Below are 57,671 nucleotides of genomic sequence, written 5' to 3' on the forward strand. Positions count from 1 at the left end.
AGGTATTTTAATCCTTCATAGTTCATTATCTCATCACGGACATTATCTCCATAAGATATTCTTTCAGGTCTTACCGTTATTTTTATCTTACTCTTTCCCATTCCCTCTCCTGTCCCGCCAAAAATTTTGCATTCTTCCTCTCTTAATTTTTTTATATCCTCTTCTGCCCTAATTGCCCGCCACCACCATCGCATCATGCCCTTGAATTCTGAAGGTCTAAGTTCTGGAGTTCTCCCATCACCCCCTGCCATAAACATCGGAGTTATAACCCTACATTTTAAAATTAACTTATACATTTATGCCTCCCAAAAACAGTTTCTTATTCTCCACATATTCTTCTATCTTCTCCACCATCAACCAGCCTCCGTAAAAATCATTTCCCTCCTTTTCCTGATACTCCTTTCTTTCAGAGGCAGCTGAAATATCGCAAAGTTTAAGTAGATGATGAGCTAATGCTACCTGCATCCTTCTTTGATGCTGTTCCAATAAGCCACAACCCCTTGACCATTTCCTTAAGCCCCTTGCCATCTCTTTTAAGTCATTAATGATAAGATTCTTTGCCTCATCTGGAAATAAATTATTATCTAACTTAGAGGTCTCTTCATGCCAGATTATATTTCCTTCGTAATCAACTATATCCTCCAATATAGCCTGCACATCGGGTCTTTCAATATTGTCTCCAAGAAGCCCACTATCTGTATGATGAATGGCTACTGCAAAGCTAAGAGGTTCCCTTATATTTACAGGGAGAATTTTATAAAGGAGGGCTGCACCAATAGGTGCATGGGAAGGCAATTTTTTATTAGTCCCTAAGTTTTCCTGCCATTTGTAGGTGAGTTTTCCGAGGTCATGAAAGAAAATCATTTTCATAAAGGCTTCTTCTAAATGGTTATGCGGAATAACTCTTGAAATTGTAGTTTTAAACAGAGGATAAACAAGGCGAAATCTTTCCTCACACCTTTGAATATGCTCTATATAGTTTTCCCCTGGAGCACTAAATAAAATACCCGGCATCAGGCACCACCCCTTTAAGCTCATCATAATAATCACTTTCAAGGAGATAATAACTGAAAGGTGATATATCTTTTTTCTTATCTTTTTTCTTATCTTTTACCTCTTGAATCTCTAAACCCTTTTCTTGGTCAAAATTAATCTTATATTTTAAAACTCCATCCTTTAATAGTCTCCATCCAACTCTAAAGTCTACACTTATGGAATTATCCCTAATGTTTGTTTTATTAATTGCATCCTTAATCCTTTCTTCTTTTTTTCGCCCTTCACCTATTGAAAGGTTAACAACTACAAGGGTAATGGGTTTTCCCTCTCTAACCTGTATATTTGAAGGTTTAGAATCAGCATATAGAACACACTCATACAAGTCAATCAGGGTATCCCTTGCCTCATAATCATTTGCCTTGTAATCAAGGGTAGCATCAACAAAGGAGCAAACCTCGTTAAAGTTTTTGATATTGAAATTGCTATTATTTTGTAACCACTCGCTGGTCTTTTCTAAATGCTCTTTTTTGTATGGTAAATGCCCATTATCATCTTCAACATGGAAGATAATCATCTCTCCCTTTTCTCCTTCATATCTTGCGCATCTTCCAGCCCTCTGCACAAGTGAATCTGCTGGAGCTAATTCTGTAAGCAAAAGCTCTGCCGAAAAATCTATGCCTGCTTCAAGCACCTGAGTTGAGACTACTATGCCAGTTCCTTCTGGTTTTATAATTTTTCCGTCTTCTCTATGGGGCATAAGAGAAAGTGCCCTTGTTTCGTGTTTTTCTCTATCTTTTCTTGTAAACTGCGAATGAAGCAAGACTATCTCATTCTCCTCTAAATCAAGTCTCTTTTTAATTTCTTCATAAACCTTTTGAGCTCTACTTACCTGATTTAAAATTATCAGTGTCTTTTTGGATTTTATTTTTTGTAAGAGTTCATCTGAAAAATTCACTTCATTGCCTCTGACAAGAGGCTCTTCGCATAGGGTTATCTTTAGAGTTGAGTTTAAATCTATCTTCCCGATAATCTTCCTGCCTTCATCTATGTCAATATTTTCAAAAAGGCTATCCTCTAAGCTTTTAGGCATAGTAGCAGTCATAACTATGAAGGGAATATTACTTTTATGGAGTATCTCCATCAGGGCTCGCATTATGGCAAAGGTAAACTCATCTCTATACATATGAGCTTCATCAAATACCACCAGAGATGAGGCAATGGCACCAGCAGGCACATCAATATGTCTGCCTACCTGATGGCTTGACCTTGCAAAACCATAAAGAAACTGGTCAAGGGTTGTTACAACTATGTCTGCTATGAAAAAAGGTGAGTTGGGGAGGTCTCCATGCTGAACTTCAACTGTGATGTGGGGCGAAATTCTTTCTGCATACTTTTTGATCCTCTGAGCAATACTATTTACAAGCACCCTCATGGGTAAGACATAAATCAGCCTTGGAGCGATGAAAAAGTTTTTATCAATAAATTGAGATAAAAATGGAGCAAGAACTGCTTCTGTTTTACCTGAACCAGTGGAAGCCCTGATTAAGAGTGGAAATTCATTTTTATTGATTTTCTCCCATAATTCTTTTTGAAAATAACGGCATTTAAAATTAAAAAAATTAATATAAAAATTATTTACTTCTTCCATTAGTATCTTTATTCTATATTTTTATTATAAGTAATTAATAACTAATGAGTCAATATTTTATAAGTGATTTAAAAATTTATGTTTTCAAAACCTTTATAATACTTTATAATAAAATTATGAAGTTTTTATATCAGAGACTTATGATAAAAACAAGTATATTCTACTTTCTTGCAGGAACATTGATTGGTTTTTTTATGTTCCTTGGTTACAATTTTGAAAATTTTTCCTTCTTTTTTAAACTTAGAGAAGTCCACGCACATCTACTTTTTCTTGGATTTGTTATTCAGATGATAATGGGAGTTGGCTTATGGATGTTTCCAAGAAAAACACCACAGGAACCAGAAGAGAGAGTCAAATTATACAGAAAGGAAGAAAAACAGGGGCTTTCTCTCTACTTTCTTTTCAATTCTGGAACAGTATTGAGAAGTATTTTTGAAGGATTCATTCAATATAAAAATTTTTATTACCTTGCTCTTTCAGGCGTAATACTCCTCGTTTTATCCATATTTTACTTTTTTCTTTTAATTTTACCAAGAATAAGAAAACCCGGTAAATAATTTATCTTATAATTAGAAATCCTAAAAATGAGGTGAAAATATGACAAATTTAAATGAGCTTGATACAAAAATCATATATATATTTGAAAAGATAACGAACCTATCAAAGGTTTTATTCTGGAATATATCAAAGGAAACAGGTATATCACCTCTTGGAATTCAGGTAATATTATTTCTTGCTGAAAATCCAGCAGAAAGAGCCTTACCATCTTTTATATCCGAGGAACTGGGAGTAACAAGAGCTACACTTTCTGAAGCTCTAAAAACATTAATTAAAAAGGAATTAATAAAAGAGGAGAAAAGTAAAAAGGATAAGAGATACAAATTTTTAAAACTTACAGAAAGGGGAGAAAAAGTTTTAAATAAAATTCTCTCAGGTTACAGAGGCGAAATATCAAAGGGATTAAAAGCATTAAAATTAAGGGATAAAAGAGAACTTTATACTCTTTTACTAAAAATAATTTCAGAATTTCAAGATAAAAACGTTATAAGAATTTCAAGGATGTGCATTAACTGCGCAAATTTTGTAAAAAATGCCTTTCCTGACCCTGTTAAAAAACATTTATGTAAACTTACAGGCAAAAAACTTTCTGATTATGATATAAAAGTTAAGTGTGATTACAGTAAACCTATTTTTTAGTCTTTTCAAAAATTTTTTTATATTCACCGTAGCCTTCTTTTTCTAAATCTTCAAGGGGAATAAACCTTAAAGATGCTGAATTTATGCAGTATCTTAATCCAGTTGGTGCAGGACCATCATCAAATAAGTGTCCAAGATGGGAATCCCCGTGTTTGGACCTTACTTCAACCCTGACCATATTATGGGATGTATCAATTTTATAAATTAAATTATCCTCCTCAAGAGGTTTTGTAAAGGAAGGCCATCCACATCCAGAATCAAATTGATCAAGACTTGAAAACAAAACTTCGCCTGAAACAATATCAACATAAATACCAGGTCTATCATTTTTATAATATTCATTTTCAAAGGGTTTTTCAGTATAGTTTTCCTGTGTTACCTTATACTGAAGTTCTGTTAATTTTTTCTTTAATTCTTCCTTTGAGGGTTTTTTGTATCTCGGGTCTTTTTTGTATTTCAAGTTTTTTAACTTTTCTCTCCAAACATTCCATATAAATTTCTCTCTACCTGAAAAGTATTTGTAAAAACAGTATCTAATCGGTTCTTTCTTATAAAAATCCTGATGATAATCCTCTGCCTTATAAAATTTTTCAAATTTTTTTATTTCAGTAACAATTGGATTTTCAAAAATACCGGATTTTTCAAGTAATTCCTTTGATTTTTCAGCAAGGAATTTCTGTTCCTCATCATGATAAAAAATTGCTGTTTTATACTGCTCTCCTCTATCTGCAAACTGCCCTTCAGGATCAGTGGGGTCTATATGAGACCAGAAAACTTCTAATAAATCCTGATATGAAATTTTCTCTGGATCATAGATAACCTGAACCGCTTCATAATGACCTGTTTTACCAGATGAAACCTCTTCATAGGTGGGATTTTCCTTTTGACCACCTGTATAACCTGAAATAACATCAATAACACCTTCAATTTTATGGAAGGCTTCTTCCATACACCAGAAACATCCACCTGCAAAGGTGGCTAATTTAAATTTTTTTTCCACAGAATCTCCTCCTTTTATACTTTCTTTATCTTTTAAAAAAATTAACAAAATCAGAAAATAAAAAAATTCCATTTTTATATTTAATATAATATTCTTTCGAAGAATTTTTTTCAACTTTGAAACTTATAAAAATTTGTATTTTAAAGGTTAAAAGTTTATAATTAATTTAATGGAAGTTCTGCGGGGCGTAGCGCAGTCCGGATAGCGCGCCTGGCTTGGGACCAGGAGGTCCGCGGTTCAAATCCGCGCGCCCCGATTATATGAATTCCCTAATTCCACCAAATAACCAAGAATCATTAAAATTTCCAAAATAAATTCTGCTTGAAATTTCATAAAATTAATTTTATAATATATTAAGTATACTAAACTTTTTTAAATAAACTTAAAAGGAGGGGAAATGAAAACCTTACAAAAAAAATATTTACCAATAATAAAAAAATTTAAAAATAGGGTTTCCTTTGATAAAATTGAAAGGAAGCTTTATTCCCATGATATTGCTTCTCTACCCTCACTTATTAAAAAAATATTTAAAAATCCAATTGCTGACCTTGTGGTTCAACCTGAAAATGAAGAAGAAATAGTCTTCCTTGTAAAATGGGCTAAGGAAAATAATATTCCAGTTGTTCCAAGAGGAAAAGCAACTTCAGGGTATGGAGGAGTAATTCCAATCAAAAGAGGAATTGTAATTGATTTTTACAGAATGAAAAAAATTATTAATATAGACCCAGAAAAGGAACTTGTAACCTGCCAGCCAGGAATTACCTGGGAACAGCTTGATAAAGAACTTTTAAAACATGGATTAACTTTAAGACTTTATCCAACAAGTTACCCTTCTTCAACAGTTGGTGGATGGTTTGCTCAAGGAGGTGCTGGAATTGGTAGTTATGAATACGGATATTTTGGAGAAAATGTTAAAGCCATTAAAGCAATATTACCAGACGGAACCGTCAAAAAAATTGAGGATGATGAACTTGATTTATTCTATGAAGCAGAAGGAACGACCGGAATAATAACTGAGATTACTTTAAAAGTAAAACCTTATGAAGAAATTGAAGTAAATGCCTTTGCGACACCTGATATAGAGAAACTTAAAAGCTTTATTGAAGAAATTATAAAAATGGATTTAAAAATCTGGTCATTAAGTTTTATAAATCCAAGGATGGCTGAACTTAAAAATAAAGCACCTTTAAATGAACACAAAAAGGAAGAAAAAATTCTCTTACCTGCTGCATACATTCTTACAATAGCCTACAGAAAAAAGGACAAAGAAGAAGTTTTAAATAATCTTAAAAGTTTAGCAAACAAGTATGAAATTAAAATTTTAAGTGAAGAAATAGCAAGGCATGAATGGGAAAATAGATTTAAAATAATGGTTATCAAGAGACTGGGACCATCCCTTGTTCCCTCTGAATTTATAATACCTCTTGAAAATTTGGATAAATGTCTAAAAGAAATAGAAAGTAAAATTAATAAAAAAGTTGTAAAAGAAGCTGTAATTATTAAAAATGGAAAATACGGAAAACCTGAAGTGGTTGTGCTTGGCTTTATTCCAAGTGATGAAAGAAAATTCAGTTATAACTTTGTTTTCGGACTTGTTTTAACAATTTTAAAAATTGCAGAAAAATATGGAGGAAGACCCTATTCAACAGGACTTTATTTCTCAAAAAAGGCTAAAAAAATTTTAGGTGAAGATAAAGTTAAGAAACTCAGAAAATTTAAAATTGAAAAAGATCCTAAAAATCTCTTCAATCCAGGAAAAGTAATAACTGATGGATTTATGAGCAAAATTTTAACACTTTCTGAAATATTTGAACCCTTTATAAGACCTTTTGGAAATTATGTAACTTTAAGAATTGGGGAAAAACCTGACAGAGACATAAGGGGAATACCAGCTGATATTGCTTTCTTCTCATATGTGTGTTCTCAATGCGGATACTGTGTTGAAGACTGCACACAATTTTATGGAAGAGGATGGGAAAGCCAGAGTCCAAGGGGAAAATGGTTCTTCTTAAGAGAATTTATTGAAGGCAGAGAAAATTTTAACCAAAAAATGGTTGACTCCTTTCTTGCCTGCACTACCTGTGAGAGATGTAATTTAAGATGTTCAGCCAATCTTCCAATTGAAGAATCCTGGATGGAATTAAGGGGAAAACTTGTAGATGAAGAAAAGAAAATGACTTTTCCTCCCTTTGAAATGATGGCTCAAGCTTTATCAAAAGAAGGAAATATATGGGCTGGTTATAGAAAAAATAGAGCAGAATGGTTCCCTCAAGATCTCAAAGAAAAGTATTACAAAAAGGAAAAAGCACCTTATGTTTATTTTGCAGGTTGCACTGCAAGTTATGTGGAACAGGACATAGGTATAGGAACTGTAAGGCTTCTTGATTCAGCTGGAATTGACTTTACATATTTGGGAGACGAAGAGAATTGCTGTGCAACACCAATGCTTGTAGCTGGTAAATGGGATCTTTTTAAAGAAACAATGAAAAAAAATATTAAAGCTGTAAAAGATAGAGAGGCAAAATTTGTTATAACCTCTTGCCCCGCCTGTGATATGATGTGGAGAAAAGTTTATCCAGAATGGGCTAAAAAACTCGGAATTGAATACGACATTAAAGTAAAACATTATAGTGAAGTAATAACTGAAAAAATTAAAAAAGGAGAGTTTAAATTTGAAAAATCTAAAGATGAAAAAATTAAAGTGACTTTCCATGATTCCTGTCACATAGGAAGGGCATCGGGAATTTATGAAGAACCAAGAGAGTTAATAAAGGCAAATCCAAATGTGGAATTTGTTGAGATGAAACATAATAGAGAAAACTCCCTTTGCTGCGGTTCAGTTCTCACTCTTATAAAAGAACCAGATGTTGCAGCAGAAATTGGTGACACAAGATTAAAAGAAGCAATTGAAGCAGGTGCACAAAAAGTTCTTGCCCTCTGTCCCTGCTGTGAATTTCAGTTAAGAGTAACTAAAGAGAAAAAAAATTTACCTCTTGAAATTGTTGACCTTGCAAGATTTACAGCTGAAAGTCTTGGTTATGAATTACCTGATCCCAATCAAGAAGTTAAAAGAGGATGGGCAGTTTTTGAAAAGATGATAAAACTAATGACACCAGAGGGTTTTGCTAATCTAATGGAAGAAATGTTTCCTGATATCTTAAAAGCAATGCCACTTGGAATGGGGAAAATAATGAAATTTATGGGAAAAATTCCAATTACTCTTTATGCTATGAAACCTATGTTTCCTATTCTCTTTCCTATTCTTATGCCAGTAATTATGCCTAAGGTTATGCCAAGAATGCTTGAACTTGTTAAAGAAAAAATAGATATGCCAGATTACATGGAAGAACAGATGCCCGAGCTTATGCCTAAAATTGTAGATAATTTAATGCCCCATATGCTAAAAGATGTTATACCAATTGTTTCTGATCCACTTATTGAATATTTAAAGAATTAAAAATTATTTGATTTTTTTAGTATTGATATTTTAAAATTTTGAATTATAATAATTAAGGAGGGGAATATAATGAAAAAAAATGATTTACCTAAATCCCTAATAAGATATCTGAGGTGTATATATGTACTGAGTCAGAAAAGAAAGGTTGTGAGGGTTAAGGAAATAGCTTTAAGAATTAATGTTACCACCTCTGCTGCTACCCAGGCTATAAAGGAATTAGCTAAAAGAGGACTTATTTTACACGAACACTATGGATTTGTAGAATTAACAGAAAAGGGAGAGAAAATCGCTCGGGAGTTTTATGAAAAGGCTCAATTCTTTATAAATTTCTTTACTCAATTTCTAAATATACCCGAAGAAATTGCAGAAGAAGATGCATGTAAAATGATAAATATCTTTAACATTATAACTCTCGAAAAATTTAAAAACTTTATTGAAAAAATAAAAAAACAGAAGGTTCTTTCAAAATAGTAGAAATTTAAATTTTTATTTTATACTTAAACAAATGAAGCAAAAGAGGACAATTAAACTTATTGGAATAGCAGGAAGTTTAAGAGAGAAATCTTTCAACAGAAGAATATTAAGGGAAATTAAAAAAAAATGTCCCAGTGATATAAAATTTGAAATTATTGAAATAGGAAATATACCTCTTTTTAATCAAGATATTGAAGAAAGTGGAACACCTGAAAGTGTTATCAAATTAAAGAAAAAAATAAAAAATTGTGATGGGGTAATATTCATAACACCAGAATATAATCATTCAGTTCCTGGTGTTTTGAAAAATGTTATAGACTGGATTTCAAGAGGAGAAAATCCACTTAAAGGTAAACTATGTGCAATAGGCGGAGTAACAACCGGAAATTTTGGAACAGCAAGAGCACAGAAACATCTTATTGATATCCTTTTTTCTCTTAAAGCTTTTATATACCCTGAAACCCTGATGATATCTAATGCTGATGAAAAATTTGACAAAAATCTTAAATTAAAAGATAAAAAAACAGAAGAAAAAATAAAAAAATTTTTTAATAATTTTTTAGATTTTATCAGAAAATTTTCTTATCATTATGAACTATGAAAAAAATAAAATTACAAGACCTTTATACACCTTATACTGAGATAAAGGAAGAACTTTTTCCACTCCTCGAAAAGATTTTTTCTGAAATGAATTTATACCTGGGACCATACCAAGAGGAGTTTGAAAAGAAATTTGCTGAGTATTGTGGAACAAAATATTTTGTTTCTTTATCTTCTGGAACAGATGCATTACATCTTGCCTTAAGGGGAATAGGTGTAGAAAAGGATGATGAGGTAATTTTACCTTCCTTTACCTTTTTTGCAACTCTTGAAGCTGTTTGGATGGTTGGAGCAAAACCTATCTTTGCTGAAATAAAAGAAGATGATTTTACAATTGATCCTGAAGATGTAAGGAAAAAAATAACTAAAAAAACAAAAGCAATAATTTTAGTACATATCTTTGGAACTCCCTGTGATATGGATGAATTCTGGAAAATCAAAGAAAATTACCCAGATATTATTTTAATTGAAGATGCAGCACAAGCCCATGGAGCTATCTATAGAGATAAAAAAGTCGGTAATTTAGGTGATGTTTCTGCATTCAGTTTTTACTATACAAAAAATCTTGGTGCCCTTGGAGAAGCTGGGGGAGTTTCTACAAATAACAAAAAAATTTATGAAAAAATAAAACTTTTAAGAAATCACGGGCAGAATAAAAGTTACTTCAGTGAAATTATGGGTTTCAATTTTAGAATGGATGAAATTCAAGCTGCTATATTACTTTTAAAACTCAAACATCTTGATAAATGGAATTCAAGGAGAAGAGAAATAGCAAAAATTTATCACGAAAACCTTAAAAGTTTAAAGGAAATAAAACTTATAAAAGAAAATAAAGAAAAAAATTCAGTTTATCATCTATTCGTCATAAGAACAAAAGAAAGAGATAAATTAAAAGAGTATCTAAAAAGTGAAGGTATTGAAACAGGTATTCATTATCCAGTCCCCTGTCACTTACAGCCTGCTGCTAAATTTTATGGTTTTAAAGAAGGTGATTTAAAAATAACTGAAAAAATATCTAAAGAAGTCCTCTCACTCCCCTGTCACCCACATTTAAAAGATGAGGAAGTGAATTTTATTTGTGAAAAAATTAAAGAATTTTATTTATAATTAATTTTTCTATAAGGTTCAAAGCCTTACAAAAAAACAAAACAAAATGAAAAAATTATTTATAACAATCTCATTATTATTTTTTTCCTGTGTATCAAATCCCCATTCCACATCTGTAAAAATATACATGCAACAAGAGAATTTTACAAAAATGATTGAAGAAGCTGAAAAATGGGCAAAAGAAGAGCCTAATAACCCTGAACCTTACTTATGGATTTCAAGAGGCTACACTTATATGAATAAGTACAAAGAAGGAGCAAATTACCTTTTTAAATCCCTTGATATGGGATTAAAAAAACCACTTGAAGAAGTTGATAAAACAACCCTTTTTAACGCAGGAATTATATCGGGTCAAGAAAAAGATTATGACTTTGCAATAAAGTGCTTCAATAAACTAAAGGAAATTGAACCTCAAAACCCAAAAGTCTATATGAATCTTGCTGCTTTTTATCAAGGGAAAGGGGAAACTCAAAAAGCAAAGGAAATTCTTGAGGAGGGATACAATAAAAACCAAGGAGATCCGCAAATGTCCTATTATCTTGCGAGATTTTATTTAGAGGAGAATATAGCAAAAGCAGAGGAAATAGTAAGAAATAACATAAATAAAGAACTTACTCCTGAGCTAAAAGCAAAATACTACGAATTGCTCGGTGAAATTTATACAAATAAAGAAAATTATGAAGAAGCAGAGAAATATTTTAAAGAAGCTTACAAATCCGATTCCTCAAACATCAATTATCTCTTTAATATTGCCCTTTCCAATTTCTTTTTAAAAAAATATGATGAATCAATTAAATATTTTGAAAGATATGCAAAGAAAAATCCTGAAGATGCTTATGCTTATGAGTATATTGGAAGGTCATATCATCTATCAAAAAATTATATAAAGGCTATCGAATTCTATAAAAAATCTCTTTCACTAAGAGAAAGTTCAAATGTATATAGATTAATGGCTGATTGTCTTTCAAGAATTGATAAGAAAAATGAAGCCCTTGATGCCTTCAAAAAGGCAGAAGCACTGGAAAAGGAGGGAAAATGAAAAGAGATTTTTTATCAATGCTTGATATTAATTCTGAAGAACTTTTAAAGATTCTTGAATTTGCAGAGAAGTTTAAAAAGGGAAAAACAGAAAAAATTCTTAAAAATAAAATTTTTGCTTTAATTTTTGAAAAACCCTCGTTAAGAACAAGAGTAAGCTTTGAAACAGGGATAAAAAAACTCGGTGGAGATTCAATTTATCTTTCCCAGCAGGATATAGGAATGGGTAAAAGGGAAAGTGTAAAAGATATTGCAAAAAATCTTGAAAGATGGACTGATGGAATTATTTCAAGAGTTTTCTCCCATGAAACACTTCTCATTCTTGCAAAAGAAAGTAAAATCCCTGTTATAAATGCTTTATCTGATCTTGAACATCCATGTCAGATTTTAGCTGATCTTTTGACTATAAAAGAAATTTCAGGTGATTTAAAAGGACCCCTTGCTTTTGTTGGTGACGGAAACAATGTTTGTCACTCCCTGATCCTTGGATTTTCTTTAGCAGGAGGTGAAATAAGGGTTGCAACACCAAAAGGTTATGAACCAAAAAAAGAAATAATGGATAAAGCAATTGAAATAGCAAAAAAAACTGGTGCAAAAATACTTTATACCTATGAACCCTATGAAGCTGTTAAAGGAGCAAAATTTGTGTATACAGATGTGTGGGCCTCAATGGGACAGGAATCTGAAGCTGAAATAAGAAAGAAAATTTTCATAAATTACCAGGTAAATTCAAAACTAATTGAAAAGGCTGATAAAGATGTAAAATTTATGCACTGTTTACCAGCTCACAGGGGAGAAGAAGTCACTGAGGATGTTCTTGATTCTGAGTATTCTGTTGTATATGAACAGGCAGAAAACAGAATGTGGGCTCAGATGGGACTTTTTAAATTTTTATTTAAGTAGCCCTCTTCTAATCCACTCTTTTTTTGCACTTCTTTTATTTTTTAAATGTTCTTCATAAGTTTTTGAAAATATATGAGTTCCGTCTCCTCTTGCTACAAAAAAAAGATACTCAGTTTTTTCAGGATATAAAGCTGCCTCAATACTTTTTTTGCCTGGAGAACATATAGGTGTTGGAGGCAGTCCCTTATTTTTATATGTATTGTAGGGGGAATCCATTTTTAAAAATCTTAAGGGTAAAGGGAAAAGGGGCTTTGGAAGAAGATACTGGATTGTAGGGTCAGCCTGTAAGGGTATCCCCTTTTTAAGTCTATTGTAATAAACAGAAGAAATTATTTTTTTCTCATAATCAAAAATTGCCTCTTTCTCAATTATAGAAGCAAGTGTCAGAATTTCCTCAAGACTTAACTCTAACCTGTCCTTAATTGTATCATAACCAAGTTCTTTAATAACTTCAAAAAAACGTTTTATAAAAATTTCAAGCACTTCTTTTTCTGAAAGAGAATAGGATAAAATATAAGTATCAGGGAAAAGGTAACCTTCAAGATTTTGAGGAACACCATACTCAAATAATTCCTTAAAATTCTCTGGATTCTGGGCTAATCTATTTAACTCATCATAATCATAGCCACCTTTTTCTGAAAGCAATTTCAGTATTTTTCTAAGTTCATATCCCTCTGGAATTGTAATTATAAGTTCAAAATTTTTTTCTGCATTATCAATATTTTTAAAGTTTAAAAAAGAATTTCCCGAATTTATAATTTTCCACTCTCCTGCATAAAGCTTAAATTCTGGATTATAAATTTTCATAAAATAAATAAATTTTTCATGGCTTATTATCCCTTTTTCTTTAAGTTTCTTTGAAAATTCACTGATACTTTCCCTGTACCTGACAAATACTTTCTCCTCTTTACCTTTAAGATTGAAAAGAGGTGAATAGAGAATTATTTGTAAAAAAAAGACAAAAAAAGAAGATGCTAAAAATAAAAATCTCAAGGCTTTATATATTTATTCTATCTGCGTATTTTCCAATAAAGGGCAATTTCTCCTTTTTACCAGAAAGAGTATTGAAAATACCTAAAACAAATAAAAAAAACCAATAAATAAGACCAAGAGGTAAAATAACAAACCATCCTATAAACGGGATAACTCCTCCAACTATAAAAATTATCAAAAAAAACAAAAATAAAACTATCCCCTGCTTAACATGAAATTTCACAAATTCATCTTTTGGTTCAATAAGAAGAGGAATTAAAAAAAGAATCCAGAAATAGGAGAGTAGTGCAATATACCTTTTATCTATTTCACTATGTCTTTCATTCATTTATAAATTTTATATTCATAAATTAAATTATTTCAATCTTATCAAAAGAGAAATCAAAAGGGTTAAAATCAAAGCATAAAAGGCACTTATAAAATCATCAAGAAAAACTCCATTAAAATTTTTTATTCTTTCAACTTTTCTTATAAATAAAATCTTTTTGATATCAAAAAATCTAAATATTAAAAAATAAATTAAATACAAAAAAATATCCCTCTTTAAATAAAAAACAAGTAAAACTCCAGTAACCTCGTCAATCGTAAAAAAATCAGGATCCTTATCTCTTAAATAATCTCTCAAAATAAAATGCAAAAGATAAAAAAAGATTATTAAAAAAGATACAAAAATATAAGAAGGTTTCAAAAAATAGAGAAAAATCAGGGCAATTAAACTTGAAACAGTTCCCTTCATCGTAGGTAAAATTTTTCCAAGATAAAAAAAAGAACCTAAAAATACAAATCTATTAAAAGAATTCTTTAAAAAAAATTTAAAAGTTAAAAAACCTGATATTATGCCAAGGTAATCAGATATAATATCATCTAAACTTACATCTCTGTAAGGTAAAAGAGATTGTAAAATTTCAATTAAAAAAGGAACTAAAAGAATAAATATTTTTTCTTCCCGTTTATCACAAAAAAGTGAAAAAAGAAAAAAAAATAAAAAATGATAAAATATATCAATTCTTATAAAGGTTGAGCCAGTATTTAAGGGTACTAAACTTACAAATATTAAAAAAGTTAAAAGAGTTAAAAAATTTAAACTAAATTTATTATATATCTTCAAAAACATAAGAAACTAAATCCTTTTTCGATATAAACTCCTTTTTTCCTTCTGAATCAATAAGTGCATATTCTTTTTTTTCCTTCAGTAATTTTTTTAAAACATAAAAAAGTGTATCATTTCCGTCTATTTTTAAATAATCTTCTTTAACATTTTTAACTTTTTTAAAATCCTTTGCTTTCAATTCTATCATCTCTATAATCTTTATAAAAAGACTTTTTTCCGATTCACTTAAAATTTCCTTTACATCACCTGTAAAAAGAATAAGTTCAAGTTCATGTAAAAAATGAAAATTTTTTACCTTAATTTTCTTATCTCTTACTTTTATTTTCTCTGCAACAAAAGTAAAAGGATAAATCACTATTCTGTAAAAAGGATATCCGTATATTAAAAATTTAAAAGGATATTTTAAAGCAATATTCTTTGGAAGAGTTTCAAAAAAGATAAAAATAATAAAACCAAAGAGTATCGTATCTATTATTGTGAGCATATCTTTATTTAATTTTAAAACTTCAAATGTTATACTCGAAAAAATTGATGAGGAAAGGGTATTGCTCAATGTGTTAATTCCAACAATAGTAATTATAATAACTCCCGGATAAAGAAGAATTTTCTCAATTATCTTCTTCTTTTCCTTTTTAAAAGGATATCTTAAAGCTTTTTCCTCTGACAAAGTGAAAAAAGCCGTTTCTGTTCCTGAGGCAAGGAAGGAAATAAAAAGGAAGAAGATCAAAAGAATTAAATTAATAAGTATTATCATATTAATTTATTTAAAAGTTTTCTTTCTTTTTTTTCCATTTTTATTCTTTCATGGTTATTTTTATGATCATATCCCATTATATGATAAAAACTATGAATTATTAATTTAAGAAAATCCCTTTTATTTTTTACAAAATCTGAGCATATATAGATCTCACCAATTTCTCCAAGGTTAAAGGAAATGCAATCTGTTTTTTTATTTTTTCCTAAAAAATTTTTATTAATTCTTTTTATTCTTTCTCTTCCAACCATCACTATGTTAATTTCTTTAACCTCGGAATTTTCTTTTTTTATTTCCCTTTTTAAAATTTTTTCTAAATTTAATTTATCCTTTTTCTTAAGAGGTATCTTCTTTTTTGTTGTTTTAAAAAAATTAAGATTAAACAATTTTTTCTTTTGCTTTGAGAGGTGGATAAGTCACCCTAACATGAAATCTGTGAATAAGTTTCGGTAAAATAGCTTCCTTTATTTTTTCCATATCCTTCCGTGTAATTTCACATTCATCAAACTGACCATCAGAAAACCTATGATTTATAACATCATCAATAGCATCCCTAATACTTTGAAATTCATATTTTTCAAGACTTCTTACCTTTGCCTCAATTCCATCTAAAAGCATTATTATTGCTTCCTCTTTCTTTTCTGGTTTTGGACACTTGTACCTGTATTCTTCTTCCCTTACATCACTATTTATTTTTTTTGCCTTTTCATAGAAGGAAAACATGAGAAGAGTTCCATGATGTCTTTCTATTATTCTTATTATACTTTCCGGCAACCTATATTTCTTAGCTAACTCTACCCCCTTTTTAACATGATTTTGCAGTATAGTCACACTTACAGTTGGTGATATTTTGTTATGTGGATTTTCTTGAGGATCTTTAAGATTTTCAACAAAAAATTTAGGATTTTCAATTTTACCGATATCGTGGTATAAAGCACCGACTTTCGCAAGGAGAGGATTTGCCCCTATTTTTTCTGCTGCAATTCTTGCCAGTTCTGACATCTGTATTGAATGTTCAAAAGTTCCAGGTGTTTTACTTTCCAGTTCTTTTAAAAGGGGGTGTTCAGGATTTGAAAGTTCAAGAAGGACAAAATCGGTAGCAATTCCTAAAAATTTTTCATGAAGGGGAAGTAATGTAATTGTTCCGATAATTGATAAACTTGATGAAAAAAGAGAACTTATAAAGATCTCACCATTTGTTATCTGGAAACTGGCATAGATTTTGAAAAAGAATGAAAGAATTATTGATAGAAAAAGGAGTATAAAGAATCCAAAGATCAAATCTAATCTATTTCTTAAAAATTTTGAAATGAGAATACCTGAAATTCCTATGGTAAGAAAATATATTAAAAAAAATAAACTAAAACCCGAATAAACTGCACATAGAATTGAGAGTATGATCGTTAAAAATAAAGCAAATTTTCTTCCTGTTACAAAATAGAAAAAAAATGGTATAAAAGCAAAAGGTATATAAAGGGAACTTTTTGTTATTTTTATTATTAAACTTGATAAAAACATGAACAAAAGTGAATTGAAAATTATAAGTAAAAGCATTTTTGTATCACCGTAAATTTCAGGGAAAAGAAATCTTACAGAATAATAGGAAAAAAGCAGAATTATGAGAAAGAATATGTACCTTAAGGAAAGTATAAAAATCTTTGATATAAAGGATTTTCTTTTTGCAATTTCCATTGCCTCAAGTTTTTCTATTTCTATTTTTGAAAGTGGTTCACCCTTTTTGGCAATAACTTCGCCCTTATATACAACTCCCTTGAATTCTTCAATTCTTTCAAGTAATTTCTGCTTTCTAATTTTAGTTTCCTCAAAATCAATTTTGTAATTCGGAACTATAAAAGGAGAAATTAATTCCTCAAATAAAAAGGAAAGTTGCTCTTTAAAGGGAAAAACTTTTATTGCTCTTTCTTTTATGATTTCTTTTATTTCTGATAAAGAATATATCTTGTTTACTGGAAAAAATTTATCTCCTTCTGGGGTAAGAAGAATTACAAACTCACTATTTAATTTCCTTATTGTATCAATATCTTCAAGAATAACATAATCTTTTATTTCTTCATAGGTTTTATTTATTTCCTCTATAAATTTTTTTCTTGTTTTTATATCCAGATTCTCAAGCTGACTTTCTATAAGATTCTGGTCAAGACTTGGTCTTAAAACAGGAGAAAGTACAAGGGTAAGTCTTTTTAAAATTTCTTCCCTTTCCTTTCTTATTTCTTCTTTTGATTTAGGAATTTTAAAAGTAAAGGTAGCTATTATATCCCTCTGTGGGACTTCACCTATTCTTAAGGTATAAATCTTTTCCTCTGAAAAAGGTAAAAAGTATGTTATCAAAACTGAAAATATAAATATGGAAAAAATTTTAAGAAGTCTTTCCTTCCTTCTTATTTCCCTCATACTTTTCAAAGGCAATTATAATGGATTTAACAATAGGATGCCTTATGATATCCTCTGAGCCAAAATAAATAAATTTTATGCCTTCTACTCCTTTTAAAATTTTTTCTGCGATTACAAGTCCCGATTCCTCCTTATCTTTCAAATCTATCTGTGTTATGTCACCTGTTACAGCAACTTTTGTTTTTAAACCCATTCTCGTTAAAAACATTTTCATCTGAAGGTAATTTGTATTCTGAGCTTCATCTAAAATAACAAAAGCATTTGAAAGAGTTCTTCCCCTCATGTAAGCAAGAGGAGCAATTTCTATTACTCCTGTATTCATTAGTTTTTTTATTCTGTCATAAGGCATCATATCAAATAAAGCATCGTAAAGGGGTCTTAAATAAGGATCAACCTTTTCCTGGAAACTACCAGGTAAGAAACCAAGTGATTCTCCAGCTTCTACTGCGGGTCTTGTAAGAATAATTCTCTCTACTTTTTCTTCCCTCAAATGCTCAAGAGCACAGGCAACTGCAAGGTATGTCTTACCTGTTCCGGCTGGTCCTATTGAAAAAACAAGAGGATATTTTCTTAAAGCATCAACATAATGTTTCTGATTCTCTGTTTTGGGAGTAACTATTTTTTTAGGCGTTATAATAGAATCCTTGTATTTTTCAACATTTTTTAAATAATTATCCTTATTCAAAATATCAATAATCTGATCAGGTTCAAAAAAATTTCCTTCTTCAGCCCTTTCATCAAGTTTGGATAAAATCTCCTTCAATTTTTTGAATTCTTTTTTATCACCTTCAAATTTAATTTCTTCACCTCTCACTGTTATTTTACCTGAAAAATATTCCTGTAATACCTTGAGGTTTTGATTTAAAACCCCAAGTATTTCTCTTAATTTTTTAGGTCTTACACTAAAGGTTTTTATTTCCACACCTTAAATTAAAAGTAAAAACCCCCTCACAGGGAGGGGGCTCACTTTTTTCCTTATCCTTTTTAATCTATTATCTCGGTATAATAAGTTCCTGTCCAGGGTATATAAGGTCAGGATTTTTAATCTTTTCTTTATTTGCTTCATAAATAACTTTCCACTTCTTTCCATCTCTATAAATCCACCAGAACTTCGCTATTTTCCACAAATAATCTCCCTTAATTACTGTGTAAGTTTTATCAAGCCCATGGGGAATCTTTAATTTCCATCCGGGATAAATAAGATCTGGATCCTTAATAAGATCTCTGTTTGCTCTCCATATTCTTGGCCATGCTTTATAAGTTCCATAAATAAAAGGATATTCAGCTATTTTTGCGAGAAAATCACCTTTTTTAACTTCATATTCTGATGGATACTTACTAAGCTCTCTCTTTAATGCATCTATTTCATTTTGTAAAGAAGAAATCTCATTATCAAAAGGGGTAAGTTCACTTTTTCTTGCTTCAAGTTCACTTTGACAGGAACTTAAATTTTTAGTAAGCTCTTCAATTTTACTCTGGAGTTCCTTAATACGAGCCTGTGCATCCTTTTCAGTTAATTTTTCCTGAGCAAAAAGAGAAAAAACAAAAAAAGAAAATATAATTAATTTTTTCATTTCCTTAGCCTCCTTTTAATAACCCTGTTTTATAAGTTCAAGTAATGTTTTTAAAGAATCCCTTTCTGCCCTTAATTTTTCTATCAATTGAGATTTCTCAGTTTTCTGAGCATCAATATTCCTCATTTCTTCCTCACATTTAGCAATTTCTGATTGAAGTTTTTCTATCTGAGCCTGAAGTTCCTGGATTCTCTGCATGGTTTCTTTTGAAGCCATTTTCGGTCCACATGCAACACTCAGGGCAAATATCATTGCCCCAATAAGAACTTTAAATCTTCTGTCCATATTTTAAAAATATTATTAAAGGGGTTTGAACCCAAATACTTTTATTTTATATAATAAATCTTTTAAAACTTTCTTTTCAAATAAAATGAAACTTGTTGAAAGAATTTTCCCGAAAGAAAAACCCTTACCCTTTGAGGGAAGTTTAAAAAAAATTGAAATAGATGAAGATACTCTTTTTGACCTTGAAAAAATAGCAATTGGAAGTTTTTCTCCCCTTGAAGGCTTTATGACAAAGGAAGAACTAGAAAGTGTTTGTGAAAAAGGTAGATTGCCAAATAATTACCCCTTTACAATTCCTATACTCTTACAGATAAAAAAAGAAAAAGTAAAGGAAATTCCTCATAAGGGAGAGCTTCTTTTATCATACAGAGGGGAAACATTTGGAATGATAGAAATTGAGGAAGTTTATGGTTTTGATACCGAATATGTATCAAAAAAGGTCTTTGGAACTCTTTCACTGGATCATCCAGGTGTTTTTCTTTTAAAATCAAAAGGTGATTTTGCCATAGGTGGAAAAATCTGGCTTTTTAAAAGACCACCTCATCCCTTTTCTGAATATGAACTTACTCCAAAGGAGACAAGGGAATTTTTTATGAAAAAGGGCTATAAAACAATATGTGCCTTTCAAACAAGAAATGCTCCACACAGGGCGCATGAATATTTACAGAGAATAGCTCTTGAGATAACTGACTGTCTCTTTATTCACCCAATTCTCGGAAGAAAAAAAGAAGGAGATTTTTCAAATGATTTAATTTTAAAAAGTTACCATGCCTTAATTGATAATTATCTTCCTAAGGAAAGAGTTTTATTATCAGGGCTTACAACACCTATGAGATATGCAGGACCAAAGGAAGCAGTTTTCCATGCAATAGTAAGGAAAAACTACGGAGCAACTCACTTTATTGTTGGGAGAGACCATGCTGGGGTAGGTAATTTTTATGACCCTTACGCAGCCCATAGAATCTTTGATCTATACCCCGACATAGGTATTGAAATAATAAAGGTAAAATCAGTTTTTATATGTATTAAGTGTGACGGAATAGCCTCTGAAAATACATGTCCTCATGAAGAAAGATTCAGGGAATATATAAGTATGACAAGTATAAGGAAAGCACTTAAAAATAAAGAAAATTTAAGTGAAAAAATTTTAAGAAAAGAAGTATTTGAAATTTTAAAGGAAGAATATAAGTAATGTTTTTTAAAAGAAAAAAGCGAATGTTCATACTGGGACTTGATGGTGTCCCTTTCTCTTTTTTAAAAAACTACACTGAGAAAAGGAATTTACCTTTTTTAAAATCTCTATTTAATGAGGGTGATTTTAAAAGAATGGAATCTGTATATCCTACCCTATCCTCTGTTGCATGGACAAGTTTTTTAACAGGTAAAAAACCAGGTTCCCATGGAATTTTTGGATTTATTGATATCCATGATGACCTATCACTTTATATTCCAAATTATAAAGATATAAAAACAAAAACTCTGTTAGAGATTTTTTCTGAAAACAAAAGAAGTGTTTTACATATAAATTTGCCCATAACCTACCCACCTCCTGATATTAAAAACACTTATTGTATTTCTGGATTTATTGCTCCAAAAATTGAAAAAGCTACCTATCCTCAAGAATTAAATAAACTTTTAATAAAAGAAAACTACATAATTGATCTTGACCCTTGGATGGCAAGAGAAGAGAAAAAAAGAGAAGACTTTTATAATAAATTGTTTTTAGCAACAGAAAAAAGATTTAAAGTTTGTGAAGAAATTATGAAAAAAAATTATTTTGATATTATCATTCTCCATATAATGGAACCTGACAGATTATTTCACTTTTTCATTAAAGAAGATAATAAATTAGAAAAATACTTTCATTTTCTTGATGAAAAAATAAAAGAATTTGTTGAAAGAAATGTAAAAGATGAGGATGAACTTATATTGCTTTCCGACCATGGTTTCACTGAACTTAAAAGTGAAATTAATATTTTTCCCCTTTTAAAGAATAGAGGAATTTTTAAATTTAAAATAGAAAATTCACAAGAACTGAAGGATATTTCAGAAGATTCAAAAGCATTTACAATGACTCCAGGAAGAATTTATTTATATAAAAAAGAAAGATTTTTAAAGGCAAAATACAAAGAGGAAGAAATAATAAAAGAAGTTGAAAATATTTTGAAGGATCTATTGAATTTAGAAGGAATAAAAGATTTCAAAAGCAAATATGAAATTTTTGGAAAAGAATTTTCAAATATTGCTCCTGATTTTCTTTTAATTTCTGAAAAAGGTTTTGATTTTAGAGCAGAGCTTAAAAATGAAGAAATCTACACAAGTTCCTCTTTAAAAGGGACACATACCTTTGATGATGCTTTTCTTTTTATAAGGGGGAAAAGGATATTAAAGGATAATGTGAAAATTATAGATGTTGCTCCAACAATTCTAAATATACTTGAAATAAGTAATAAATATAATTTTGATGGAGAGGTAATTGTATGAAGGAAGAAGAATTAAAAAATTTAAAATTCATATCTATAAGGGAAAGAAAAAATAAACTAAAAACAGAAGATTTCATAAAAGAAGATATACCTGAAAAAATTTCCCTTTTCCTTGACTTTCTTCCAAAAGTTTTTAAGGCCAAGGATTTGAGAGAACTTGTTATTAACATAAAAAAAGCAAGAGATGAAAAAAAACCAATTATATGGATGATTGGTGATGCTGTTATTAAGTGTGGGCTTGCTCCTTTATTTTCAAAACTTGCAGAAAAAGGCTTTATTACATGGCTTGCAGGTCAGGGTGCTGTTTCCATACATGATTTTGAAATAGCCATGTTCGGAGAAACATCTGAATTTGTTGAAGATACAATAAAAGATGGTAAATTCGGGATGACTAAAGAAACCCACGAATTTTTTTATGAAGCACTTAAAAGGGGTTATAAGGAAAAAAAGGGAATGGGGGAGATAATTCCTCTCCTTCTTCTTGAAAAAAATCCTCCATACAAAAATAAAAGTCTTATGTGTCTTTTAAAGGAAAAAAATATTCCAATGAGTTTCCATGTTGCTGTTGGAACAGATATAATCCATATGTTTCCTTTTCTAAATGGTGATGAAGTTGGTTTTACAACTTTAAAGGATTTTAAAAGATTTGCAATTTATCTTTCCGAGCTTGAAAAAGGAGGAGTTGTTATAAATGTAGCCTCTGCTGTTATAATGCCTGAGGTTTTTTTAAAGAGTTTATCAATTGTTAGAAACTTAGGATATAAGGTTTATAACTTTTTTGCCTGTAATATCGACCAGATTCAGCATTATAGACCTCTTCAAAATGTAGTTGAAAGACCTACAAAAGATGGTGGAAAGGGAATTTCTTTAACAGCAAACATAGAAATATTACTTCCTCTTCTTGGTTCAATACTTCTAAATTCCTAAGATAAAAAAATCTGTAATTTTATTCGGTTTATCTAAACTCCTTGGAAGAAGTTTATACAAAAAGATAAAAGAAAAAGACTATTTAATAAAAGGATTCTCTTTAAGAAAAAAAGAATGGTTCAAAGAAGAATTTTATTTTTTTGAAGATTTCTTTAATAAAAACTTTGAAGCTGATTTTTACATTTATCTTTCAGCAGTATCAGGTGAATTTCAGGTAGAAAGGGATTACATAAATGCTCTTGAAGTTAATGTAATAACCCCTTTGAAAATTTTAAACAGAATAAAGAATGGTCATTTTATTTACATTTCCTCCGCCAGTGTTTATGAAAATAAGTTATTTCCAGAAGAGGAAGAAGCAAATTTTCATAATTCTCTTTATGGCTCAATGAAATTCGCCGCTGAGGGACTTTTAAAAACATTAAGTACTAAAAAGAATATAAAATTCACATCTTTAAGGTTCCCAAGAATTTATGGACCCTTTATGGAGAGAAATCCTGTTTCAGATTTTTTAAAGGCTTTGAGAGAAAAAAAGAAAGAAGTTGTATTATACGATGATTACTCTTCAAGATATGAATACATCTTTTCCTATGATGCAGCAGAATATATTTTAAAAGTCATGGAGCTTGGTTTAGAGGGAATTTATAACTGTGGAAGTGGAATAGTAAAATCTGTTCTTGAAATAAAAAATATATTTGAAAAAATAACTGGGGAAAATTTTAATATAAATTTTAAGGATAAAAGAAAGGGAGTTGATACTCTTAATTCCGAAAAAATCAAAAAATTTTTAAAAATTGAATTTACAGATTTTGAAGAGGGTATAAAAATAATTCTTAAGGAAGAAAATATTATTTTTTAAAAGAAAATTAAAGTTCTATTTCCTCTCTTCCTATTCCAAAACTCTCCCTTGATTTCAATTCCCTTATTTTTTCAATAGCCTTATCGTATTGACCTGTTTTAATCAAATTTACTATATCTTCAATTTCTTCTCTTTTTTCTCCAGTCCCTTCTATATCAAAGGTAAAGGAAGATTTTCCTTCCTCAAATATCAGAAATTCTTCTTTTTCTTTTTTTTCCTCTATTTCAGGTAAATTTATCACATCTTTTAAAAGGGATTTTGAACTTTTTATGAGTTCTTTTTTTATTTCCTCAATAATTTTCATAATTATATCTTAAATCCTGAAAGAAGTAAATTTTCAATTTTCTCTATATAGACCTTAACTAATTCACCTTTTCTTATTCCGTTCCCCCTGAATTTCACCTTAAAACCGTATTCTGAAAGACCCTTTAAAAAATCTCCCTCTTTCTTTTCATAAACAGGCTCTAAAATATTTCCTAAAAGAGAATTTAAAAATTTTTCCCTCTTTTTCTTATCAATTTCTTTCATTATTTCCATCCTTTCCTTCAATTCTTTTTTATCAATCTCCTTTAATTTAGCTGCTTCTGTTCCTTCCCTTTTTGAATAAGAAAAAATGTGAATATAGGAAAATGGAGATTTTTCAATATATCTTTTAGTTTCAAGAAATTCTTTCTTTGTTTCTGTTGGAAAACCAATAATAAGGTCTGTTCCGATACTGAATCTTCTCTTTAATTTCATAATTGAATTTAAAATATTATCATAAAATTTAATGGTATAGGGCCTTTTCATATCTCTTAACACTTTTTCTGAGCCACTTTGAAGGGGAATATGTAAGTGTGGAACAATTTTTTCCTCTGTAAGCAAATCATAAATTTTATAAATATGAGAAGGGTGTAAAGAGGATAGTCTCACTCTAAAATCAAAATTTAAGGAAAGTAGTTTTTCAAGTAAGGTCCTTAAGGAAATATTTTTGTCAATATCTTTTCCATAATCACCTATCTGTGTTCCTGTTAAAACAATCTCTTTATAACCTTTTGAAACTGCAATTTGAACTTCTTTTACCAGTGTAGAAATATCGTATGATCTTGATTTTCCTCTTCTCATGGGAACTATGCAGAAAGTGCATCTATAGTCACAACCCTCCTGTATTTTAAGAAAGTATCTTGCATGGTTCGATTCTTCAGGTGGTAAAACATTTATGTTCCCGTCTTTTTCGTCAAATTCTTTTAAAAGGTCATTAAAATTTAATATTCTAATTCTTTCATCTTCCTTAAAAAGATAAATGGCACACCCTGTTATAAAAATTTTTGCCCTTTCATTTATTTTTTTAATTCTGTTAAAAATTTTTTTTGAGTCTCTGTCAGCCTTATGAGTTACTGTGCAGGTATTTAAGAAAATATAATCAGATTCGTAAATATTTGGTGTGTATTCAAATTTCTTTGAAATAAGAAGGGCTTTTAATTTTTCACTTTCAGCAATATTTGTCCTGCAACCGAGGGTAAAAATTGTAAACTTTCCCAAATTTTTTACATTTTTTCAAATCTGATATCCTCTTCTTCATCATCTTCAAGGGCAAGGTCAAGAACAAGGGGGCTTATTTGTTTTACAACAATTCTTTCTTTACATTCAGGACAGGAGAATTCATATCCTATTTTTTTTAGGGGCACCTCAATTGTTGCCTCACACAAAGGGCACTTTGCTTTTTCCATATTTATATAATAGTTTATCAAATTTTCCAAAATCAAGACGCTATTTTAAAATAGAAAATTTTTTAACCCTTTTCTCCCTCCCCTTTAAAACCGCAAAATATATCCCCTTATTAAATTTATTTTTAAAATCTATTTTGTAAATTCCTGGCTCAAGCTCTTTATTTATAATATTTAAAACTTTTCTTCCTGACACATCTTTATATCCCATACACAAAGATGTTTTTATTACTTTATGAGCATAGGTTTATCCAATTTATATCTCCTAATGCAATAATTGGAGATGTTGTAACCCATCTTTCATTAGAAAATTCTGAATAAATTCCATCCCTATATGCTCTTACTTTATAAAAGTAGTCCTTAAATTTTGAGACATAGTTATCGGTCCATGTAATTTCTCCTGTTCCCTGTCCCTGAGTTGGATATGGATAAATTGAATGCCAGTTTTCATTTATTCCTTTCCTCCATATTTCATAACCTGATTCATAGTTTGAATTGTCATTCCAGGTTAAAGTAAAAGAGTTGTAAGGGGATAAAGAATTTGTGGAAAGGTTTGTTGGGGGGTTTAAGCCTATAAAGAAGGAAAGATTTAAATAAGAAGGATGAATCTCATAATTTTTACATTGAATCCCGAAGCTTACTATGGTTGTTTGACCTATAGATGCCGAATTTGAGGCAGATACTGGAAATGTGAGTATCCCTTCAGAACCCGGGGAGATATTTCCGGGAAATATAACATGCTGAGGAGTGGAAATATACCAGGGTGGTTGTATCACACTTCTTTTAGGTTGGATAAGAGTTATTGAGGTGTTATTGTGAATATGCAGATTTATTTGTGCTTGAGCTCCTGGTGGGAGCTCCAAATTTAAAGAGATTAATACAAATAATAATTTCATTTTAAAACCTACTTTTAACTTCAATATTCATAACTTAAAACAAATGTTACACATTTCCCCGGTAAAAAAACAACTGAATTTTTTCCATATATAGAGAGACCGAAAGGAGAATATTCATCTGAAATAGATGTATTTATCTCAAAAAAAAGTTTGAAAAAATTTAGCTTTAAAAATGGAAAAATAGAAAAATGATAACTATCCCCAAACTCATCTTTTTCCCCTGTATTCATATTTACTCTGAAACTTCTTGTTTTATATCTATAAATAAAATCAAGTCCAAAAGATATTAAACCAGTTTTATATTCCATTTTTGAATTAAAAATTAAATGGTCTCCACTATCATATTTATATTCTATTTTTCTATAAGGGGAAAAGGGCTCATAAAATGCTATTTTCCCAGGAAATGTGAAAATATATTTAATTTCACCCATATAAATAGAAGAACTAAATTTTTTTTCTACTCCTATCCCAAAAATTAAAGCATCTTGCCTATCAGAATTATTAAGAGTCAAAATAACCATAAGCCCTGGGGGCGGACCCGCATCATATTGAAAGCCTATATTACCCTTCAATATATCTTTTTTTATACCCATTAAAAAGGTTACATCCTGTGGAGAAAAGCCACTTGTGAGATGATCTCCATATGGATTATTAATAAAATAAGTCCATTTTGAAAACTTATATTCTAAATCACAGTCAAATTCTATTTTTTTTATTCTTTTTAAAAAATGATTTTGTTTTATTGAAAAATTGAAAACAGAAAATAAAGGCATGTTATCAATCCTTCCGCTATCATTATAAATTAATTCTGTTTCCCCATATCCTATATAAAAAGACCATCTTCCACTCAAGATAATTAAAAATATAATTAGAAAACCTTTCATATTTTACCTCCTTTTTCCAAAATATTTTTCAACTAATTCATCAAATTTTTCATAAATCCATAATTCAAGATATTCTGCTAAATAAAAACGGCTGTGTGGATTCTGCTCCCACCTTGCATCATATGCAGAAAATATAAGCTTCTTTCCATCAGGTGAAAAAATTGGACGATAAAATGTTGACTTCTCATAAGGCTTAATTTCATTTAAACGAATAACATTCTGAGGATCTTTTAATAAACCCATTAATACATATTGATTCTCCTCTCCTTCAGGTGTAAGATCTATCAGATCAGGAGTATTAAAGTAGGTAGCTACAAAAAAAGAATCCGAAAATACTGACGGCCAACCACCATCACCTGTAAATCCCAATGAACGAAAAATTCTATTATAAGGACAAATAAGATCAAAAGGAGAAGACTCTGCCTGAATGAATTCTTCTGTTGAATCTATTAAATTCATTCTGAAAATACTCCCAAGTCCTCCAGTATAATATACATAGGAATCAGAACAACTATATCTTACACATATAATACAAACACTATCATAATGAAAAAAAGTCTTATATTCACTAATAACACTCCCTGATGTATCAACTAATATTAATTTTCCATCATCTGTTCCTATAATAAGTCTATCATAACGCGGACTTATATCAAGACACTGAAAATTACCCTGAAGTAAAATTCTATCACCTGTTCCATCTATATTTATTACTTTCAGCGCTTGTTTTACCCACATACCCTCATTTATTTTATATGCAGCAAGATAATAAATTTTTCCAGAAGGAGAATACACAGGGTCAGAATAGGCTTTAAAAGGAGGAACAGGTTTGGCAATAAGTTTTAAATTTGGTGACCTCTGCCATATTGTCTCCTGACCATTTTCAATTTTTTTCCTGCACGAAAACAAAAAGGGTAATAGCAAAATAATTAAAATAATATTTTCCTTTATCCATGATTGAATAACTTTAGCTGGTATTTTTAATTCAAGGTTTTCAATGGGGCAGATCCTCAAAATTTTTTCTATCATCACACATATTAAAAACATAATTTTGATTATAAGATAAAAAAAAAAAAAAAAAATTTATCAAGGGTATATAGAATACCATAACAATATTGAATTTTTCTGACTCAATAAGATTAAAAGAAGTGCCTTCTATAAAATGTTCTTGTATATTCCTCTTTAAATCTTCCAACTTTAAAAAGCATCCTTTTTGCCTTTCCGCCTATTTCTCAAAAAATTTGATAATTTCCCTCAATTTTTCCTCTCTATCATTTTTTAATCTACTTTTCTCATTATCTAATATCTCTTTAAAATTTTTAAGGAGGTTAACATTATTCGCCTCCTAAAACATGTCTTAAAATTACATCACCGTAATATCTTCCCGTTTTATCTATAACCCCAGTAAAAAACTCTATTCTCTCATACATAAACTGTAAATCAGCATCATCAACATCGGTTCTTGTTCCCTTCAATCCTCGCAGTTTCACTTTTCTTACATAATCAGATCCACTCATAAGCGATTTCTTACCAACTCAATATAACATCGGCCTACCTTTTGTAAGGGTTATTCTAATTTTATTTTCAGCCATATATTATTTCTCCTTCTCTCTTTGCAGTATTTATAATCAGGGAATTGCTTTTTTCCCATTCTTCATCAGAATAATACATAATATCAAAAGGCTTCATTGTTCTCTTTACTAATTCCCTGTTTATACCTGCTGTAAGTTCTATTCTTTCAAAAATGTTTTTATTCCTGAATTCTTTAGAAACAATTATTATATCTATATCACTATCTTCTTTTGATAATCCTTTAACATAAGAACCAAAAATAACGATTCTGTAAATACTAATTCCTCTCTGTTTTAGTAACTCTATTAAAATTTTAGTTAATTCTTTTTTTGTTATTTTTTTTGTTTTAGCCATAAAAATAGCTCCTCTTTATAAGTTTAAGTTTGATCTTTTCACAAAAGTAGTTCAGATTATGAATTTTAGGTGGATCTTTTTTAAACTTTTTTGCATATAACCCTTTTAATGCGATAAGTGACACATAAACACAGTATAGATATACCTACCTGTTTTAAACATTGCATACGCTGTTTCTAAATCATATTCAGCCTGTTTGAACCATTCTTCAGTCGGCTTAAATTTATTTTTTTGCATTTTTGTCTCCATAAATCCATTTTATAACTTTTTCTTATTCCTTAAAGCCAAAAGTATCTATAGTAGTTTCTAAACTTTTATATTTTAACCTATTTGAATTTAAGTTTTTTATTTGTCGTATTTATTTTTCTTTTTGTTCCTCTTTAAATCGCTCAACCTTTATTTCTACTATGCGGAGGGGGCGGGATTTGAACCCGCGCATCCCTTTTAAAGGACAATGCGATTTCGAGTCGCACCCCTTAACCAGGCTCGGGCACCCCTCCAAAGTATTATTATAAAGAAATAAATTTGCATTTTTACTTAATTTTTCATGAAAATTATTAAAATGAAAGAAATTTTTTTTTCCTTTCTCTTAGGATACTTATTCGGCTCTTTCCCATCAGCATATATAATATCAAAAAAAATTAAAAATATTGATATAAGAAAAGTGGGAGACAGAAATCCTGGTGCAAGAAATGTCTATAAAAATGTCGGAAAATTAGCAGGAACACTCACCTTTTTAATTGATTTTTCAAAAGGATTTTTACCAATATTTGTCTTTTATAGAATATTTAAAAAAGAAAATCTCGCTCTTATATCAGGAATTGGCTCTATCCTGGGGCATGATTTCCCTATCTTTTTAAAATTTTACGGGGGAAAATCTATAAGCACAATCCTTGGAATACTATTTTCCCTTTTTCCCTTTGAATTTATATTCTCAATTTTTATTTTTCTCATATTTTTCCTTTTAAAAAAACACTTTGACCAAGCAATCGCACTATTTTTTGTTTCCTTTGTTCTAATCTTAATATTTGAAAAAGTAGATAAAATTTTAATTTTTTACGTTTTATTTATTGTTGCCTCAATCGGAATAAAAAAAATAATTGATTTTCCAAGGGAAAGATTGAGAGGAAAATTGATAAACTCTTAAAGTGAATCCAATTTTTTTTATAATTTTTTCAAGAAATTTTATTTTAAAAAAATTCAGAAAAAAATTCCCTTTTCCCTCAATTGGTGTAGGTGGAATCTCTCTCGGCGGAAGCGGAAAAACTCCACTTGTTATTGAAATAATTAAATTTTTAAAAGAAAAAAACTTAAAAATATCTCTACTTTCAAGAGGTTATAAAAGAAAGGAAAAGGGAATGAAAATTTTTTTTGAAGATTCCAATCCTCAAGTTTACGAAATAGGTGATGAACCTTTTCTTATTTTCAAAAAATTAAAAATACCAATTGGAGTCTATGAAGATAGAAAAAAGGCTGCTGAGGAAATAATAAAGAAAAAAAATATTAACCTTTTTGTTCTTGATGATGCACTTCAGATAAAAAAATACTTTTTTGACCTTAACATTTTTATCCTTGATGAAAAAGAAATTCTAAAAAAGGATATGTTTTTTCCAGAGGGAACTTCAAGAGATTTAAAAAGAGAAATTTTTGATGGTGATATAATTATCATAAACAGAAAATTAAAAGATTTAGAAAGATACAAAATTTATTTTCTTGATAAAAGAAAAAAAACTTATTTTTTTGCAAACTATAAATTTAAAGGATTTAAAAATTATCTTGGAGAAAAGGTCTTTCCTTCAAAAAGGGATTTAGTTTTACTTGTAACAGGTATTGCGAATCCCTTTTCTTTAAAAAAATTTGTTGAAAAAAATTTTATTCTAAGAGAACACCTTAAATTTTTTGACCATCACTTTTATGATGAAAAAGACATGGAAAAAATCCTAAAACTTAAAGATAAATTAAAATGTGATTATGTTATAACAACTGAAAAGGACTTAATAAGAATGGATATAAAAGAAGATTTTTTTATATACCCTGAAATAGAAATGAATATAGAAAAATCCTTTTATGATTATTTATCTTGTTTTATAAAGAAGATAAATACCAGTTAAAAGGGTTAAGATATCACCTGTCCACATTGCAATAAAGGAAGATATTATTCCCCTATCTGCCAGTTCTTCACCCCCAACAAGTAAAATGTAATGAATTGTAAAGATAACTATTGATATTCCAAAAGCTGAGCCCCATCCTGATTTTCCAAAAATTTTAGCAAGAGGAATTCCAATAATTACAAAGGCAAGTGCTGCAAAAGGTATGGAAAATTTTTTATGAACTTCAACCCAGTATCTCTGAATCTGTAAAAAAATAAATTTATTTTCCTCTTTGTTTTTACTAAATTTTTTTTTATTATCTCTTATTAAATTTAAAAGTTCCTTTAAAGTTAATTCCCTATCACTTTTAGAAAAAATTTCTGATTCCCTTTCCTTTTTTTCAGGAATATAAATTTTATGCTCTTTAAATTCAAGCTTTCTTATATTTACTTCATTTCTCTTTTTTTCATGAATTGTTCCATCCTTTAAAACTAAAAGGTAACCACCCTCCTTACCTTTTTTAATTATACCTTCTTTTGCATCAATTATTTGTGAGTAATCCTTATCCTTCTGAAATATTTTTAAATTTTTGAGAACATTTCTTTTTTCATCCTTTTCTTCAACATAAATGCTCATTCCACCTATATCATTAAAAACTTTCTCTTTAATAGCAAGGGAGGGTTTATATTTATACATATAATAAACTTTCTTTTTTAAAATATGGTTAACTTCAGGAACAAAAAAACTATTAAAGTATATTAAAAAGAAAAAAATAAATATTGAAAAAATTAAAGGAAACCTTATAATCCTTAAAAGAGAGATTCCACTTGTAGAAAGGCACATAAGCTCCCTTTCCTGGTTCATATTTCCAAATACATATAAAACAGAAACAAGAACACTCATTGGAATAATAAGTGCAAGCATATAGGGAAGAGAAAGAAAGAGTATATTTAAAACCATAGAAGGAGGAATTTTCTTTTTAAAAATTAAATCAGAAAGATCAAAAATTTTATCAAGGAGCATAATCATAAGAAGAAGAGCTATTGAATAAATAAAGGGCGGAATAAGTGAAAGGAGAATTTCTCTATCAACTTTTGAGAAAGTTATATTCAATCTAAATATTGAATCCCATTGATCTTAAAGCTTCTTTTCCTTCCTCTGTCATTTTTTCAGGTGACCAAGGAGGGTCAAAGGTAAATTCTACATTTACTTCTTTAACACCTTCAATCTGACTTACTTCCCTTCTAACCTGTTCTGCTATATAGGGGTAAATCGGGCAACCCGGGGCTGTTAAAGTCATTAAAATATTAATCTCACCAGTTTCTTTAATATCTATGTTATAAACAAGTCCAAGATCAACAACATTAACAGGAATCTCCGGATCATAAACATTTTTCATTCTCTCTAAAATTTCTTCTTTTGTTGGCATAACTCCTCCCTCTTAATTATAAAAAACGGAGGGGGCGGGATTCGAACCCGCGTCCCCGATATTCTCGGAGAAACGGCTTAGCAAGCCGCCGCCTTAAGCCACTCGGCCACCCCTCCGTCTTATTCAGATTATACAGGATTAAAAGCTAAAATTGGAATATCTGTAAGTTTTAAAACCTTATCAAGAGTTGAACCAAGGAAAAAATGGGAAATACCTTTTCTTCCCCTTGTTGCCATACATATGAGATCTATCCCCTTTTCCTCTGCAAATTCTATTATACCTATTTCTGCAGAATCCCTCTTTATTGCATTCACAAAAATTCTGTACTTACCCTTAAACTTTTCACTTTCTCTATGTAACATTTCTTTTGTTTCCTCTATTAATTTTTCCTCAACTTCTTTTAATCCAATTGATTCAAGAATTTCAATAACATGAAGGAGATGAATTTCAGACCCAAAAATTTCTGCAAGAAAAATTGCATAATCAAGAGCCTTAAAGGAAAGTTTTGAAAAATCAATGGGAACAAGTATCTTATTAACTTTAACACCTATCTTTTCCTTTACCACTAAAACAGGAATCCTTGCATTGGTCAAAATCCTGTAAGCAGTTGTTCCTATCATAAGTTTTTCCCTTTTATTGGAAGCTCCCATTATTAAAAGGTCAATATCCTTTTCATTTATAAACTTTATTATCTCCTCCACTATTTCACCTTTCAAAAGATGAGTTTCAAATTCAATTTTTTTATCTATTTCCTTTTTCTTACTTTCAAAATCCTTTTCAGCCTTTTTCCTTTCTTCCCTTTCCATTAAATTAAACATATTCAAAATCTCTTCTTTTTCCTCAAGAATGGAAATTTTCTTTTCAGGAATTACATGAACTGCATAAAGTTTAGTCTTAAAACTAATAGAAAAAAATTTTGCCCATTCAAAGGCATAGTTTGAAAGAGGGTTAAAGTCAGTTAGCCATAGAATGTTTCTTATTTCCATAATATATTATGGGAGTCCAAATCTAATAGAATCAAGAAGATAGATTAAAAGATAATTGGGTATATTTCTCTTGTATCCTTCAAGAATTTTATAATATTTATCATATAATAAATCAAGGGTATAAGGATCTATTCTCTTATTCAAAAATTCAATTTCCGAAACATATGGATGATCTTTAAAAATTTCCCTTTTACCAAGTTTTAACTCTGTTATCTCTCTTATAAAGAAGCCAAAGAGAAAAATTTTATCCTTTAAATATTCCTTATTTTCTTTTTTATAAACAAAAAAAGGTTCCTCCTCATTTCTCATTATCTCCTTTAGAAAATTCCCGTATTCTTCTTGTATTTTTTCTTTAATTACTCTTTTTGCCAAGCCAATTGAACCTGAGGAAATTCTGTAAAGAAAATATATATATTTCGTTCCTTTAAAATACTCTTTAAAATCCTTAAATTCAAGATTAAAAAAGGGTATATTGATACACCTTGACCTTATTGTTGTTTGAAGAGAGTCGGGGTATGGTGTTATTAGAAAAAAGGTAGCAAATTCAGGTGGTTCTTCTAAAATTTTTAAAAGGGCATTCTGTGCCTCCTTTCTCATTAAATCAGCATCAAGAAAAATATAAAATTTTCTTTTTAATTCAATTGGTCTTGATTTTATTTCCTCTCCTATTTCCCTTATTGTATCTATACCTATGGTAAGATCCCTTGAAAAATAATCAGTTCTTAAATTTTCAAAACTCCATTCACCTTTTTCATAGAGTTCAAGAAGCTCTTCTCTAATCTTATCAGGTAAAATAAAATTTATATCAGGTATAGAAAGACTTTTAAATCTTTTACACATAATACAATTTAGACAGCCTGTTTTATTTTCACACACATACTTCATAAGGATAAATTTTAAAGTTTCTAACTTACCAACACCTTCAGGTCCTGAAAGAATATATGCACCCTGGAATTTATCTTCTTTCAATATTTTTTCAAAATAATTAATTTGATTTCTGTGTCCTAAAATCTGCATTCTATATTTTATATGAAAGATTTAAAAGAATTCATAAAGGAAAAATTAAAGGAAGAGAAACTATTTATTTTTGGATTTACTGATCCAAAAGTAGAAGAAAGAGATATTTTTTCTTTTAAAGAATGGATTAAAAATAAATATCATGCAGATATGAAATGGATGGAAAATACTTTTGAAAAAAGAATTTCACCTTTAAAGGTTTTTGAAACCGTTAAAACTATCCTTGTAGTTGCACTTCCATACAAAAAAATTTTTTTTGAAAAATATAAAATTGCGGGTTATGCCCTTCATGTTGATTATCATAAATTTCTGTATAAAAAATTAAAAAGAGTTATGGAAAAAGTTAAGGAGAAGTTTTTAGGTGTGGAATATAAGATATATGTGGATACAGGACCCATCCTTGAAAGAATGTTCGCAAGAAAAGCAGGAATTGGATTTATAGGCAAAAATACTATGCTTATCTCCTTTAAAAAAGGATCTTATTTACTTTTAGGTACAGTCCTATTAAATAAGGAAATAGAACCGGATAAAAGTATTGATAAAAATTTCTGTGGAAAATGCACCCGTTGTATTGAAGCATGCCCTACAGGTGCTATCGTTAAACCCTTTGTTATTGACTCAAATAGATGCATTTCCTATCATACTATTGAAAATAAAGGTGATATTCCTGAGGAAATAAAACTTAGGATGAACTCTTATATTTTTGGATGTGATATATGTCAGGAAGTTTGCCCTTGGAACAAAAATCCAGTAGAACCAGTGGATTTTCCCTTACATCCATATGTTAAAAATTTTAACCCAGAAGATTTTCAAAAAAATCCAGAAAAATATCTTAAAAACAGCCCTTTAAAAAGGGCTAAAATAAAGGGGTTAATAAGAAACATTAATTTAGTTAAATACCAAGAAGTTTAAAAATATTTAAAACACCTAAGATTATAATTAAAATACCAATAAAAATTTTCATTTTCTTTTCTTCAATTTTTTTTACCACAAGAGCAGAAAAAGGTGTTGAAAGGGATGCACCTAAAAGAAGTGGTAATGCAAGTTTAAAGTCTATTTTTTTCTCAAGGAAAATATAAATTAAAAATGAAACAAAACATATTACACCTTCTGCTAAAGAAGTGCTTCCTATTGAACTTTTTGCTGACCTACCAGAAATAATCTGACCTCCTGTTACAAGGGGACCGTAGCCTCCTGCAGATATACCTTTATTGAAACCACTTAAAAAAGCAACAAATAGAAAAATATTTTTCTTGAAAGCAATTTTCTTTTTGATATTTATTAAAATATATATACCTATTCCTGTTACCATAATTGAAATATATAAATTAACAAATTTTTTAGGTATATTGAGAGCTAAAATTACTGAAAAAATTGCTCCAATTACTCCAAATATAATAAGTAAGAAACTTACTTTTGCATCTTCAGAACGAGGAACATAACCGAGCCCTGCAAGTCTTCTTAAAACAATTTTTTCATCTCTTCTAAAATCAAAATTTACATTCCCAAATTTATGATGAAAGAATCCAGATAAAATTCCTGTTATAAATTCTGACAAAAGAATACAGGGAACAATCTGCGAGGGGGGAAAACCAATTAATATTAAAATTGGAGTTAAACTTGTCCCATAACCCATCCCTATTGAAGAATCTGCAAATTCAAAAATAAATGAAAGAAAAAATAATAAAAAAAATTTCATACTCTAATTATATTCCAATTGGAGTATAAAAATCAAAAAAAATTAAAAGTATCCTAAATTTTTCAGTCTTTCTTTTATTTTCTTGATTTCTTCTTTTGTTAGTTCAATTTCCTCTTTATCTTTTTCTTTTATGGAGAGTAAATCTCTGAGAACATAGATTACAAATTCATTAACACTTCTAAAACCCGTTCCTTCTATAATTTTCTTTAATTTCTCATAAAGAGGGCGTGGAATTTTTATTGTAACCTTATCTTTCAATTTTCATTTACAATTTTTTTAACTTCTTCAGAATCAAGAACTTCTTTTTCAAGTAGAACCTGTGCCAGTTTATTAAGGGCATTTACTTTACTCCTTAAAATCTCTTCCGCCCTTTTTTCAGCCTCCTCTACAATTCTTTTTACTTCCTCATCAATCATTTCACTTATCTTTTCACTAATTCCTCTTTTGAGCGAGAGTTCTCTCCCTAAGAATATTTCCTCATCCTCTTTTGCAAAAGAAACAGGTCCAATTTTCTCACTCATTCCCCACTCTCCTACCATTTTCCTTGCTATCTGGGTTGCCATTTCTATATCATTTGCTGCTCCTGTTGAAAGGGTATTAAAAACAATTTTTTCAGCCACTCTACCTCCCATTAAAACTGTTAACTGGTCAAGGAGATATTCCTTTGGATAAATGTGCCTATCATCCTTTGGAAGCTGCTGTGTAACTCCAAGAGCTTGACCCCTCGGAATTATTGTAACTTTATGAATTGGGTCCGCATTTGGCAAAAGAACTGATAAAATTGCATGTCCTGATTCATGATAAGCAACCTGCTCCCTTTCTCTTTGTGAAAGGACCATACTTTTCCTTGCAACACCCATCAAAATTTTATCCTTTGCCTCTTCAAAGTCTTCCATTGTAATTTTTTCCTTTCCCTTCCTTGCTGCTAAGAGTGCTGCTTCATTAACAAGATTTGCAAGATCAGCACCGGAAAAACCAGGTGTTCCCTTCGCAATAACTCCAAAATCAACATCCTCTCCAAGAGGTTTATTTTTCGAATGTATTTTTATTATCTCTTCCCTTCCCTTTACATCAGGAATAGGAAGGACTATTCTTCTATCAAATCTTCCAGGTCTCAAAAGGGCGGGGTCTAAAATATCAGGTCTATTGGTAGCAGCCATAACAATTATTCCTTCCCTTGGATCAAATCCGTCCATTTCAACAAGAATCTGATTTAAAGTTTGTTCCCTTTCATCATGACCACCACCCAAACCTGCTCCTCTTAACCTTCCAACTGCATCAATCTCATCAATAAATATAATACAGGGAGCATTTTTCCTCGCCTGTTCAAATAAATCCCTTACCCTTGCTGCACCAACACCAACAAATAATTCAACAAAGTCAGAACCTGATATTGAAAGAAAAGGAACTCCTGCTTCTCCAGCAACAGCTCTTGCAAGAAGTGTCTTACCTGTTCCAGGTGGTCCAACAAGTAATACTCCCTTTGGAATCTTGGCTCCCAATTTCTGAAATTTCTGGGGACTCTTTAAAAATTCAACAACTTCTTTTAACTCCTCCTTTGCCTCATCACAACCTGCTACATCATTAAAGGTTACATCTGGTTTTTTATCTGTTATCAACTTTGCCCTTACCTTTATAAAGGAAAAGGCTTTTGAATTCCCAGCCTGAATCTGTCTAAAAAATAAAAACCATATTCCAAGAAAAACTAAAAGCCAGGGAAGATAACCTAAAAGAATATCAATAAAGGGACTTTTAACCTTTGTTTCAACCTCAACCTTCTTTTTGACAAGAAAATCAAGAATATCAGGCTTTTCCATCGGAAGAGAAAGCTTAAATTCTGTAAAATTTAAACCCTTAACCTCTTTTGGATTTTTAAAATAACCCTGAAGTTCTTTTTCTGATACAATTACTTTTTTTATGTTGCCTTTCTCAACTTCCTGAATGAATTCAGAATAGGTTATATTTAAAACTTTTAAATTTTTCTCTGTATAATAAGCTAAAAATAATGCTACAAGAACAAAAATACCTATCCATACAATAATTTGAGTTAAATTTAAAACCTTTTCCCTTTTATCTTTATCATTCATTTTCCATACCTTTCAATTTCTTCTTCTGTGAGTCCATATACATCTTTAAAATACCTGAATTTTTCGTTATAATCAAGACCATAACCCACAAGAAATTTATTTGGAACTTTAAAACCTATTATATCAACATCCAAATTAACTTCCCTCCTTTCATACTTATCAAGAAATACAACTATTTTTAATGACCTTGGTTTTCTTTTCAAAATATCATTTTTTAGAAATTTAAGAGTATGACCTGTATCCACAATATCCTCAATAAGTATAACATCCCTACCTTCAATATCAATGGGGAGATCCCACATTATTCTTACATCCTCTGCTTTTATTTTTGACTTTTTTCCGTAACTTGAAAGCCTTATAAATTCAAGTGTGCAATCTATACCCATTTCCCTTACAAGGTCAGCAAGAAACACAAAACCACCTTTTAAAACTCCTATAAGCACAGGATTTTTATCCTTATATTCCTTTTTTAAAATCCTTGCAATTTCCTTAACCCTTTTTTTAATTTCTTTTTCCTTTAAAATTATTTCCATTTTAGAACCTCAATTTTTAAGTCCTTTCCCTTGATAAAAGGTTTAAAACCTTCAATCCATACAATTTTTCCCTTATATTCAAGAACTAAAATATAATCCCTTAAATAGAAAGGGACCTTTTTATTTTCAAAAAATTTTTTTAATTTTAAATCCTTTTTACCTTCAATATCAATAAGGTCACAAGGCTTTCTAAATCTTAACTTTGCCTCATTTAAAAGATACAAAGGTAAAAAACCTTCCTTATCATTTATTTCAACTTTTACCCTTAAACCTTTTATTATCTCATATTCCCCTTCTCTCAAGGGAATTTCAAAATTAGGTATTTTTTTCATAAAAAGAACATAATCTCCCTTTGAAACAAAAAATAAATCCTTTTTAATTTCAATTTTACCTCCTTTATCAAGAATTTCTTCTATATTTAAAAGCATTTCCCTTTTTAATTCCTCTTCAAAACCAAATTCAAATAAAATATTCTTCAACAATTCTCTTTTTTTAAAAGAAGAACTCGCTATAATTTTTTCCCTATTTATTCTCATAAAAAAAGGAGTTTTTTCCTCAACATATTCTTTAATTTCCTTCTTTATATTTTCTTCATAAAAATTACTTTCTTCAATTATTCTTATATAAAACTTCTTAAACTTTGATAGAGAAAAATTAAATTCTCTAAAAATTTCAGGAATTAAAATATGCCTTATTTTATTTCTTGTTCTTTGAAGAGTGTAATTTTCAATGTCTATGTGGTAGGAAATATCATTATTTTTTAAAATCTTTATAATTTTATCCCTTGGTATTAAAATTAGGGGTCTTATTAATTTCTTATATTTTGGTTTTATAGGTGGATTTAAAAGAGAAAAACCTTCCCTCAAAAATCTTAAAAGAAAAGTTTCAAGGGCATCGTTTAAGGTGTGGGCTGTTGCAATTTTATTAAAACCCTCTTTTTCTGAGACTTCGCTAAGTAAAGTATATCTTTTAACTCTTCCTGCTTCCTCTATATTCAACTTATTATCTTTTGCAAATTTTTTTATATCTTCCTCAAATATAAAAATTTTTAAACCTAAATTAGAGGCAAAATCTCTTGCTTTTTCAGGGGGTAAACTGCCTTCAAGTTTGTGAAATAAATAAAAAAGTGAAATTTCAAGAAAAAATTTTTTTTTTAAATTTAAAAGAACATAGGTTAAAAAAGTGGAATCAGGTCCACCTGAATAGGAAATTAAAATCCTATCTTTTTTTTCAATTAAATCAAAACTTTCAATTGCTTCAAAAACTTCCTCCGGAATCTCAAAATTCTTTAAATTCTTCATCCTTTGATGCGGATACATACTTAATTTTTAAACCTGTCTCCCTTTCAATAAAGAATAGGAATTCTCGCAAATTTTTATCATTTAAATCAGGTTCGAAACTACTAAATTCCTTGTATACAGGTTTTACTTCATATAGTTCAAAAGGCAAAGCAGGAGGAAATTTAAGTCTTTTACCATTAAGCTCATACTCAACGCAAACTTTTATCTTTTCTAAACCTCTTAAAACATCTATTTTTGTAATTACAAGCTCTGTCGCCCCAACTATTCTTATCGCATATCTTAAAAGAGGAAGGTCAAGCCATCCACATCTTCTCGGCCTACCTGTTGTTGCTCCGTATTCCTCTCCTTTCTCCCTTAAATACTCTCCCACTTCACCCTTTTCCTCTGTTGGAAACGGTCCTTCCCCCACCCTTGTATTATAACATTTAAAAACTCCTATTATTCTTTTTATTTTCCATGGTGCAACACCTGTCGATAGAGAAATTGACCCAGAGACTGTATGAGAAGATGTTACATAGGGATAAGTTCCAAGACAAGTATCAAGAAGAGCCCCTTGAGCACCTTCAAAAAGCATTACTTCCCCTTTTTCTTCCTTTTCCTTTATAAAAAGAATACCATCTGTTAAAAATTCCTTAATTTTAAAAAAATACTCATTATATTTTTCAAAGAGCTCCTCACAGGGAATCATCGGTCTTCCAAATCTTGCACCCCTTATCTCACTTGCAAATTCCCACAATTCCTTAAATTTTTTAAAGGCTAAATCCTTGTTTTTAAACTCTCCTATTTTTAATGCCTTCCTTGCAATTAGATCCCTATAAGCAGGTCCTATGCCCCTTCCAGTTGTTCCTATTTTGTGTTCTTTTTTTTTATCCTCCTCTAAAATATCCTCTTCTTTATGAAAACTAAAAACAATTGGAGTTCTTTCGTCTATAAAAAGTCTTCCTTTTACAGAAATATTTTTTTTATTTAAATTTTCAATCTCATTTATAAGTGCTTCAGGATCAAGAACACACCCACAGGAGATTAAAGCTTTTTTATCTGGACAGAGTATACTGGAGGGAATCTGATGAAGAACTATTTTATCTCCATTTCTATATACAGTATGTCCTGCATTTGCTCCTCCCTGGAATCTAATTCCTATTTTATACTCATTTCTAAGGGCATCTATAATTTTTCCCTTTCCTTCATCTCCCCATTGAAGACCTATAATTGCAAGGAATTTTGAGTTCATGTATTTTAATTATAACTTTTTATAACTTAAAATTTAAAATATGAACAGCGCCAGGGTAGCTCAACCGGTAGAGCATCGCATTCGTAATGCGAAGGTTGCGGGTTCAATTCCCGTCCCTGGCTCTAATAACTTCCTCTCCTGAGCCTATTTTTCACTGTTAGCGGTCTAAGAGGAATTTCACTTTTATCTCTCACCCCAGAATATGTTTTAAGAGTTGCAGCCAGTTTCTGTAATCTCTATGAAACCCCTTTTTTAATTGTAGGAAGGGATTCAAGACCCTCTGGAAGATATTTCATTCATGCTGTGATTTCAGCGGCACTTTCAAAGGGCAAAAAGGTTCTTGACTCTAAAATTGTCCCCACTCCAACACTTGTTTATTCTGTCAAAAATAGAGAAAAAGAATCCTCTGGTATTATTGTTACAGCCTCTCACAATCCACCTGAATGGAATGCTTTAAAATTTGTTCATCCAGAAGGGAGATTTTTATTTGAAGAGGAAATTGAAAGACTTAAAAAAGAAATCAGATTTTTTAACTGGGAAAAAACTTTTAATGTTGGAACATTTAAACCCTTTGATCCCATGGAAGAGCATATAAAGGGAATTATTGAAAATAAATTTGTCTTAACTGAAATAATTAAAGAAAAGAAATTCAAAGTTGGAGTTGATACAGCTGGTGGTGCAGGATTTGAAGCTTTTCCCCTTCTTCTTAAAAAATTGGGCTGTGAAGTTTTTACAATGGATACTCAATACGGAAAATACGAAAGACCCTTTGAACTCAGTGTGGAAAATATAAAAAAATTTGGAGATTTTGTAAGGGAAAAGGACTTGGATATAGGATTTGCAATGGATGCTGATGGTGATAGACTGCAGGTTGTAGCAAAAGGCGGTGAAATTTTATCAGAAGAAGAAACTCTTCCAATATGTTTATACTACTTACTCTCAAAGGAAAAAAGTGATATAGTTACAAATTTTTCAACAACAGAACATGTAGAGGATGTTGCTGAAAGATTTAATGTAAGGGTTTTGAGAACAAAAGTTGGTGAAGCAAATGTATTAAAAAAGATGATTGAAGAGGATGCAATCTATGGTGGAGAGGGAAACGGCGGAGTTATAGTTAAAAATTTCAATATGACAAGGGATGCCTTCTTTGCTTCAGCTCTTATTCTTTCCTTTTTAACAGAAATGGGAGATTCAAGGGAGTTCAAAAAATTGTTTAGAAAAAGAATAATGAAAAAACTTAAGTTTCCAATATCAGAAAGAAAGTTACCTGAGAAAATAGAGGAATTTCTATGTAATTTAAATTCCTCTGAGGTAAATAAAGAGGATGGTATAAGAGCAAAATTTCAGGAGGGTTTTATTCATGTTAGAGTATCAAACACAGAACCTGTTTTAAGAGTAATTATGGAAGCAAAAGAAACGGAGGTAATTAAAGAATGGGAGAAAAAGATAAAGGAATTAATTTAAATTTTGCAAGGAAATACAGACCCCAAAAATTCAGTGAAGTTATAGGTCAAGAAGTTATTAAAATAACTTTAAAAAATGCAATTATGATGAATAAACTGGGAAATGAGGTTCAGGCTCTTTTGTTTTCTGGACCAAGGGGAAGCGGAAAAACATCTGTTGCAAGAATTGTTGCAAAGGCTTTGAATTGTGAAAATATAAAGGATGGTGAGCCCTGTGATGAATGTTCTTCTTGTCTTGAAATAAAAAGAGGAGCATCACTTGATGTTCTTGAAATAGATGGAGCTTCTTACAGGGGTATTCAGGAAGCAAAAAACATAATTGAGATAACTAAACTTGTACCCACAAAAGCAAAATATAAAGTTTTTATAATTGATGAAGTTCATATGTTTTCAAAGGATGCCTTTAATGCCCTTTTAAAAACCCTTGAAGAACCACCCAAGAGAGTTTTTTTTATTTTTGCAACTACTGAACTTTATAGGGTCCCTGAAACAATTCAATCAAGGTGTTTAATTTTTGAATTCACTCCCATTCCTGAGGAAAAAATTTTTGAAAGATTAAAAGAGGTATGTGAAAAAGAAAATATAAAATATGATGAAAAGTCATTAAGATTAATTACAAAAATCTCAGGGGGTAGTCTGAGGGATTCTTTACAGAATCTTGAAAAAGCACTTTATTTTTCAGGAGGTGTTTTAACAGAGGAGAAAACAAGAATAGTTATAGGATTCTTGCCTCAAGAAAAAATGGAAAATCTTCTTCTTTTTATTTCAGAAAGAAAAGGAGATGAACTTCTCAAATTCTTAGACGAACTTCTATTCCTTTACACTGAAAAGGACCTTTTAAGGTCTTTCCTCTTCTTTTTGGAAGATGTCTTGAAGGATATGGAAAAAAATATTTATAAAAGATATTCAAGAAATCTATCAAAAACAGACATTATAAGATTTATGCAACATATATTTGATGTTGAAAAGATAATTTATTTTATACAGGATCCGAGAATTTTAATTCTACATGCCTTTTACAAGATGCTTTATCTTCCAAGAAGTTATGAAATTGAGGAAATCCTCGAAAAGGGAGGAGCTTTTGTCTTTTTTGAAAGAAAAGAAGAAAAGGTAAAGGAAGAAACAGAAAATAAAGAAACAAAACTTGAAGAAACTCCTTATGAAATCTTTTTACTTGAAATAGAAAATTTTAATAAACTTATTTATACTATTTTCAAAGAAAAAAGTAAAATTGAGGATAAAAATATTTACTTAAAAATAAAAGAGGGTATAGAAAGAGAAATAATAGAAAAGGAAAAGGAAAAACTTGAAGAAATGATAAAAAGAATTTTTGGTGAGAATTTTGAATTAAAAATTGAAGTTGAAAAGAAAGAAAAAGAGAAAACACAAGATCTTGATATAATTAAAAAATTAGAAAATGAGTTTTCCCTTTCTCTTTTAAAGGAGGAAGAAAAATGAAAGTAACTGTTTTAAATATAGAAGGTCTAAAGTTTAAGGGGATAAATGAAAAAGGAGAGGTAATAATCCTTGACTCAAAGGAATCAGGTCCTTCACCCATGGAAACCCTTCTAATTGCTCTTGGGGGTTGCACTGGAATGGATGTGGTTTCAATACTTAAAAAGATGAAAGTTAATTACACTTACTTTGGAATGGAAATTGAAGGAATAAGGAGAAATGAACATCCACGCGTTTTTGAAAAAATAAACTTAAAGTATTTTTTTAAAGGTGAAAACCTGGATTTAAAAAAAATAAAAAAGGCAATAGAACTTTCTCTTTCCAAATACTGTTCTGTAGCGAATATGCTGAATAAAGTTTCAGAAATAAATTATAAAATAGAAATAATATGAATAACCCCACTTTAACTCTTCTTTGGATTTTTTTCGGTTTCCTTTTTCTGCTTTTAACATTTATATCCTGTTCAAAAAAATGGGGCGTTTTTTCTTTCTATTCATTAATTTGTGCCTATTTTCAGTTTTATGATTTCAACATACTTTTAAATGTTATAATCTTTTTTTCACTTTCACTTATCACTATTTTTTTACTTAGGAAAGAACTATAAAATTTTATTTACTGTTTTTGTGAATAAGAGAAATCGCTGAGGATAAGGCTGTTGATGTAACAAACCCAAGATTTAAAATAATTCTTGAAAAAAGGTTTATAGAATTATGTTTTTTAAAAAATTTAAAAATTGATTTTCTTAAATAATGTTCAGATTTTAAGCCTAAATATCTCCTTGAACCACCATGAAAGTGCACAATTCTTATATCAGGAGCAAAAAATATTTTATATCCCTTTTCCTTCACTCTTAAACATAGGTCAATATCTTCTGCAAAAAGAAAAAAGCTTTTATCAAATCCTCCTACTAAATTAAAAATTTCTCTTCTTATGCTCATAAAAGCACCAACAACTCCCTCTACCTCACAGGCTTTATTTTCTTTTTCTAAATCAAGATAAAGAAACTCTCTTGTTACAGGATTATTTTTAAAGATAAAAGAACCAATTGACTTTCTTCCAAACAAAAGATACTTAAACCTGGGATACCTCCTACAACTGGGTTGAAAACTTCCATCAGGATATTCAAATCTTGGACCTAAAATTCCTAATTTTTCTTCTTTTTTAAAATATTCTTCAATTTTTTCAAAGGTTCCTTTTGGAATAACTACATCTGCATTTGAAAAAACAAGTATCTCTCCTTTTGCATATTTAGATCCAAGATTACATCCCCCTCCATAGCCAAGATTTTTTTTGCTTTCAATATATTTAAACTCAGGGAAAAAATTTTTTGCCTTTTCCAGAGAATTATCTGTTGAATTATTATCAACCACAATAACTTCACTTTCAAAATTCTTAACATTTTGAAAATTTAATTTTATGGAACGTAAAGTGTAAGGAAGATATTCCCCGCTATTAAAATTAACTACAATTACTGAAAATTTCACTTCTCTTCCTTATGTTTTACCTCTTTAATTTTTTCCATCTTTTCATCCATGAGACACTTACCGTTGAATATAACACCATCCTCTACAATAAGTCCCTTACAGTAAAGTTCACCATCAAATCTTGCACTCTTTTCCAGGTGAGCTTTTCCCTCGACAGTTAATTTACCTGAAAAAATCCCCCCAATTTTTACATTTTTTGCCTTAGCTTCTTGCACTCTAACTTTTCCACTCAATCCTATAATCAATATATCCTTTGTCTCAATGTTTCCTTCAAATTCTCCGTCAATCCTTATTCCTCCTCTTGCTTTTATTTCACCTTTTAGATATGTAGTTTCACCTATATGGGTATCTACCTGTGGTGTTGGTTCTTTATTCATCTTTTATTCTAATTTTTTAAGGAATTGAACCTATTTTGACTTCTTCAAATTTCGAAAGTTCTTCAAGAATCAAATTTTTTATTTCTTCCATCCTTTCAGGAGTTTTACCTTCAAATCTTAAAACAAGAACAGGTTGAGTATTAGAAGCTCTCACAAGACCAAAACCATCAGAAAAATTTATTCTAACTCCATCAATATCCATTATTTTATACTTTTTAGAAAATTTCTTTTTAAGTTTTTCAACAACTTTAAACTTGAACTCATCAGGACAATCAACTCTTATTTCCGGTGTTGAATAATAGTAAGGTATTTCATCAACAAGTTCTGAAACCTTTTTTCCAAAAGTGTCAAGCACCTCTATAAATCTTAAGGAAGCATAAATTGCATCATCAAATCCAAAAAATCTATCATTGAAGAAAAGGTGTCCTGACATCTCACCGGCAAGGGGAGCATTTTCCTCCCTTAATTTTGCCTTTATCAGAGAATGTCCTGTTTTCCAGATAAGAGGTTCTCCACCTAAATTTTTTATATACTCATAAACTCCCTGAGAACATTTAACATCAAATATAATTTTACTGCCTCTTCTTTCCTCAAGAACCTTCTTTGAAAGAATAGCAAGTATTTTATCTCCATAAATTATTCTTAATTTCTCATCAATAACTCCGAATCTATCACCGTCACCATCAAAACCAAAACCTGCTGTAAAATTCTTTTCCTCTCTCATAAAGTTTTTAAGATCTTCCATATACTTTTCCACAGTAGGGTCAGGAAGATGATTTGGAAAATTACCATCCGGTTCCATATAAATTCCCTTAAAACTTATTTTAAATTCCTTATAGAGCTTTTCAATCACAGGTCCACAAGTTCCGTTACCAGGGTCAACGAGAATTCTATATTTCTCAGGATCCCATATTCTCACTCTTTCCTTTATTTCCTTAATGTATTCATAAACTATATCCTCTCTTATCCATCTTTTACCATGGCCCTCTGAATATTCTCCCTTTTCAATTATTTCTCTTATTTTTTGAATTTCCTTACCATAAATTGTTTCTTTTCCACACATTATTTTTATACCATTGAATTCCTTTGGATTATGACTTCCAGTAATTTCAATTCCACCATCAAGACCGAATTTAAAAACTGAAAAATATAAGAGGGGAGTTGGAACCATACCTATGTCTATGACATTTAAACCAGACTTCAAAAAAGCATCAAGAAGAACTTCACTTATCCTTGGAGAGGAAAGTCTTGCATCCCTTCCAAGAGATATGGTTTTACCACCTTTAGAGATTAAATAACTTGCAATAGCCTTACCTATGTGCCAGACATTTTCATCTATCAAATCTTCATCAGCAATACCTCTTATATCATATTCCCGGAAAATGAAGGGATTTATCTTCATAGATTTATTTTAAAATAAAAAACCATAAAAAGAAAAATTAAAAAGAGTTTATGTTAAAATATTAATAATGGAAAAAATACTTGTAATTGGAAGCGGTGCAAGGGAACATGCTCTTTCTTATTCACTTATTAAAAAGGGACACGATGTATATGTGATTCCTGGAAATGATGGAATGAAAGAAGGTATTAAAATTTTTCCTGAAATTAAAATTGACTTTGAAAAAATTAAAGATTTTTTGAAAAGAGAAAAAATAAAATATGTTTTAGTTGGACCTGAAGAGCCTCTTGTAAAGGGTATCAAGGATTATCTCAAAGATACTGCCTTTGTATATGGACCATCCAAAAAAGAAGCACTCTTAGAAGGGGAAAAAACTTTTGCCAAAGAATTTATGGCTGAATACGGAATACCTACTGCTAATTTTGAAATTTTTGATGAATCCTCCAAAGCACATAAGTATATTGAAAAAAGGAAAGCACCACTTGTAGTAAAAGCAAGTGGTCTTGCACTTGGAAAAGGAAGCATTGTATGTAAAAATGAAAAAGAGGCCCATGAAGCAGTTAAAAAAATTATGGAGGAAAAAGTTTTCGGAGAAGCAGGAAATTTATGTGTAATAGAGGATTTTCTTGAAGGAATTGAAATTTCTCTTATTATTTCAGTTAGCGGTGATGAATATTTAAGTTTTATTCCTTCCCAGGATCACAAGAGAATATTTGATAATGACGAGGGTCCAAATACAGGTGGTATGGGAGCATATGCACCTTGCCCCTTTGTGAAAGAGTCTCTATTAGAAGAAATTGAAGAAAAGATTATTAAAAGAACTATTAAGGGAATGGTAAATAGGGGATTTGAATATCAGGGCTTTCTTTATTTTGGACTTATGCTTACAGAAAAAGGTCCTTATGTTCTTGAATATAATGTGAGAATGGGAGATCCAGAGGGAGAGGTCCTTCTATATCTCCTTGACACAGATCTATTTGAAATTATGGAGCTTACAAGAAAATTTAAAATTGGTAAATTAAAAAAACTTAAATTCAGGGAAGGTTACGCTACCTATGTGGTTCTTGCCTCAAAAGGTTATCCAGGGGAATATGAAAAAGGTAAATTAATAGAAGGATGGGAAAAAGTTGACTCCGAAGATAGAAAGGTTTTTTTTGCTGGTGTAAAAGAAATTGATGGGAAACTTTACACTAATGGAGGAAGGGTTATGGGAGTTTTAGGTTATGGAAAAAATCTTTTAGAATCAATTGAAAAAGCTTATGAAGGAGTAAATTTTGTAAATTTTGAAGGTATGCATTATAGGAAGGATATAGGCAAAAAGGGTTTAATCCCCTTTTAAATTTAACCTGGGAGGGTATAAAATGGATAAAAACATTTTAAAGGCTTTAAATGATCAGATGATAAGAGAATTTTTCTCATCCTATCTTTATCTTTCAATGGCTGCCTGGTTTGAAAAGGAAAACTTAAAGGGCTTTTCTAAATGGATGAAGGTTCAGGCATGGGAAGAACTTGGGCATGCAATGAAATTTTTTGAATTTATAACAGAAAGGGGAGAAAAACCTGAGCTTGAAAAATTAGAAAAACCAAAAGTAAATTGGAATTCACCCCTTGAAGTTTTTGAGGATGCTTATGAGCATGAGAAATTTATAACAAAAAATATACATGAACTTTATAAATCGGCTGAAGAACTAAATGACTACCCCACAAAAATTTTCTTACATTGGTTTATAGAAGAACAGGTAGAAGAGGAAAATCAAACTCTAACAATTCTTGATACTCTTAAAAAAATAGAAAAATCAACATCAGCTTTATACCATCTTGACTATAAACTTTCAAAAAGGGAATTTAAAAAACTAAATTTGAAACAAGAATAAAAATTAATGAAAAAAAGGAGATGGTTTTTAAAAACAGATAGAATTCCTTCAAGGGAAAATTTGCTTAATTTTTTACTTGAAATAAGAGAAATAGAGGATAAGGAAAGTTTTTTAAATCCTGAACTTTCCTATATATATTCACATTTTAAATTAAAGGGGGTTCATGAATCAGCAATAAAATTAAAAGAAGCAATAGAAAAAAATGAAAGGATAGGGCTCTATTTAGATTATGATGTAGACGGAATAACAGGTGGAGCGCTTTTGTACAGAAATCTAAAAAAATTCGGAGTAGAACCAGAAGTAAAGCTCCCGAACCGTTTAAAAGAGGGCTACGGTGTTCAAATTGAAGGTTTAAAGGAATTAAAAGATAAAGGCGTAAAACTCGTTATTACCGTTGATTCAGGAATAAGAGCCTTTGAAGCAGCCGAATGGGCATTTAAAAACAATATTGATCTTATCATTACTGACCACCATGTTCCTTCAAAAGAACTTCCTCCTGCCTTTTCAATAATAAATCCACATATCAATTATCCTTTTAAGTATCTTTCAGGTGTTGGAGTAGTATTTAAATTTTTACTTTATTTTAATGAAATTATGGGAAGAAATATAAAAGAACTTTTATGGGACCTTGATCTTGTTGCTCTTGGAACAGTTGCTGATATTGTTCCACTTGTATCTGAAAACAGAGTTTTTACCTATCTTGGAATGAAAGTTTTAGAAAAATCAAAAAAGGTGGGTATTAGAGCACTAAAAAAAATTTCAGGAAGAGAAGAAAATTTAAGAACAAAAGATATCGCCTTTATACTTGCACCGAGACTCAATTCAGCTGGAAGAATAAGTGATGCAATATTATCCTTTAAACTTCTTGTATCCAAAGAAAGAGAAGAAGTTATAGAAATAGCAAAAAAACTTGAAAAACTTAATAAAGAAAGACAGAAGGAACAGGAAAAAATCTTAAAAGAAGTGATTTCAATTATTGAAAAAGAAGAAAAAAATAAAGATTACTTTATTGTAGTAAAAGGGAAAGATTTTCATCCAGGTGTAATAGGAATTGTATCATCAAAAATTACCGAAAAATATTCAAGACCTTCAATTGTTTTCACAGAGGAGGGTGATATTTTAAGGGGTTCTGCAAGGGGAGTAAAAAATTTAAATCTTATGGAAATACTTGATAAACTGAGTGACATAATTATTGAATACGGCGGGCACAAAAGTGCTGCAGGTCTTAAGATTTATAAAAGGGACTATGAAAAATTTGAAGAAAGGATAAATACAATAACTTCCCTTTTAGTTAAAGAGGAAGATTTAGAGCCTGAAATTGAAATTGATGCAAAATTTCCTATAGATGAATGGGATATAAATCTTTATAAAGAAGTTATAGAAAAACTTGAACCCTTTGGTGAAGGTAACCCCAAACCAGTTTTTCTTGAGGAAGAAGTTTTCTGTATGGGTAACATAAAGCTAAGAAAAAATAAACACCTTGATTTTTACATAGGCAAAAATGGGAAATTCTTCAGAGCCTTTGTTCCTGAAAGACCTGATGTTTATAATAGAATAATATCAGGAAAAACAAAAATTTCTGTTATTTATACACCTGAAATTGATTATTATTCAAAAAATAAAAATTTATTTTTTAAAATTTTAGATCTTGATATTAAAGATGAAAGATTTTAAAAACAAAAATTTTTTAATAACAGGTGCTTCCTCAGGTCTTGGAAAAGCACTTGCTTATAAAATTGCAAAAGAAGGCGGTAACATTTTAATTGGTTCAAGAAAAAGAGAAATTCTTGAAAATATTAAAGAAGAAATTCTTTCAAAATATAATGTTAAGGTTGAAACCTTCTTTTTAGATGTTACTGATGAAAATAGTGTTAAAAATTTTATTTTTGTAGCACTGGAAAGTTTTGACAGTATAGATTGTCTTATAAATAATGCTGGAATGGGTTTATATTCAAAAATTGAAGATGTAACAAAGGAAGATTTTCAAAAATTATTTGACCTTAATGTTAAAGGAATTTTCTTTCTAACAAGAGAAGTTATTCCCTACATGAAAAAACAAGGGAAAGGAATTATTGTAAATGTTTCCTCCCTTGCCGGTTATGTAGGAACTCCCTATATGAGCATATATGCAGCAACAAAATTTGCAGTTCGCGGTTTTACTGATTCTTTAAGAAGGGAATTAAAACCTTTTAGGATTAAAGTTATTGGTGTTTATCCTGGTCCCTTTGAATCAAACTTTTTTAAAAATGCAATAAATAAAATTGGAGCCCAGAATGTTTCAAAAAATAAATTGATGTGGTCTAACTCAGAAAAGGTTGCAGAGAAAATTATAGAAGGTATTAAAAAAGGCAAAAAGAATATATACATAAAACCCCTATGGAAAGTAATTGCTAAAATGCATGATAATATTCCCTTTTTATTTGACCTTTTCCTTTCCTCAAATAAATATTATAAAAATTTTGAAAATTAATATCTTCTTAAGTAAATAACTGTTCCATCAGGAAACTTTTTTGTAAAAGGAAACTCTTTTTTTAAATAATCTTCATAATCCCTGAAACTGTATTTCATATAAAAGAGTTTATAAATACCCTGAAAGATAATTATTCCATCGACAGGAATAAGTTTAAATAAATAATCATAATCTTCAAAATATGTTAGGGGAAATATACATGTTCTTCCAGTATAAAAACCAATAAGAGCATCAGCATTACTTATTAAAAATTTATCCTCAGATGTTAGAGATTCAATTTCTTTTAAAACTTTTTCACTTAAAAGGAAACTTTCATTTCTTTTTATACCATCCTTAATGATATTTTTATTTTCATGAATTATAAGAATTAAAGTAAAAATTACAAAAAATTTAAAAAAGCTTTTAAAATTATTCAAAAAAGATATAGAAAAAAGAATTATAAGAGGTGAAAGATAAAGTAGAAAGCGATGTTCAGGATTTATAAATCCAAGAATAGGTGCAAATATTAAAAGAGATAATATTAGAAAAGATTTTAGTTTTTTTAAATTTTCATCAGAACTTTTAAACAAAAAGGCAAAAGGAAAAAGATAAAAGGGGGTTAATTTATCAAGGGTTTTAAAATAAAAAAATAAAGAATCAATTTTATTTTCAATAAAAGAAGAAAATCTTATATTCAAAGAAGTTTTATAGGGAATATTTGCAAATTCAAATCCATAAAGAGAATAAAAACCGAGATTAAAAAAGGGATTATCTGTTATTTTATAAATTCTTATAAGCCAGGGTAAAAGGGGTAAAAAAACTGAAATAAGAAAAATAATTATGTTTTTAATACTTACCTTATTTCTATAAAAAATAAAGAAAGCAGGGAAAAGAAATAAAAGGGAAATATAATACCTTGTCAGAATAAAAAGAGAAAGAAAAAAACCTGATAATAAAAAATTTCTTAAATTTTCACCTTTAAATAAAAAAATTAAAAATAAAAAAAATAAAGAAACAGCAAAAGGTTCTGATAATCCTTTAAAAGTTAAATCAAGATAAATTGGGTTTAACATAAAAAAAATAAGTGTTAAAATTTTATTGCTATCTTCTAATTTAAAAATATCAAGAAAAATTAAAAGAAATATTCCTGAAATTATGTAAAATAAAAAACTTGTTAAAAGAATAGTTTTATCACTTATCCCAAAAATTTTGAAAGAAATTGAAATTGAAAGGGGATAAAGTGGCATTCTTAAAATTGATGGAACTGGTATTTTCCTTGAAAAATCAAAGGCAAGTTGAAGGGCATAAAGGTTATTTACAAAAAAATTCTTTTTTAAAACTAAATTTTTTGCAATGTTAGCATACTCATAGGTATCACTTGTTAAATGAAAGGTTGAGTGAGGATATTTTTCTATAAAGATTATTCCTGATAAAAATAAAATAAAAAGAAAAATTATGGATAATTTATTTTTCTTTAAGAATTGAATCATAGGCGTAGAGAGAGGCACCATACATACCTGCTTTATCCTTTAAATCTGCCATTTCAATTTTTATATTTAAAAGGTAATGGGGAACCCTTAAAGAATACTCTTCAAGAATAAAGGGATAAAAAATTTCAAAAGCATTTGAAATTCCTCCACCTATTATAAATTTTTGTGGTGAAAATACCTTTGCAAAATCAGATAGTGCTATTCCAAGTGCCCATCCTAAATTTTTAAAACATTCAACTGCTAAGGTATCTCCCTTTTTTGCCATTTCATAAACTGCTTCTGGTTCTACTTTTAATGGATTTCTTGTTAAAATATGTTCAACTCCTTCTTTCTTTTTCTTATAAAGGAAATTCCTTATTCCTGTCTTTGAAGCAAAGGCTTCTAAGCAACCCTTATTTCCACAGTTACATATAGGTCCATCAGGGTCAATAGTTACATGTCCAAATTCTGCTCCAAGATTTTTATAACCCCTGAACAACTTCCCTTCAATGAAAACTGCCCCTCCAACACCTGTCCCAAGGGTTAGAAATATAAAACATTCAAGTCCTTTTGCCTTCCCAAGTTTCCATTCTCCATAAGCATTCATATGACAGTCATTATCAAAAAAAACTTTTTTCACTTTCAATCTATCTGTTATAACTTCATCAAGATTTTTTCCAAATAAAAAAGGGAGATTTGGAGCAAACCTTAAAATGTTACCTTCTTCAATAACACCTGGAATTCCGAAACCGATAGCTTTTAATCCTTCAATTTTATTTAAAAATTCTATTATTTCTTCTAAGAAATCTTCTTCAGGATTTATTTCAAATAATCTTTCATCAAAAAATTTTTCACCATCATATAGACACAATTTTACTCTTGTTCCACCTATATCGCAACCAGCCACTTTTATTTTCATTTCAATTATTATAAAGCATATCATTATTTTTATGGAAAAAATAATATTTGACCTTCACCAGGATTTACTTGAACCATTGCTTAGGGGAGTTAATTTTGAAAAAAACTTTTTCAAGTTTAATGTTATATCTGTATTTACTCCTTTTATATGGAAAGATAAAAAATTTATTGAAACTCTCGATATTTATAAAGCTTTAAGAACAATTGAAACATATAGGGAATTTGCTGAAAAAAGTGGTTTAATTATTATTGAAAAAAAAGAGGATTTAAAAAGGGTTCTAAATTCTGATAAAAAGGGGTTTATCCTTGAAATTGAAGGATGTTCCTTTATACTTGATAAATATATTTTAAAGGCATTTATTAATCTCGGTGTTAGAATTTTTACACTAACATGGAACTTTTCAAATCACATAGCATCCTCCTGTGCTGAAAAAAATGATTTTGGTTTAACGGATTCTGGAAGAAAAATTGTTGAAGAGATAGTTTCAAATAAATGTATAATTGATCTTGCCCATGCTGGAAGAAAAACCTTTTATGATGTTTATAAATTAAAAATTCCTTTTATTGTTTCCCATACCGGAATTCTTAATAAGCCAAAAAGTAAGAGAAATATTTCTTTTGAAGAAATGAAAAGAATTAAAAAGAGAAAGGGAATTGTTGGAATTGGTCTTGGTAACATTTTTTTTGAAAGGAAAATTAATAAAAATGAGGTTTTAAAGGAAATAAGAAAGTTAATAAAAAAATATCCTGAAAATATAGCACTCGGTTCAGATCTTTTCGGTTTATCAGAAAAACACATAATTGAGGGTTTATACTCTTATAAGGAAATAAAGGAAGCCTTTAAAGAATTTCCGGAAAATTTTTTATATTTGAATGCTTATAAATTTTTTGAAGAAAATTTAACTTAAAAATGGTTGATACACTATTTTTAACAATTGCCTTAATGGGAGACCTTGTGCTCGGCAATGTTTTGAAAGATAGAATTCCCCCTGATTCTGGATTTATTTTATTTAAAAAAGTTAAAAATTTTATAGAAGAATCTGATTTATCCTTTGCAAATTTTGAAGGAGTATTTAATATTGATGTAACAGATAGAAATAAAGAATATAGATTCCTTTTTCCTTTAAGTTCATTAAGGGGTCTTAAAAAAAGTGGAATAAAAGGATTTTCAATTGCAAATAATCATATCTATGATGGAGGGGAAAAGGCAGCAAGAAAAACTTATGAAATTTTAAAAAAGGAAGGTTTCATAGTTTCAGGTTTAAAAGGAACCTTTGATACTTTTAGAATTAAAAATTTAAAAGTTGGTTTTATTGCCTATTCAGTTTATGATTACACAAACAATTTATTGAGGGAAGAGGATTTAAAGTTATTAGAAGTTTTAGCAAAAAAAACTGATATTTTAATTGTATCAATTCATGCAGGAACAGAAGGTGATTCTGCAATGCATGTAAAAGATAAGTTTGAATACTTTTATGGTGAAAAAAGGGGGAATGTAAAAAAATTAGCAAGGTATTTAGTTGATATAGGTTCTGATATAGTATTTGGTCATGGTCCACATGTTATAAGGGGTATTGAGATTTATAAGGAAAGAATAATTGCTTATTCACTTTCTAATTTTGCCTGTTTCTGGGGATTAAATCTTTTCTATCCGAGAAATATATCATTTATATTAAAGGTGAAAGTAAATTCAGTTGGGGAATTTATTGAGGGGGAAATAGTTCCATTAATATTAAATCCACCTGGTATTCCTGAATATGATGAAAAGGAAAGGGCTTTAAAAATTTTAGAAAAACTTATAAAAGAGGATAAATTAGAAAATGTAAAAATAGAAGGGACAAAAATTTTAAAGTTTTAATTTGGAATAATTTTATAATATTACTCTATAACATTTTACATTTTCTTTTATCCCTTTAATTTTCATATATCCTATTTCTTCTATTTTTATTATTGATGGGAGTTTATTTTTTGTACTTTCATCAATTATAATTTCATTGTCAAGAGCTAATTCTTCAAATCTGGAGGCGAGATTTACGGCTTTACCTATTGCAGTGTAGTCTAATCTTGTCTTTGAGCCTATATTACCTACAACTACATCTCCAGTTGAAATTCCTATTTTTACTCTAATACCAAAACCAAACTCTTTTTCAAATTCCTCATTTTTCATTAATATATTTTTTATCAAATCAATTGCTGACTTAACCGCTTCTTCAGCAGCATTAATTGAAACATAAGGAACTCCAAATAAAGCCATTACACAATCTCCTATAAACTTATCAATTACACCATTATATTTAAATATTGACTCTGTTGCAATATTAAAATATTTATTTAAGTAAGAAACAAGTTTTTCTGGTGAAAATTTTTCACTTAAAGAAGTGAAATTACTTATATCTGCAAACATTATACTAATTTCTCTTTTTATTGTTTCAGCTGAAAGAGTGCTTTTACCCTGAGCTATTAATTGATTTGCTAAATGAGTTGGTAAATATCTCATAGCAAATAATTTAATCTCTGTTTCTTTAATAATTTCTTCTTTATAATGCTTGAGAGTTTTAATCATTTCGTTAAAAGAATTAGCAAGCTCTCCAATCTCATTTTTTGCCCTTACATTAACTTGATATCCAAAATCTCTGGAAATTATTCTTTTGATGCCTAAATTTAGCTCTTCTATAGGTTTTGTTAAATATCTTGAAGATAAAATTCCAAATATTATACTAAGAAAAAGAAATATAAAACCTGTTAAAGATGAAAATGTATATAATCTTCTTAAGCTTGCATAAACTATTTCATGGGGCTGAGAAACTACTATTCCCCACTCAAGAGAAGGTAAGGTTGTAAAAGTTCCAAGTAGTTTTCTATTTTTATAATCAATATAATTTTGAGAAAAAGCTATATCAAATTTTAAAATTTCTTTGGAATTCTCAAAATTTTTAAAAAAACCAATTTCCTTTAATTTTTTTTTCTCTTTTACAAATTTAATTTCTGGATGCGCAATAACATTTCCATTTTTATCCAAAATAAAAATAAGGTCATAAATATTAAATCTCCGAAAAGAAAGTTCTTTCAAATAAGAAGAAAGATAGGAAAGAGAAAATCCAGCAGATAAATATCCAATTAACCTATTATCAGACGTTTTCCACTTTTTAATTGCTTCAAGAACTGGGAAGGAATCTTTTTCTG

Annotated in this window: 62 protein-coding genes and 4 tRNA genes (1 of these 66 running past the window's edge); 26 read left to right on the plus strand and 40 right to left on the minus strand. The window is 29.7% G+C overall.

All coding sequences use genetic code 11. The features are described 5' to 3' along the window. From cmr1 to cas3, 3 genes are all read right to left on the minus strand, one after another. On the minus strand, positions 1 to 296 hold a 296-nt coding region (cmr1, locus tag ABIN17_05885; GenBank protein MEO0284585.1), incomplete at its 3' end, for a type III-B CRISPR module RAMP protein Cmr1. Further along, complete coding sequence (locus tag ABIN17_05890) at positions 289 to 1,014, minus strand: CRISPR-associated endonuclease Cas3'' (protein MEO0284586.1); 726 nt, start codon at positions 1,012 to 1,014, stop codon at positions 289 to 291. The genes ABIN17_05890 and cmr1, both read right to left, overlap by 8 nt. After that, entirely contained in the window at positions 995 to 2,644 is a 1,650-nt protein-coding gene (gene cas3, locus ABIN17_05895; protein MEO0284587.1) for a CRISPR-associated helicase Cas3', read from the minus strand. Before cas3 ends, ABIN17_05890 begins: the two co-directional genes overlap by 20 nt. A gap of 116 nt (positions 2,645 to 2,760) precedes the next feature. Here cas3 and ABIN17_05900 point away from each other — a divergent pair, with 116 nt between their 5' ends. Together ABIN17_05900 and ABIN17_05905 are read left to right on the plus strand one after the other, a co-directional pair. Continuing rightward, positions 2,761 to 3,201, plus strand: coding sequence for a hypothetical protein (locus tag ABIN17_05900; GenBank protein ID MEO0284588.1), 441 nt, complete (start codon positions 2,761 to 2,763; stop codon positions 3,199 to 3,201). Positions 3,202 to 3,241: 40 nt separating this feature from the next. Further along, positions 3,242 to 3,841 (plus strand): MarR family winged helix-turn-helix transcriptional regulator, encoded by a 600-nt coding sequence (locus ABIN17_05905; protein MEO0284589.1) that lies wholly within the window; start codon positions 3,242 to 3,244, stop codon positions 3,839 to 3,841. Here ABIN17_05905 and msrA read toward each other — a convergent pair. Then, on the minus strand, positions 3,831 to 4,841 hold the full coding sequence (gene msrA / locus ABIN17_05910; protein ID MEO0284590.1) for a peptide-methionine (S)-S-oxide reductase MsrA: 1,011 nt from the start codon (positions 4,839 to 4,841) through the stop codon (positions 3,831 to 3,833). The two genes, ABIN17_05905 and msrA, sit on opposite strands and share 11 nt — an antisense overlap. Positions 4,842 to 5,022: 181 nt before the next feature. Here msrA and ABIN17_05915 point away from each other — a divergent pair. The 7 genes from ABIN17_05915 to argF all read left to right on the plus strand — a co-directional run bounded on the left by ABIN17_05915 (position 5,023) and on the right by argF (position 12,420). Next, a tRNA-Pro gene (locus ABIN17_05915) sits at positions 5,023 to 5,097 on the plus strand. A 141-nt stretch (positions 5,098 to 5,238) separates the two neighbouring features. Continuing rightward, a complete protein-coding gene (locus ABIN17_05920; protein ID MEO0284591.1) occupies positions 5,239 to 8,298 on the plus strand; it encodes an FAD-binding and (Fe-S)-binding domain-containing protein in 3,060 nt (1,019 codons plus the stop codon). A gap of 69 nt (positions 8,299 to 8,367) precedes the next feature. Then, positions 8,368 to 8,769, plus strand: coding sequence for a metal-dependent transcriptional regulator (locus ABIN17_05925; GenBank protein MEO0284592.1), 402 nt, complete (start codon positions 8,368 to 8,370; stop codon positions 8,767 to 8,769). 34 nt (positions 8,770 to 8,803) lie between these two features. After that, positions 8,804 to 9,373, plus strand: coding sequence for an NAD(P)H-dependent oxidoreductase (locus ABIN17_05930; GenBank protein MEO0284593.1), 570 nt, complete (start codon positions 8,804 to 8,806; stop codon positions 9,371 to 9,373). Beyond that, the gene (locus ABIN17_05935) at positions 9,370 to 10,479 is read left to right on the plus strand and encodes a DegT/DnrJ/EryC1/StrS family aminotransferase (GenBank protein ID MEO0284594.1); all 1,110 of its coding nucleotides are present in this window, start codon (positions 9,370 to 9,372) and stop codon (positions 10,477 to 10,479) included. Before ABIN17_05930 ends, ABIN17_05935 begins: the two co-directional genes overlap by 4 nt. A gap of 46 nt (positions 10,480 to 10,525) precedes the next feature. Continuing rightward, entirely contained in the window at positions 10,526 to 11,518 is a 993-nt protein-coding gene (locus ABIN17_05940; protein ID MEO0284595.1) for a tetratricopeptide repeat protein, read from the plus strand. Then, entirely contained in the window at positions 11,515 to 12,420 is a 906-nt protein-coding gene (gene argF / locus ABIN17_05945) for an ornithine carbamoyltransferase (GenBank protein ID MEO0284596.1), read from the plus strand. The genes ABIN17_05940 and argF overlap by 4 nt, the downstream gene beginning before the upstream one ends. On the opposite strand, the gene mltG is transcribed toward argF, so the two are convergent. From mltG to ABIN17_05990, 9 genes are all read right to left on the minus strand, one after another. After that, positions 12,409 to 13,413, minus strand: a complete 1,005-nt coding sequence (gene mltG / locus ABIN17_05950) for an endolytic transglycosylase MltG (protein ID MEO0284597.1) — start codon at positions 13,411 to 13,413, stop codon at positions 12,409 to 12,411. The genes argF and mltG overlap by 12 nt on opposite strands. 4 nt (positions 13,414 to 13,417) lie before the next feature. Further along, a complete protein-coding gene (locus ABIN17_05955; protein MEO0284598.1) occupies positions 13,418 to 13,741 on the minus strand; it encodes a hypothetical protein in 324 nt (107 codons plus the stop codon). A gap of 27 nt (positions 13,742 to 13,768) precedes the next feature. Continuing rightward, positions 13,769 to 14,527 (minus strand): phosphatidylglycerophosphatase A, encoded by a 759-nt coding sequence (locus ABIN17_05960; GenBank protein MEO0284599.1) that lies wholly within the window; start codon positions 14,525 to 14,527, stop codon positions 13,769 to 13,771. Then, positions 14,508 to 15,278 (minus strand): CNNM domain-containing protein, encoded by a 771-nt coding sequence (locus ABIN17_05965; GenBank protein ID MEO0284600.1) that lies wholly within the window; start codon positions 15,276 to 15,278, stop codon positions 14,508 to 14,510. The genes ABIN17_05960 and ABIN17_05965 overlap by 20 nt, the downstream gene beginning before the upstream one ends. Then, positions 15,275 to 15,664, minus strand: coding sequence for an rRNA maturation RNase YbeY (gene ybeY / locus ABIN17_05970; GenBank protein MEO0284601.1), 390 nt, complete (start codon positions 15,662 to 15,664; stop codon positions 15,275 to 15,277). Before ybeY ends, ABIN17_05965 begins: the two co-directional genes overlap by 4 nt. Further along, positions 15,657 to 17,690 (minus strand): HDIG domain-containing metalloprotein, encoded by a 2,034-nt coding sequence (locus tag ABIN17_05975; protein ID MEO0284602.1) that lies wholly within the window; start codon positions 17,688 to 17,690, stop codon positions 15,657 to 15,659. Before ABIN17_05975 ends, ybeY begins: the two co-directional genes overlap by 8 nt. Then, positions 17,656 to 18,612: a PhoH family protein gene (locus ABIN17_05980; GenBank protein MEO0284603.1), complete on the minus strand. Its 957-nt coding sequence runs from the start codon at positions 18,610 to 18,612 to the stop codon at positions 17,656 to 17,658. The genes ABIN17_05975 and ABIN17_05980 overlap by 35 nt, the downstream gene beginning before the upstream one ends. 70 nt (positions 18,613 to 18,682) lie before the next feature. Beyond that, positions 18,683 to 19,264, minus strand: a complete 582-nt coding sequence (locus tag ABIN17_05985; GenBank protein MEO0284604.1) for a LysM peptidoglycan-binding domain-containing protein — start codon at positions 19,262 to 19,264, stop codon at positions 18,683 to 18,685. Between the two features lie 15 nt (positions 19,265 to 19,279). Continuing rightward, positions 19,280 to 19,549 (minus strand): hypothetical protein, encoded by a 270-nt coding sequence (locus ABIN17_05990; GenBank protein MEO0284605.1) that lies wholly within the window; start codon positions 19,547 to 19,549, stop codon positions 19,280 to 19,282. Between the two features lie 25 nt (positions 19,550 to 19,574). Between ABIN17_05990 and sat the strand changes: the two genes are divergently transcribed. The 4 genes from sat to ABIN17_06010 are packed head-to-tail and all read left to right on the plus strand — an operon-like array spanning position 19,575 to position 23,815. Continuing rightward, a complete protein-coding gene (gene sat, locus ABIN17_05995) occupies positions 19,575 to 20,741 on the plus strand; it encodes a sulfate adenylyltransferase (GenBank protein MEO0284606.1) in 1,167 nt (388 codons plus the stop codon). A gap of 23 nt (positions 20,742 to 20,764) precedes the next feature. Then, positions 20,765 to 22,033, plus strand: coding sequence for an alkaline phosphatase family protein (locus ABIN17_06000; protein MEO0284607.1), 1,269 nt, complete (start codon positions 20,765 to 20,767; stop codon positions 22,031 to 22,033). After that, the gene (locus ABIN17_06005; protein ID MEO0284608.1) at positions 22,030 to 22,959 is read left to right on the plus strand and encodes a hypothetical protein; all 930 of its coding nucleotides are present in this window, start codon (positions 22,030 to 22,032) and stop codon (positions 22,957 to 22,959) included. The genes ABIN17_06000 and ABIN17_06005 overlap by 4 nt, the downstream gene beginning before the upstream one ends. A gap of 16 nt (positions 22,960 to 22,975) precedes the next feature. Further along, positions 22,976 to 23,815: an NAD(P)-dependent oxidoreductase gene (locus ABIN17_06010; GenBank protein ID MEO0284609.1), complete on the plus strand. Its 840-nt coding sequence runs from the start codon at positions 22,976 to 22,978 to the stop codon at positions 23,813 to 23,815. Positions 23,816 to 23,822: 7 nt separating this feature from the next. Here the strand turns inward: ABIN17_06010 and ABIN17_06015 are convergent, their stop codons facing one another. The 10 genes from ABIN17_06015 to ABIN17_06060 form a co-directional block, all read right to left on the minus strand. Continuing rightward, complete coding sequence (locus ABIN17_06015) at positions 23,823 to 24,119, minus strand: hypothetical protein (GenBank protein ID MEO0284610.1); 297 nt, start codon at positions 24,117 to 24,119, stop codon at positions 23,823 to 23,825. 2 nt (positions 24,120 to 24,121) lie between these two features. Further along, positions 24,122 to 25,336: a MiaB/RimO family radical SAM methylthiotransferase gene (locus tag ABIN17_06020; protein MEO0284611.1), complete on the minus strand. Its 1,215-nt coding sequence runs from the start codon at positions 25,334 to 25,336 to the stop codon at positions 24,122 to 24,124. A gap of 5 nt (positions 25,337 to 25,341) precedes the next feature. Beyond that, the gene (locus tag ABIN17_06025) at positions 25,342 to 25,554 is read right to left on the minus strand and encodes a hypothetical protein (protein ID MEO0284612.1); all 213 of its coding nucleotides are present in this window, start codon (positions 25,552 to 25,554) and stop codon (positions 25,342 to 25,344) included. A gap of 200 nt (positions 25,555 to 25,754) precedes the next feature. Further along, positions 25,755 to 26,417: a fibronectin type III domain-containing protein gene (locus ABIN17_06030; GenBank protein MEO0284613.1), complete on the minus strand. Its 663-nt coding sequence runs from the start codon at positions 26,415 to 26,417 to the stop codon at positions 25,755 to 25,757. Between the two features lie 20 nt (positions 26,418 to 26,437). Then, positions 26,438 to 27,301 (minus strand): hypothetical protein, encoded by an 864-nt coding sequence (locus ABIN17_06035; protein ID MEO0284614.1) that lies wholly within the window; start codon positions 27,299 to 27,301, stop codon positions 26,438 to 26,440. Between the two features lie 3 nt (positions 27,302 to 27,304). After that, positions 27,305 to 28,330: a WD40 repeat domain-containing protein gene (locus tag ABIN17_06040; protein MEO0284615.1), complete on the minus strand. Its 1,026-nt coding sequence runs from the start codon at positions 28,328 to 28,330 to the stop codon at positions 27,305 to 27,307. A 305-nt stretch (positions 28,331 to 28,635) separates the two neighbouring features. Then, complete coding sequence (locus tag ABIN17_06045) at positions 28,636 to 28,818, minus strand: hypothetical protein (GenBank protein ID MEO0284616.1); 183 nt, start codon at positions 28,816 to 28,818, stop codon at positions 28,636 to 28,638. Positions 28,819 to 28,885: 67 nt separating this feature from the next. Then, the gene (locus tag ABIN17_06050) at positions 28,886 to 29,227 is read right to left on the minus strand and encodes a nucleotidyltransferase domain-containing protein (protein MEO0284617.1); all 342 of its coding nucleotides are present in this window, start codon (positions 29,225 to 29,227) and stop codon (positions 28,886 to 28,888) included. Between the two features lie 105 nt (positions 29,228 to 29,332). Further along, entirely contained in the window at positions 29,333 to 29,476 is a 144-nt protein-coding gene (locus ABIN17_06055) for a HEPN domain-containing protein (GenBank protein MEO0284618.1), read from the minus strand. Between the two features lie 161 nt (positions 29,477 to 29,637). Further along, positions 29,638 to 29,727 (minus strand) — tRNA-Ser (locus tag ABIN17_06060). 62 nt (positions 29,728 to 29,789) lie between these two features. On the opposite strand from ABIN17_06060, the gene ABIN17_06065 reads away from it, so the two are divergent. After that, a complete protein-coding gene (locus tag ABIN17_06065; GenBank protein MEO0284619.1) occupies positions 29,790 to 30,374 on the plus strand; it encodes a glycerol-3-phosphate acyltransferase in 585 nt (194 codons plus the stop codon). Between the two features lies 1 nt (position 30,375). Further along, positions 30,376 to 31,338 (plus strand): tetraacyldisaccharide 4'-kinase, encoded by a 963-nt coding sequence (gene lpxK, locus ABIN17_06070; GenBank protein ID MEO0284620.1) that lies wholly within the window; start codon positions 30,376 to 30,378, stop codon positions 31,336 to 31,338. Here the strand turns inward: lpxK and ABIN17_06075 are convergent. The 5 genes from ABIN17_06075 to ABIN17_06095 form a co-directional block, all read right to left on the minus strand. Then, positions 31,303 to 32,430: an LptF/LptG family permease gene (locus tag ABIN17_06075; protein ID MEO0284621.1), complete on the minus strand. Its 1,128-nt coding sequence runs from the start codon at positions 32,428 to 32,430 to the stop codon at positions 31,303 to 31,305. The two genes, lpxK and ABIN17_06075, sit on opposite strands and share 36 nt — an antisense overlap. 1 nt (position 32,431) lies before the next feature. After that, positions 32,432 to 32,746 carry an iron-sulfur cluster assembly protein gene (locus tag ABIN17_06080; protein ID MEO0284622.1) on the minus strand — a complete coding sequence of 105 codons (315 nt, stop codon included), beginning with the start codon at positions 32,744 to 32,746 and terminating at the stop codon, positions 32,432 to 32,434. 26 nt (positions 32,747 to 32,772) lie between these two features. Continuing rightward, positions 32,773 to 32,862, minus strand: a tRNA-Ser gene (locus tag ABIN17_06085). Positions 32,863 to 32,874: 12 nt separating this feature from the next. Beyond that, positions 32,875 to 33,732, minus strand: a complete 858-nt coding sequence (locus ABIN17_06090) for a universal stress protein (GenBank protein MEO0284623.1) — start codon at positions 33,730 to 33,732, stop codon at positions 32,875 to 32,877. Positions 33,733 to 33,738: 6 nt separating this feature from the next. Beyond that, positions 33,739 to 34,749: a hypothetical protein gene (locus ABIN17_06095; GenBank protein ID MEO0284624.1), complete on the minus strand. Its 1,011-nt coding sequence runs from the start codon at positions 34,747 to 34,749 to the stop codon at positions 33,739 to 33,741. Between the two features lie 12 nt (positions 34,750 to 34,761). On the opposite strand from ABIN17_06095, the gene queG reads away from it, so the two are divergent. Next, positions 34,762 to 35,661, plus strand: a complete 900-nt coding sequence (gene queG, locus ABIN17_06100; GenBank protein MEO0284625.1) for a tRNA epoxyqueuosine(34) reductase QueG — start codon at positions 34,762 to 34,764, stop codon at positions 35,659 to 35,661. Here the strand turns inward: queG and ABIN17_06105 are convergent. Genes ABIN17_06105 through ABIN17_06130 form a run of 6 tightly spaced genes read right to left on the minus strand, consistent with a single transcriptional unit; the run spans position 35,642 to position 41,600 of the window. Then, positions 35,642 to 36,448: a sulfite exporter TauE/SafE family protein gene (locus ABIN17_06105; protein ID MEO0284626.1), complete on the minus strand. Its 807-nt coding sequence runs from the start codon at positions 36,446 to 36,448 to the stop codon at positions 35,642 to 35,644. The two genes, queG and ABIN17_06105, sit on opposite strands and share 20 nt — an antisense overlap. A 42-nt stretch (positions 36,449 to 36,490) precedes the next feature. Continuing rightward, positions 36,491 to 36,706, minus strand: a complete 216-nt coding sequence (locus tag ABIN17_06110; GenBank protein MEO0284627.1) for a CopG family transcriptional regulator — start codon at positions 36,704 to 36,706, stop codon at positions 36,491 to 36,493. Further along, positions 36,703 to 38,535: an ATP-dependent zinc metalloprotease FtsH gene (gene ftsH, locus ABIN17_06115; GenBank protein ID MEO0284628.1), complete on the minus strand. Its 1,833-nt coding sequence runs from the start codon at positions 38,533 to 38,535 to the stop codon at positions 36,703 to 36,705. The genes ABIN17_06110 and ftsH overlap by 4 nt, the downstream gene beginning before the upstream one ends. Next, a complete protein-coding gene (gene hpt / locus ABIN17_06120; protein MEO0284629.1) occupies positions 38,532 to 39,068 on the minus strand; it encodes a hypoxanthine phosphoribosyltransferase in 537 nt (178 codons plus the stop codon). Before hpt ends, ftsH begins: the two co-directional genes overlap by 4 nt. Continuing rightward, positions 39,059 to 40,369, minus strand: a complete 1,311-nt coding sequence (tilS, locus tag ABIN17_06125; protein ID MEO0284630.1) for a tRNA lysidine(34) synthetase TilS — start codon at positions 40,367 to 40,369, stop codon at positions 39,059 to 39,061. The genes hpt and tilS overlap by 10 nt, the downstream gene beginning before the upstream one ends. Next, a complete protein-coding gene (locus ABIN17_06130; protein MEO0284631.1) occupies positions 40,347 to 41,600 on the minus strand; it encodes an adenylosuccinate synthase in 1,254 nt (417 codons plus the stop codon). Before ABIN17_06130 ends, tilS begins: the two co-directional genes overlap by 23 nt. A 49-nt stretch (positions 41,601 to 41,649) precedes the next feature. Here ABIN17_06130 and ABIN17_06135 point away from each other — a divergent pair. The 4 genes from ABIN17_06135 to ABIN17_06150 all read left to right on the plus strand — a co-directional run bounded on the left by ABIN17_06135 (position 41,650) and on the right by ABIN17_06150 (position 44,910). After that, positions 41,650 to 41,722, plus strand: a tRNA-Thr gene (locus ABIN17_06135). 16 nt (positions 41,723 to 41,738) lie between these two features. Next, entirely contained in the window at positions 41,739 to 43,064 is a 1,326-nt protein-coding gene (locus tag ABIN17_06140; GenBank protein MEO0284632.1) for a phosphoglucosamine mutase, read from the plus strand. Continuing rightward, positions 43,034 to 44,521 (plus strand): DNA polymerase III subunit gamma/tau, encoded by a 1,488-nt coding sequence (gene dnaX, locus ABIN17_06145; GenBank protein ID MEO0284633.1) that lies wholly within the window; start codon positions 43,034 to 43,036, stop codon positions 44,519 to 44,521. Before ABIN17_06140 ends, dnaX begins: the two co-directional genes overlap by 31 nt. After that, positions 44,518 to 44,910: an OsmC family protein gene (locus tag ABIN17_06150; GenBank protein MEO0284634.1), complete on the plus strand. Its 393-nt coding sequence runs from the start codon at positions 44,518 to 44,520 to the stop codon at positions 44,908 to 44,910. The genes dnaX and ABIN17_06150 overlap by 4 nt, the downstream gene beginning before the upstream one ends. Before the next feature lie 216 nt (positions 44,911 to 45,126). On the opposite strand, the gene ABIN17_06155 is transcribed toward ABIN17_06150, so the two are convergent. The 3 genes from ABIN17_06155 to ABIN17_06165 are packed head-to-tail and all read right to left on the minus strand — an operon-like array spanning position 45,127 to position 47,781. Beyond that, positions 45,127 to 46,002: a glycosyltransferase family 2 protein gene (locus ABIN17_06155; GenBank protein ID MEO0284635.1), complete on the minus strand. Its 876-nt coding sequence runs from the start codon at positions 46,000 to 46,002 to the stop codon at positions 45,127 to 45,129. Beyond that, the gene (locus ABIN17_06160) at positions 45,999 to 46,379 is read right to left on the minus strand and encodes a polymer-forming cytoskeletal protein (GenBank protein ID MEO0284636.1); all 381 of its coding nucleotides are present in this window, start codon (positions 46,377 to 46,379) and stop codon (positions 45,999 to 46,001) included. Before ABIN17_06160 ends, ABIN17_06155 begins: the two co-directional genes overlap by 4 nt. 16 nt (positions 46,380 to 46,395) lie before the next feature. After that, positions 46,396 to 47,781: a phosphomannomutase/phosphoglucomutase gene (locus ABIN17_06165; GenBank protein ID MEO0284637.1), complete on the minus strand. Its 1,386-nt coding sequence runs from the start codon at positions 47,779 to 47,781 to the stop codon at positions 46,396 to 46,398. Positions 47,782 to 47,848: 67 nt separating this feature from the next. Between ABIN17_06165 and purD the strand changes: the two genes are divergently transcribed. From purD to ABIN17_06185, 4 genes are read left to right on the plus strand one after another with little or no spacing between them, the layout of a single operon-like run. Further along, positions 47,849 to 49,117, plus strand: a complete 1,269-nt coding sequence (gene purD, locus ABIN17_06170; protein MEO0284638.1) for a phosphoribosylamine--glycine ligase — start codon at positions 47,849 to 47,851, stop codon at positions 49,115 to 49,117. A 22-nt stretch (positions 49,118 to 49,139) separates the two neighbouring features. Then, positions 49,140 to 49,652 carry a ferritin gene (locus ABIN17_06175; protein ID MEO0284639.1) on the plus strand — a complete coding sequence of 171 codons (513 nt, stop codon included), beginning with the start codon at positions 49,140 to 49,142 and terminating at the stop codon, positions 49,650 to 49,652. Between the two features lie 6 nt (positions 49,653 to 49,658). Beyond that, a complete protein-coding gene (recJ, locus tag ABIN17_06180) occupies positions 49,659 to 51,326 on the plus strand; it encodes a single-stranded-DNA-specific exonuclease RecJ (GenBank protein ID MEO0284640.1) in 1,668 nt (555 codons plus the stop codon). Then, positions 51,313 to 52,122, plus strand: a complete 810-nt coding sequence (locus ABIN17_06185) for an SDR family oxidoreductase (protein MEO0284641.1) — start codon at positions 51,313 to 51,315, stop codon at positions 52,120 to 52,122. Before recJ ends, ABIN17_06185 begins: the two co-directional genes overlap by 14 nt. Here ABIN17_06185 and ABIN17_06190 read toward each other — a convergent pair. After that, complete coding sequence (locus ABIN17_06190) at positions 52,119 to 53,612, minus strand: hypothetical protein (GenBank protein ID MEO0284642.1); 1,494 nt, start codon at positions 53,610 to 53,612, stop codon at positions 52,119 to 52,121. The two genes, ABIN17_06185 and ABIN17_06190, sit on opposite strands and share 4 nt — an antisense overlap. After that, complete coding sequence (locus ABIN17_06195; GenBank protein MEO0284643.1) at positions 53,566 to 54,513, minus strand: ROK family protein; 948 nt, start codon at positions 54,511 to 54,513, stop codon at positions 53,566 to 53,568. The genes ABIN17_06190 and ABIN17_06195 overlap by 47 nt, the downstream gene beginning before the upstream one ends. Before the next feature lie 7 nt (positions 54,514 to 54,520). On the opposite strand from ABIN17_06195, the gene ABIN17_06200 reads away from it, so the two are divergent. After that, positions 54,521 to 55,396, plus strand: a complete 876-nt coding sequence (locus tag ABIN17_06200; protein ID MEO0284644.1) for a membrane dipeptidase — start codon at positions 54,521 to 54,523, stop codon at positions 55,394 to 55,396. 2 nt (positions 55,397 to 55,398) lie between these two features. Continuing rightward, positions 55,399 to 56,346, plus strand: coding sequence for a CapA family protein (locus ABIN17_06205; GenBank protein MEO0284645.1), 948 nt, complete (start codon positions 55,399 to 55,401; stop codon positions 56,344 to 56,346). Positions 56,347 to 56,358: 12 nt separating this feature from the next. Here ABIN17_06205 and ABIN17_06210 read toward each other — a convergent pair whose 3' ends face one another. Further along, positions 56,359 to 57,671, minus strand: the 3' portion of a protein-coding gene (locus ABIN17_06210; protein MEO0284646.1) for an adenylate/guanylate cyclase domain-containing protein. The gene runs 430 nt beyond the window's last position; only the last 1,313 of its 1,743 coding nucleotides appear in the window; its start codon lies beyond the right edge, outside the window — the gene reads right to left on this strand; its stop codon occupies positions 56,359 to 56,361.

It is taken from the genome of candidate division WOR-3 bacterium, assembly GCA_039803925.1.
In the GTDB taxonomy this organism is placed as follows: Bacteria; Hydrothermota; Hydrothermia; order Hydrothermales; family JAJRUZ01; genus JBCNVI01.

Bases quoted from the DNA above. Each gene is read 5' to 3' on its own strand.
- ABIN17_05960 (MEO0284599.1), bottom strand. From the start codon at position 14,527: ATGTTTTTGAAGATATATAATAAATTTAGTTTAAATTTTTTAACTCTT.
- ABIN17_06005 (MEO0284608.1), top strand. From the start codon at position 22,030: ATGAAGGAAGAAGAATTAAAAAATTTAAAATTCATATCTATAAGGGAA.
- ABIN17_05990 (MEO0284605.1), bottom strand. From the start codon at position 19,549: ATGGACAGAAGATTTAAAGTTCTTATTGGGGCAATGATATTTGCCCTG.
- ABIN17_06205 (MEO0284645.1), top strand. From the start codon at position 55,399: ATGGTTGATACACTATTTTTAACAATTGCCTTAATGGGAGACCTTGTG.
- cas3 (MEO0284587.1), bottom strand. From the start codon at position 2,644: ATGGAAGAAGTAAATAATTTTTATATTAATTTTTTTAATTTTAAATGC.
- ABIN17_05930 (MEO0284593.1), top strand. From the start codon at position 8,804: ATGAAGCAAAAGAGGACAATTAAACTTATTGGAATAGCAGGAAGTTTA.
- ABIN17_06175 (MEO0284639.1), top strand. From the start codon at position 49,140: ATGGATAAAAACATTTTAAAGGCTTTAAATGATCAGATGATAAGAGAA.
- ABIN17_06195 (MEO0284643.1), bottom strand. From the start codon at position 54,513: ATGATATGCTTTATAATAATTGAAATGAAAATAAAAGTGGCTGGTTGC.
- ABIN17_05905 (MEO0284589.1), top strand. From the start codon at position 3,242: ATGACAAATTTAAATGAGCTTGATACAAAAATCATATATATATTTGAA.
- ABIN17_06200 (MEO0284644.1), top strand. From the start codon at position 54,521: ATGGAAAAAATAATATTTGACCTTCACCAGGATTTACTTGAACCATTG.
- ABIN17_06165 (MEO0284637.1), bottom strand. From the start codon at position 47,781: ATGAAGATAAATCCCTTCATTTTCCGGGAATATGATATAAGAGGTATT.
- ABIN17_06065 (MEO0284619.1), top strand. From the start codon at position 29,790: ATGAAAGAAATTTTTTTTTCCTTTCTCTTAGGATACTTATTCGGCTCT.
- ABIN17_06190 (MEO0284642.1), bottom strand. From the start codon at position 53,612: ATGGTGCCTCTCTCTACGCCTATGATTCAATTCTTAAAGAAAAATAAA.
- ftsH (MEO0284628.1), bottom strand. From the start codon at position 38,535: ATGAATGATAAAGATAAAAGGGAAAAGGTTTTAAATTTAACTCAAATT.
- dnaX (MEO0284633.1), top strand. From the start codon at position 43,034: ATGGGAGAAAAAGATAAAGGAATTAATTTAAATTTTGCAAGGAAATAC.
- purD (MEO0284638.1), top strand. From the start codon at position 47,849: ATGGAAAAAATACTTGTAATTGGAAGCGGTGCAAGGGAACATGCTCTT.
- ABIN17_06150 (MEO0284634.1), top strand. From the start codon at position 44,518: ATGAAAGTAACTGTTTTAAATATAGAAGGTCTAAAGTTTAAGGGGATA.
- ABIN17_06160 (MEO0284636.1), bottom strand. From the start codon at position 46,379: ATGAATAAAGAACCAACACCACAGGTAGATACCCATATAGGTGAAACT.
- ABIN17_05940 (MEO0284595.1), top strand. From the start codon at position 10,526: ATGAAAAAATTATTTATAACAATCTCATTATTATTTTTTTCCTGTGTA.
- ABIN17_06090 (MEO0284623.1), bottom strand. From the start codon at position 33,732: ATGGAAATAAGAAACATTCTATGGCTAACTGACTTTAACCCTCTTTCA.
- ABIN17_06095 (MEO0284624.1), bottom strand. From the start codon at position 34,749: ATGCAGATTTTAGGACACAGAAATCAAATTAATTATTTTGAAAAAATA.
- ABIN17_05955 (MEO0284598.1), bottom strand. From the start codon at position 13,741: ATGAATGAAAGACATAGTGAAATAGATAAAAGGTATATTGCACTACTC.
- tilS (MEO0284630.1), bottom strand. From the start codon at position 40,369: ATGAAGAATTTAAAGAATTTTGAGATTCCGGAGGAAGTTTTTGAAGCA.
- ABIN17_06185 (MEO0284641.1), top strand. From the start codon at position 51,313: ATGAAAGATTTTAAAAACAAAAATTTTTTAATAACAGGTGCTTCCTCA.
- ABIN17_06015 (MEO0284610.1), bottom strand. From the start codon at position 24,119: ATGAAAATTATTGAGGAAATAAAAAAAGAACTCATAAAAAGTTCAAAA.
- ABIN17_06035 (MEO0284614.1), bottom strand. From the start codon at position 27,301: ATGAAAGGTTTTCTAATTATATTTTTAATTATCTTGAGTGGAAGATGG.
- argF (MEO0284596.1), top strand. From the start codon at position 11,515: ATGAAAAGAGATTTTTTATCAATGCTTGATATTAATTCTGAAGAACTT.
- queG (MEO0284625.1), top strand. From the start codon at position 34,762: ATGAAAGATTTAAAAGAATTCATAAAGGAAAAATTAAAGGAAGAGAAA.
- ABIN17_05890 (MEO0284586.1), bottom strand. From the start codon at position 1,014: ATGCCGGGTATTTTATTTAGTGCTCCAGGGGAAAACTATATAGAGCAT.
- ABIN17_06130 (MEO0284631.1), bottom strand. From the start codon at position 41,600: ATGAACTCAAAATTCCTTGCAATTATAGGTCTTCAATGGGGAGATGAA.
- ABIN17_05975 (MEO0284602.1), bottom strand. From the start codon at position 17,690: ATGAGGGAAATAAGAAGGAAGGAAAGACTTCTTAAAATTTTTTCCATA.
- ABIN17_06045 (MEO0284616.1), bottom strand. From the start codon at position 28,818: ATGAGTGGATCTGATTATGTAAGAAAAGTGAAACTGCGAGGATTGAAG.
- ABIN17_05985 (MEO0284604.1), bottom strand. From the start codon at position 19,264: ATGAAAAAATTAATTATATTTTCTTTTTTTGTTTTTTCTCTTTTTGCT.
- ABIN17_06030 (MEO0284613.1), bottom strand. From the start codon at position 26,417: ATGAAATTATTATTTGTATTAATCTCTTTAAATTTGGAGCTCCCACCA.
- recJ (MEO0284640.1), top strand. From the start codon at position 49,659: ATGAAAAAAAGGAGATGGTTTTTAAAAACAGATAGAATTCCTTCAAGG.
- ABIN17_05925 (MEO0284592.1), top strand. From the start codon at position 8,368: ATGAAAAAAAATGATTTACCTAAATCCCTAATAAGATATCTGAGGTGT.
- ABIN17_05935 (MEO0284594.1), top strand. From the start codon at position 9,370: ATGAAAAAAATAAAATTACAAGACCTTTATACACCTTATACTGAGATA.
- ABIN17_05965 (MEO0284600.1), bottom strand. From the start codon at position 15,278: ATGATAATACTTATTAATTTAATTCTTTTGATCTTCTTCCTTTTTATT.
- ABIN17_06080 (MEO0284622.1), bottom strand. From the start codon at position 32,746: ATGCCAACAAAAGAAGAAATTTTAGAGAGAATGAAAAATGTTTATGAT.
- ABIN17_05900 (MEO0284588.1), top strand. From the start codon at position 2,761: ATGAAGTTTTTATATCAGAGACTTATGATAAAAACAAGTATATTCTAC.
- hpt (MEO0284629.1), bottom strand. From the start codon at position 39,068: ATGGAAATAATTTTAAAGGAAAAAGAAATTAAAAAAAGGGTTAAGGAA.
- ABIN17_05920 (MEO0284591.1), top strand. From the start codon at position 5,239: ATGAAAACCTTACAAAAAAAATATTTACCAATAATAAAAAAATTTAAA.
- ABIN17_06105 (MEO0284626.1), bottom strand. From the start codon at position 36,448: ATGAAATTTTTTTTATTATTTTTTCTTTCATTTATTTTTGAATTTGCA.
- ABIN17_06000 (MEO0284607.1), top strand. From the start codon at position 20,765: ATGTTCATACTGGGACTTGATGGTGTCCCTTTCTCTTTTTTAAAAAAC.
- ABIN17_06055 (MEO0284618.1), bottom strand. From the start codon at position 29,476: ATGGAGACAAAAATGCAAAAAAATAAATTTAAGCCGACTGAAGAATGG.
- ABIN17_06040 (MEO0284615.1), bottom strand. From the start codon at position 28,330: ATGATAGAAAAAATTTTGAGGATCTGCCCCATTGAAAACCTTGAATTA.
- ABIN17_06050 (MEO0284617.1), bottom strand. From the start codon at position 29,227: ATGGCTAAAACAAAAAAAATAACAAAAAAAGAATTAACTAAAATTTTA.